We start from the raw sequence: 57671 nt of genomic DNA, 5'->3' as shown, positions 1-57671 counted from the left end.
AGCAGGGCGGCGAGGATTCCGGCGGAATAGCCAATCAGACGATGCTTCATGATGAACCCCTCAGTAGTCACTGGTTTGCGTTGAGTCTTTCACTTTGGTTCGCCAAGCTGCCCGAGAAGCTGCTGGACCGCTCGTTCAAGTTGCAGATCGCGACCTTCTTCAATGGAGTCCGGAGTACGGCGGACGAGTACGTCGGGATTGTCCTCGGTGTTTTCGTAAAAGCGGCCGTCGGCGGATTTGCGGCCGATCTCGGGGATGCCGTATTGCAGGCGACCGCCGGGCAGCAGATGGATCCACCACACCGAGGTGCCGGTGCCGGGCACCGGTTCGCCGACGAAGGGACCGAGCTTCGCGTGCTTGTAGTAGTGGGGGAAGAGGCTGCCGTCGGAATAGCTCCACGAGTTCGCGAGGATGGCGCTGGGTTTGGTCCAGCGTGAGGCGGGGAGCTCGGCGAGGACGTTGCCATCGCGATCCACCGACTGGCCGGCGGATTTCGCGGAGAGATCCGCGATGAGGCGTTCGGAGAGATTGCCGCCGCCATTGAAGCGAATGTCGATGATCACGGCCTCCTTGTCGGCGCAGCGCCCGTGCAGGTTGTGGATGAAGCCTTGGTAGTTCTTCGTGTCCATGAGGCCGATGTAGATGTAGCAGAGGCGGCCCTTGGAGAGTTCCTCGGTGAGTTGCCCGCGCTGCGCCACCCAGCGGTCGTGCGCTTTGAGGAGACCGTTGACGAACGGCTCGGGTGTGACGATCTCATCCACCGGTGCGCCGCCTTGCGCCGGCTGGATGGAAAGGCGCACGGGCTGCCCAGCAGTCTTGTTGAGCAGCCTGTGGATGTCCATGTCGGCGCGGATCGGCTCGCCACTCACGGCGAGGATGATCGCGCCGGGACGCAGCAGGCTGTCGGCCCGGCCTGCGGGGCCGGTCTTGAGGTAATCGGTGATCTTCGCGCCAATGCCGGTGTGAGCGTGATCGTAGTAGAGACCGAGCGCGGCGGTCGCGTCGCCCGTCGTGACCTTCGGCTGGTACGAGGAACCCATGTGGGAGGAATTCAGCTCGCCCGCCATTTCGCTGAGCAACTCGGCGAGGTCTTCGCCGTGGCGGAGGTGCGGCAGGTGCTTCGCGTATTCCTTTTTATAAAGTTCCCAATCCACGCCGGCCATGTCCTTGCGGTAGAACTTCTGCTGGGTCATGCGCCAGGCGTGCTCGAAGAGCCAGCGCATCTCGCCCTGCAAGTCGTAGGCGATCTCGGCGGTGAAGGGAAGGGTGGCGGCGGCTCCGGTGACGAGGTTCACCTTCTCGATGCCGCCCGCGCCGAGGAAAAAGACGTTCTCGCCTTTGCCATCGGTGACAACGCTCTCCGCGGCGGGCGGAGCTTTGGTAAAGAGTGGCGAGATGCCCGGCTTGCCCAGCGGCAGCTTGTAACCGACGAAGCCGGTGGCAGCTCCCACGCTGGCAAAGACAAACGATTTGCCGTCTGGCGTGAGCTTGAAGAACTTCAAGCTCGAAGAGAACGGCGTGAGCCGCACGGTGCGGGCGGCGAGATCGTCCAGATCGGGTTCCCAGGCCGGCGCGGGTTTCTTTTCCTCCGGCTTCGCATCGGCTTTTGGCGCGGCAACGGGCGCGATGAGAAGATCGTCTGGATGAGCGATGGCGTCGTAAGCGGACTGCGTGAGGAACGTGGCATATACATCGGCTTCCGCATCTTTGGAGTCGGCGGTCTGCAAGCCATCCCGCGACGAGAGGAAGAGCAGCACCTTGCCATCGGCTGAAAACTGCGGCCCGGCGGAAACGAAGCCGCTGCGGGTGAGGTTTACCGGCGGCTTCTGGCCGCTGGCGTCGACGAGCGCGATATTGAAGCTCGTCACAGCGGAGCCGATGGTAGCGGCAAGCCAGCGGCCATCGGGCGACCACACAAACGGCAGATCGCCATCCTGGTAGGAGTAGGACAGGCCCGGCGGCATGGCGGTGACCGTCTTCTTGGTCGCCAGATCCATCACCACGAGGCGGGTGCGGTCTTCGAGGTAGGCGATGCGCTGACCGTCCGGCGAGTAGGCCGGTTCGGTGACATCGGTCGTCGTATTGGTGATCCGCGTTTCCTTCAAAGCGCCCGGCGTCTGAAATGAGGTCGCGCCCGGCGTGTCGAGCGTCGTCTCGTAGGCGTCGTAGCGGCCATCGCGTTCGGAAGCATAGAGCACAGCCTTGCCATCCGGGCGAAAGCTCACGTTGCGCTCGTGCTGCGGCGTGTTGGTGAGGCGGCGGGTGCGACCGCTGGCCGCATCCACCACGAAGACCTCGCCTCGGGCGATGACGGCGATTTCGGAGCCGTCCTGGTTCGCGGCGATCTCGGACACTTCCTCGTTCATCTTCACGAAAATGGTGCCGCCGAGCAGCGAGCCTTGGCTGATGCGCACCTCGATGCGTTTCGGTTCCTTCGCATCGTGATCGAGACGCCAGATTTCGCCGTCGTAGCCGTACACCAGGTCGTTTTGGCTGGTGCGGCTCAGGAAACGCACCGGATGCGTCTGGTGCGAGGTGATCTGCACCGGCTTCGCATCGCCTTCAAACGCCATTTTCCACACGTTGAAACTGCCGGACTGCTCGCTGAGCCAGAAGACTGATTTTCCATCCGCGCTGAAAACCGCGTCGCGATCCTCGCCGCGCCATGTCGTGAGCTGGCGATGCGTCTTCGCCGTGGTGTCGTAGGCCCAGATGTCGCGGGTGGCTTCCGAGACGGCATGTTTGCGCCACTGATTTTCCGGGGCGTTGAGGCTGGTGTAGAGGATGAAGCGGCCATCCGAACTTGGCTTGGTGTCGAGCGCCGGCGTGGGAATGATCAACCGCTCGCGGCCACCGGTGACGGGAATGGAATAAAGCTGGATCGAGGCGCCGCTGAGGATGCCGCCGAAAGCTACTTTTGAATCGCCGAGGCGCATCGAACTAAACAGCACCGACTTCCCATCCGGCGTGAACGCCTGCGGGGTGTCCGCCTGCGAATGCGTGGTGAGCCGCCGGATCTCCCCGCCCTTCGCGGGCATGATGAAGACGTCCGCATTGCCATGCCGGTTCGCGCTGAACGCGATGCTCCGACTGTCGGGCGACCACACCGGATTGCTTGCGATAAACTCCGCGCTGGTCAGCGGCAACGCCTCGCCGCCGCCGGCGGGAACCCGCCAGAGCTGCCCGCCGTAGACGAACGCGATGTGCTGCCCGTCGGGTGAAACCGCCGGGTAGCGCAGCCATAAGGGGCGGTCGGAAGTATCGGCCTGAGCGATCAAGGGCGCACTGCCCAAGGTCAGCAGGAATCCGGCCAGTAGGCGACTCGCCAGAGTGGGAGACAGACGGAAACGGCGCATAAGGCTCTCCGGTGGGGATGACGATGGGGGCGGGCCGTTGCGGAAGCGCTCAGCCTGCCGCTTGTGCAGGATCGGGATCAGTAAATCCGGGATGTGTCAGTCGATCTTGATGCTCTTGACCGTAATGCAAGTCAGCCTGCGCGCTGCCAGAACGGTGGCACAATGTTGCCGCGCCGGACGGCCATGACCAGCATCACCAGGCCAGCGGTGGCACCGATCAGCAATGCGACAATGGTGGCTTCCATCCCGAACTTGCCACCGGTCAGCAATTCCGGCCCTTCGATTGTAGCCTTGAACAGGCCGGGCTGTTCGAAGGCGCCGGACACTGATCCGGAGAAGATGCCGCCTTGGGTGAAGTTCCACGCGATGTGAAAGCCGATGCTCAGCCACAAGCGACGGGTCAGCATATAAGCGGCGGCAAGCAGCAGGCCCGCTTCAATGGTGATGGCAATGGCCCCGACGATGTTGCCGTCAGCGTTGGACAAATGCCGGAAGCCGAAAAACAGCGCCGAGAACAACAACGCAATCCAACTGCCGAGCAATTCCTCGACATTGCGGAAAATTGTCCCCCGGTGCAGCAGTTCCTCGAAGACCCCGGAACTCAGCGCCATGGCGACAGACGGCAGCAGGAGCGCCAAGGGGTTGATTCCTTCAATGCGGTAAACGCCGAGCGCCATCAGGACCAGCACGCAAAGCGTGTAGAGGCCGGCGCCGATCAACAGGCCCAGTCCAAGTTCACGGCCCATCGCCGGCAGGGCCAGCTCACTGACCGGGCGCTGTTCGATGAACTTCACAAAAGCGATATACACGGCAAAGCCAAGAGCGGCCATCAAGGCTGCTATGGCGATGCCTATCAGTGGCGAATCAGCAAAAGTATTTCCCCAGAAGCCGTTGCTGATGCCCATCATCAGGAACAGCAGCGGGCCGAGCAAGATCAAGCGGACAAGCGGGAATTGCAGGACACGCAGCCACAGGGCCGGTTTCGCATGGGTGTTTTCAGTCATGCCGGTTCCTCAAGCCAATATTCAATCACCCAGATTTCCTCACTTTGCCGCCTTCGCCCAGTCTGGAATGTGCCAGTTGATCTTGATGCTCTTCGGGCAGGCATTCGAAAGCTTGCGCTGCGGGTTGTTGATGAAGGCCACGCCCATATCGGCCACGCAGGACTGGTAGGCCAAGGAACCGTGGCCTGCTTCCGGAATCAGGAAGGCTTGCGCGTTGGTCATTTTTTCAATGGCCACCTGGGCCCAGCTTGCCGGTGTCTGGGTATCATAAAGACCGCCGATGGACAGGGTCGGGATGTCGCTCACTACGGGCGTTTGCCAGTTCTCACGCGGTTGCGGCTTGAAGGGAATGCAGGAGCCAAAGAAGTTCTTGGCAAGCGGATCATAGGCGTCGCCAATGTAGGGATACTTCTGGCTCGCTGTAAATTTCTGATAACCCTCGAAGCTGTTGTAAGGAATGTCCTCCTGACAGGCATAATTGTAGAGATACATGTCGTTGAAGAATGCAGTCTCAGACGCAGCCGTATCGCGCTGGATGATGGCAAAGGAGCCGGACAACTCTGCCGCACTCATGCCCTCGATCAGGGCCAGAAGCCGGGTGCTCGCCTCGCCCGTGGTGTGGGCTTTGACAAAGGCGCTGAGATTCTCTTTTGAAGCCTCCGTGTTCTGAAGCGCAACATAGTCAGCCACAATCTTCCCGGTCTTTGACGCATCTCTTGCTTTCTCAGCAATCAGCGCCTTCTCCAGTTCCTGGTCGAACAACGCAGCCACGGGTCCGTAATTCGCGCTGGCGTCCAGCGCATCCCGCAGTTCTTCCATTACATTCAGGTTCGAACGATCAACCCGCTGTGCAATCGCCGCATTGTCAGCCAGCGTGTCGATCAAGGCGCGCTGCTGTTTCGGCAGTTTGGCCGAAGCGGCCGCCACATCGTCATCGCCCGGCGTGGGCATGACGAAGTCCCTGCCCACCAGCATGTCAACCGTCGGCATTTCCTTGCCACGGTGAAGTTCATAGATGAAGGCCGGGATATAGGGCGTCATCGACAGGTTGCCGTATTTGCCGTTGCGCTCATCGAAGGGGCGGAAGATAGTCTCGGGCGTGACGGGCTTGCCCTGGTGGATGACCTTGCCCTGTTTCGCCATTTTCAGCGTTTCAATGATCACCTTATCCAGATCAGGATAGGTCTTGTTGCAGGTCTCATCTGCCTTGCATTGCACGACCACGTTCTCAATGGCTTCGCCGATCTTGAGCGTGAGGGTTTCATAAAGTTTAACCCAGGGTGGGGCCACGCCATCAATGATGACCGAGCGAATGCCCTCTGGCGCCACACGCATGGTTTCCAGCGCCAGCTTGGTGCCGTAGGAAATGCCGTAGAGATTATAGGTCGGATAGCCGAGCGCCCTGGTGATGGTGCGCACGTCCTTGGCATTCTCGAAGGTGTTGTATTTCGCAATGTCGATGCCCGCTGCTTCGATTTCCTTCAGGCAGTCGCTGATGGTGTTGCTGTCCTTGTTCGCACCAGTGATGTCGGTGGTGGTGTGTTCCTTTTTTGCAATCTTGGCCGCATTCACGGCAAGCGCATTGAAGCACTTCACGGACTGGCCCGAGAGACCGGCGGAACGCTGGTCCCAGAACACCACGTCGCGGGTTTTACGAAAAGGATCAAAAGTGCCGGCTATCAGAGGGATCTGGTTGATGGCGCTGCCGCCGGGACCGCCTTGCAGATAGACCAGCGGATCAGGTTCAGGATATTGCGACCAGGATTTGAGGATCGAGAACTTGAGGGTAATCTTCTTGCCATCAGGCTTGGAATTGTCTTCCGGCACCTGCACCGTGCCGCAGAACACGGTCTTTCCTTCGATCTCATTGGCCGGCAAGGGGCGCGGACACAAAATCTGCGCGATGGGCGCCTTTGGGTCAGCTCCGCCGGACTTCAGCGTTGCGAAGTCATCGCCCGCATTTCCGGTGAGTACTGCGATCAATGCGAGAATCTGATGATAGTTCATGGTGTCCACTCCATTCCAAGCCGAAACCCTTTATGCAGCCATCCGGGAGTTGGAGACAGAAAGAAACGGCGCATAAGGCTCTCCAGTGGGGATGACGAGGGCGGCAGACCGTCACGGAAGCGTTCGGCCTGCCGCTCGTGCAGGATCGGGATCAGTTCGAGATCGTGCAAATGCCGTGGGCGCGACCCTGGCCCGTGTAAGACAGGCTGGGCGAACCGTCGGGATTGATGGTGAGGGAGAGGGTGATATCAGAACCGGTGGCTTCGAAGGCGTTGTCGTTGAATTTTTTGAGTTTGGTTTCCTTGCCGCCGATATAAATCGGGCCGCCCTTGTCGGCATGCACCTCGTAGCCGCCAGGACAGGTGGCGTTTAGGAGCGGGATACCGCCCTTGGAAGCGCCCGCTCCACTTTCGTCAGCGCGGGCCATGCGGCTATCGCTGTCGCCGCCCGCATAGCTGTAATGCCCGTCCTGAATCTGGCCGCGACGGTCGAAATTACAGGTGAACGACAGTTCCCGATGACCGCCGCGCTCGAAGGAAACCCGACCGTTGCCGGTCAGGGTGCGGTTGTTCAAATCCGGATGAGTCAATTCCAGATCGCGGACCTGACCATGCTCTCGATCCAGATGGCGGCGCACTTCGTTGGTGCATTCCTGCTTCAGGTAGCCCATGTCGTCGAATGACGAACCCTCGCCTCGACCATAGGCGCTGCGTTTATCGTCATGATCCTTATTGCCGCTCACCGCAGCAGCGAGGATGGCCAGGCCGAGGACGCCCGCGCCGACCGCCGCCGCTGTCTTTTTGTCGGAATCTGAAATTTCTTCCGGGCTGACGTTCCAGCTCACCACCTCGCGGTGATCGATCCGGCAGTTAAAACGATGCTCCTTTTTGTTCCGATCCTTGACCAGGCCGGTCACCTTGTAGGAATTGCGCCCGGCTTCCTGAGCGGTCACGCCATGCGCATCGGAGTACCTGGAGTACTGGGAATCATCGAAAATCTTATCCTGACAATCCTCTATAGCATCGGTTTGGTTGTAGGCAAACGCCGCCGGTGAGGTCATCATCGCCGCCGCAATCGCCAGGCTCAAACCGTTCTTCAGTTGCTTTTTCATCAGATTCTCCGCGAGAGACCCCGTCCTTTAGGGCGGGGAGGTAGAGCGAACCGTGCAACGCACGGTCAGCCTTTGACGTTAGGTGCCGGTCTTTCCCGGCTGTCAACCCGTAAGGGTCTGGTAACGGAGCCTTGCGGCTCGCTCCCCTCGCCCATGTTGCGTAGCGGCATTACGTCCCAATCCGTTTCGTGCTTACCCTATGCGTGTCTGCAACCGGGACTTTCAGAGCTTGGAGTTGAGGAAGCGCCCCAAGGTGAGTCTTGAACCTCTACGCAACGTAGCCCCTTTTAACGTCCCTGTCAGGCGGGCTTAGGCTGGTCAACCCAGACTTGCGGCTTTAGCCACCACAAGCCTCGCCCTTTAGGGCGGGGTGATTGACTCCAATTTTTCCTCTGATATGTGGATTTGGGGTGGTACAGCTTCTTAGAATCGATAACCGAAAATCAGGCTCCAGCCGGTGACATCGGGGCCGAAAATGCCCATCGCGCCGAGGCGCAGTTTTTTTACCGGCCAGTCGTTTTTGGAAATATCGGTTTCGAGCGCCAGACCCGCCTCGAAAAAGGTGTCGAAGCCCAGCGCGTCGCGATTATCGCCGATAAACGTGGTATTGCCGAAATGACCGACCAGCGCCAGCGGATAACCGCCGACTTGCGCGTCAATCGGCTTGATCACATCAACTTGCAGGGTAAATGTGGCGATGTTGGCGTCGAATTCGACCAGATCGCTGGAACTGTCGTAGGTGTCGATGTGGTTGTAGGTCAGCCGGGTTCGGCCTTCCACCGTCCACGAATCGAACGGGCGGTTATAATCCAGGCCCAGCGTCGCCCCGACCAGCGTGGCGTCCGCGTCCCAGTCGAAGACCACGCCTTTCAGGGCCGGCTTGAGAATGGTTTCGGCAACTGGCCCCCGATAATCGGCGCTGCTTTCGAGACGCAGGAGACCGAGATCGAGCGCCGACACAAAAGTAACGCTCTGATCGAAAGGAACATTCACGCCCAGGCTCAGCGATCCGCCGTAGGATTTCCAGTCGGCCTTGACCGATTCTTGGGGCAGGAAATCGAATTTGGCTTCGTAATCCAGATAGCCGAAGGTAGCCTGCACGAATGGCTTCCAATCCCGCCCCTCCAGCGCAAATTCATGCCGTAATGGGATCTTGTAGACATTCAGCGTCGGATCATTGGCGCCGTCGACGTAATAGGTGGCGGAGGAGATGTCGGGCGTGGCAGCGAAGTTCATCATGGCGGCGTACCCCGCTCCCAATCGATCCGGCCCGGCCTGCTGGATGGCCTGTCGGCGTATTTGATCAATGGTATCGTTTGACCCCGATTGGGCGAGAACCGAGAAAGGCGCTACGACTAGCAGCCATCCACAGACTGGCGCTGCAAATTTGAGTGATTCAATCACGTTACCCGTCGTGATTTTGGTAGCCTGTTAGAAATTTCGATTTTATATTTCATGAGTTTTTAATCAATACTTCGGACAGTTTTGGTGATCACCATCAACGGGTTAGCCTTCATAGGCTGAATTAAATCGAAGTGAGGGGTTGACCAGAGTGGGATAAAATAACTCGTTGATTTTGCTTGACCTATGAGAGATGCTTGAAGCTCTGATTGTTCAAGAGGTTCCACACACTGATGTATTTTCCGTCCACGAGGCCGAAACCAAAAACTGTCCGAATCATTGCTGATCAGACCCCATCAAAGCGCTGGCGGCGGGGATGCGGAACACGGGTTGACGACCCGTGCGAAATCGAGCGGGCCTTCCCGCCTGCTCCCCTCTTCCACCCGTCGCGGGAGAGGGGCATTTTTTCCACGGCCTACGCGGTTTTCGCCATGGCCGGAGATTGCGCCACCACCTGCCAGCGACCGGCGCGATACTGCGAGATGGTCTGCTCTTCGTCCCCGATGTGGAACAGATACAGCCATTCATGATCGAGCAAATGCCTGACGATTTCATGCTTGGCGATGATCGTATCGATGTTGGAAAGCGGCGCTTCGATGAAAACACTCAGCCGCAGTGGGGTATGGCGCAACACTTCGCCGTCGTGCAACGACTGTAACGGTAGGCCGATGCGTAAATCGCCGCCGTTGCCCTCGAATACGCCGAGCCGTCCGCCCACCACGTTGTGCAGCACCTTGTTGCCGCTGCCGTAGCGCTCATTGTCGACGGTGGATGCGTAGTACTGCATGTTGATCCAGTTGGTAACCAGCATCGGTGCCGTCATGATCAGTTCCAAGGTCGAGAGATTGGGGTCTCGTCGCCACTGGTAGTCGTGCAGGAACGTGCGCCCGGCCAAGTTCAGGCACCGGGTGCGCACGCGCGGGGCCACGATGAACGCCGCGTTGTTGGCCAGCCCCCACTCGGGACGCACTTGCGCCCAGTCGGTGGCCCGCACCTTGATCACCCGCTCCAGCATCGCCGCCTGATGGATGCCGTCGCCGAGTCCGAGCGTCGCAGCCCGTTCGGCGCGCGCCCGCGTTCCGGCCTGCGCCAGCCACTGTTGCAACTGGGCCAGATCGGCGGCGTGACTGGCCGGCGCTTGATCGAGATCGTACAGGTACACCTCATCGGTGGTGGTGTTGTGCAGACCAGCCACGAAGTGAGTATCGTCCGAAATGACCAGACCCCGGGCGCGCAACCCCTGCCGCACCGCCGGATCGTTGAGCAGGGCGGCGAGTACACGTGCGTTCACCTCGCCGGTCTGGCCGCCGCACGCGCCGCAGTCCAATCCCGCTGCATGAGGGTTATTGGCGCTTTGACTGCCATGACCCGCTAACAACACCAACCGCGCCAATCCCTCGGTCAGACTCATCGCCCCCAGGACGGCTGCGGCCATGTCGCAGCGCGCCTTCGCTTCCGCCGGATCGGCGTCGTCGGCCAAAGCCGGCAGACGCGGCCGGAGATGATGAAGCTGGGTGGCGGACAGACCGGATTGCTCCACCGGCCGGGGCGCGGCTTCGAGCGCCAGGCTGTTCTTCAGCAGCTTGCCGGCATAGAGCAGTCCCATCGACTCGACGAAGGTGAACGTGGAGCTGGCCTGGGAGCGAAAGTCCTGCCAGCGTTGCCGCCATTGCAAGGTTTGCTCGCGGCGGCGTGCGATGTCCGCGCCCGACGCCGGTGAATCGCACTCATCGGTCACGCAGCGCGCCGGGGCCAGCAGTCCGGGCAATTGCGGGCGGGTCAGTGCTGTCCCCAGCGGGTTGTAGGCGATTGGCAGGCCGAAGAAGCCGGCGAACCCCAAAGTTTGGATGGACGGGCTGCTGGCTTCCAGGGCGCGGCGGAACACTTCGGAGCGCACGTCGATGCAAAACACCGCCTGCGCCGCCGGCGTCGCCGCCGGAGCCGGATCCGCCTGCAACAGACCTTGGCACAACGGCTCCTGATAGGCTCGCTCCAGGGCCTGTTGCAACAACCAGTCGTGCTGGCGGGCCGCGTGCGCCAGAGGGACCAGCCGTTCATGGCCGCGCCAGGAAGCGGTCCACTGCGCCTCGATCGAGGCCCGCTGCCCGCCCTGGTACAGCACCCATTCCCACGCGAGCCGGATCGCCAGCAGATGCACGATCCGCCGTTCGTCCTCGCGCTGGGCCAGGCCGGCCTGCCAACCTTCGTAGGCGCACCAAGAGGCCCAACCGTTGATACTCAGCAACAGCGCGGTGAAATAAGCCTCGTAACCGGACTCCGGCACGCCCAGCGCCTGAGTGGCAGCGACGATCAGCGCCATTGGCTCGTCGGGCAGGGCGTTCACCGTCTGACCGAAGTCCTGGTAACCCATCAACAGTCGCGGACCGTGATCGCCGATAGCCTGACGCCGCCAAGTGGGATACAGACCCGCCCGCCAGTCGGGTGCCCAGGTCGATTGGCCGTGATCGAAATAGGCCGCGCAATGCTGGCTGATCTGATGGGTGACGAAATCGCACCACGCCATCGCGTGTTGCAAATCGCGATGCCCATCGACCAGGTCGGTGACCAGCCGCAAGCGCGGAACGGGGGCCGCCGTTTCGTACAGACTGGCGACCAGCGCATCCACCGTGCAGGACGCGCCCGCCGCGTCGATGGCGCCTTGCAGGTGTTCGCGGCGCAAATGCCCGACTTTCCAATGGTCCAGATAGAAGGTGCGCGGCATCAGCAGCGAGGCCCCCGACAGGCTGCCCAGCGCTGCGGCGGCATCGTCAATCGGCTGATTGACATAGCCCCAGTAGGGATTGACGGCGATGAATTGGTCGAGCGGCCAGGTGGGTGCGATGCGTTGGCAGGCGCGGGTCACGCTGTGATCGAGGGCCGCGTGGGAATCGGTACGGTCGGCGACGGCGCTCATTACAGGACTCCTGGGATGGTCGTGGGAAGGTGGGAACGGACGATAGCGGTGGTTGGCTCCGGTGCCAGTCGGGCGGGCCAAAACCGGAAGGTGGCACGGGTGAACAGCTCGTCCAGATGCAAGCCGGCGTAAAACCACGGGTACAGGCGCTGCGCCACCAGACCCTGGGGCCGCGCCCGGATCACGCCTTGCAGCAGGAACAGCAGGGCGAAGCACAACAGCACCCAGCCGACCAGGCCCGCCCCGGCCCCATGTCCGGTGTCGGGCAGCGCAACCCACAGGCTGAACCACTGGTGCAAGCCGAAGTAGGCGAACGCCACGCCGAAAGCGCCCAGCAAGAGCGTCAGCGGCCAGAGTCCGCCGATGCGCAGGGCTTCAACCGTCAGCAACGGGGTCAGCGCCAGGCACACGATGCCGGCCAGCGCGTACAGCGCCGGCTGCTGACCGGGATGAATGCCCCAGAGGAAGCCGGCCACCGTCACCATGAACAGACCCGCCAGTGCGCCGATCAGGCTCGTGCCCAGTCCGACTACGGGCTGGGACGGCGTCATCTGGCGCAGGCGCGCTTGTTCCACCGCGCCGCCGGCACCCAGAAAGGCGTGCGCCTTGTACAGCGAATGCGCCACCAGATGCAGCAGCGCCAGGTCATAGGCTCCCAAGCCACACTGCATCAGCATGAAACCCATCTGGGCGCAGGTTGACCAGGCCAGCATCACCTTGATGCTGATGCGGGTCATCATCACCAGCGCAGCGACGATGGCGGTCACGCTGCCCACTACTACCAGCAAGGTTTGAGCGGCCACCGCGTCCATCATCAGCGCGCTTAACCGGATCAGCACAAAGCCGCCCAGATTCACCACACCGGCATGTAAGAGCGCCGACACCGGGGTGGGCGCTTCCATCACCTGGATCAGCCAGCCATGTACCGGCAGTTGTGCGCACTTGAGCAGGGCGGTGGCGGCAATCAGGACGGCCGCCGCCTGGAGGCTGAAGGGCAGCGCCACCAGTCCCTGAACTCGCACCAACACCTGGTCGATTTCGACACTGCCGAGGGTCGCTCCGATCAAGGCCACGGCAAGGAACAGACACAGATCCGCCACCCGGCTGGCGATAAATTTTTTGTGGGCCGCGATCAACGCCTGTGGCCGGTCGTTATAGAACGTGAGCAGTTGATGCAACGTCAGGCTCGCAGCCAGCCAGGCCAGGGCCAGCATGATCAGATTATTGGTGACGACAATCAGGCTGACCGCCGCCAGGGTGGACAGCAAGGCGCGTATGTAGCGCGCTTGGCCCCGGTCGCCGCCCAGATAGGATTGCGAGTAGCGCACGATGACCCAGCCAATGAAGCTCACCAGCAACAGGACGATGCCGCCCACCGCGTCGGTGCGCACACTTAAAGTGAGAGCGCCCAGCTTGCCCAGGGTCGCGACAGTCGGCCCCGGTACGACCGCCGGACCGCTGACCGCCAGTACTACCAACGAGAGCAGCACGCAACCCATCGCCAAGACAGTGCTTGCCTGCGCCAAAAGCCAGCGTCGCTCTAGTGCCAGCCTGGACAGGCTTGGAATCCAGGCTGCCAGCAAATAAAAGAGAGGAATCGCGAACAGTGGTATCGCTTGCATCGGCAGGGTGTCATTCATGGGCAGGGCCTCTCGTTCATTGGTAAGGTCTCCAAGGTTGTTTGCGATTGTGCAAAAGAATTGTGCGCAATTCTTTTAGTTCTGTAAAATACATAGATGTTAATTTATCGTTCTATTAAATAGATTAAAACGCCGATGTCGCGACTGAACTATCACCATCTGCATTCCTTTTGGGCGGTCGCCAAGGAGGGCAACCTGACCCGCGCCGCGACCCGCCTGCACGTATCGCAGTCGGTGCTGTCGACGCAAATCAAGCTGTTGGAGGGTCAACTCGGTCAAGCCCTGTTCACCCGGGAAGGCAGGGTCTTGCGGTTGACCGAGGCGGGGCGGCTGGCGCTGAGCTACGCCGAGGGGATTTTCACGACCGGCAACGAGTTGTTAGCACTGCTGCGCGACAGCCAGCGCCGCGAGCGCCATGTCTTGCGCATTGGGGGTGTGGCCACTCTGTCGCGGAACTTTCAGGAAAACTTCGTCAGGCCGCTGCTATTGCGGCCTGATGTGGAGTTGGTGCTTCAGTCAGGCAGCCTCGACGAGTTGTTAACCCGCCTGGGCACGCACAATCTGGATCTGGTGCTTTCCAACCGCCGGGTTCACGGCGACGCCGACCATCCCTGGCGCTGCCGGCGCATCGCCCGTCAGCCGGTGAGCTTGGTGGGCAGGCCCCGCCAGGGCAATGAAGCGTTCCGCTTCCCGGCGGAACTGGCCGAGCGGCCCTTGCTGCTGCCGGGCAGGGACAGCGACATCCGGGCCGCCTTCGATCTACTGTGCGAGCAACTGGGCCTACATTATCAGGCGCTCGCCGAAGTGGACGATATGGCGATGCTGCGCCTGCTGGCGCGCGACTCGGCAGGCGTCGCCCTGCTGCCAACGGTGGTAGTTCAGGACGAACTGCGCGGCGGGCTACTCGAAGAATATTGCGTCGTGCCGCATCTCTACGAAAATTTTTACGCGATTACGGTCAAGCGGCACTTCGCGTCTCCGCTGCTGCAAACTTTGTTGAAACGTCCGGAAGCGGACGTGCTGGGCGTGGCGCCATCGAACTCACCCTAAGTTCGGATTTCCGAAAAACTCGCGCTGCGTAGCCTAGACCACCGCGACGATGGCGGGATGCAGCAGCCGGCGCTCGGTGGTGATGGCGTAGAGCTGTTTGGTCACCGACTCGATGCGCCCAACTGCCAGGACCGCGTTGCTGGATTACATAGTCGGCAATCGCCGTGAGCGCCACGAACACCACGGTACCGCAGATTACGCTTTGCTAACCGTTGCCGAGTCATGCTGAAACTCGGTATCGATAACCTGGCTGAACGGGTCAAGTTTGCTATCAAGGCAAGGGATCGCAAATCCTCCGGTCTTAATCCGGGACTACAATTTAGGCTGAGTACCCTCACGTTCAAGGGAACCGAAGCTAATGCGTATCGTGATTTCGCCTGATTCCTACAAAGGCAGTGTTGCTGCGCTCAGCGTCGCCCAAGCCATTGAGCGGGGCATCCAACGGGTGTTCCGCGACGCCGAGATTTTCAAGATACCCATCGCCGATGGTGGTGAAGGCACGGTTGAGGCACTGGTCGCCGCAACCAGCGGTACGTTTTGCCAGACTGCCGTCACCGGGCCACTGGGCGAAATCGTCAGCGCACAATGGGGCATTCTGGGTGATGGTGCGACCGCAGTGATTGAAATGGCGGCGGCATCCGGCTTGCCACTGGTGCCGCCCGCCCAGCGCGATCCGCGTTTGACTACTAGCCGTGGCACCGGCGAACTGATCCGGATGGCACTGGACCATGGTTTGCGCCACTTGATCATTGGCATCGGCGGCAGCGCCACCAATGACGGCGGTGCGGGCATGGCTGAGGCGCTGGGGGTGCGGTTCCTGGATGCGGCAGGCGAACCGCTGCCGCCGGGCGGGGCGGCGCTGAGTCGTCTGGCGGCGATAGACCTGAGCGGTTTGGACCAGCGTTTGCGGGAAACTCAGATTCAAACCGCTTGTGATGTAGATAATCCGCTGTGCGGCCCCTGCGGCGCTTCGGCGGTGTACGGCCCGCAAAAGGGGGCGACGCCGGCGATGGTGATCGAGCTGGACCACGCCCTGCGGCACTATGGACGCATCGCCGCCCAAACCTTCGGGCGCGACGTGACGGAACAGCCCGGCGCCGGTGCGGCAGGCGGCTTGGGCGCGGCGCTACTATGGTTCACCAACGCCCGGCTGCAACCCGGTATCGAGATCGTCATCGCTGCCACTGGTCTGCGGGATTTGATCCGCCGGGCAGATTGGGTGATCACCGGCGAAGGCGCTACCGATTATCAAACCGCGTTCGGCAAAGCACCGGCAGGCATCGCCAAAGTCGCGCAGGAGTTCGGTGTGCCGGTCGTGTGTTTGTCGGGCGGTTTGGGACGTGATTATCAGGCGATTTACGCCAGCGGGATTGATGCCGCTGCCAGCACCACTCCACGCCCGATGACGCTGGAGGACTGTTTGGCGGCGGGGCCGGCGCTCATCGAAGATGCGGCGGAACGGTTGGCACGGCTGATTGCGGTAGGTATCCGCATTGCACCGTGCATGATCGTTTAGGCCGGATTTACTCCGCCTCAAAGCCGTGGCGGGTGCATTGCTGGATAAGCGGTTACAACGATCCACTGACTGGCTCTACCGTGTCCGCTGCAATGCCCGAATCCCCTGTTCCAATCCTTCCAGCGTCAGCGGATACATCCGATCATTCATCAATTCCCGCACCATTTGAATCGACGGCACATAACTCCAGCGATTCTGCGGCTGTGGATTCAACCAGATCGCATGGGGATAAGCAGCCAATAACCGAGTCATCCATACATCACCGGCTTCGGGATTAAAGTGTTCGACACTGCCGCCCGGATAAGTGACTTCGTAGGGACTCATGGTGGCGTCGCCGACCAGAATTAACTTGTAATCCGAGCTGAAGGTGCGCAGTGCCGCCAGCGTTTCCGTCTTCTCGGTGTAGCGACGACGGTTATCTTTCCACAATCCCTCGTAAACCATGTTGTGGAAATAGAAGTATTCCAGATTTTTGAACTCGTTGCGTGCCGCCGAAAACAGTTCTTCACAGACCCGGACGTGATCATCCATGGAGCCGCCCACATCCAGAAACAGCAACACCTTGATCGCATTATGCCGCTCTGGCACCATTTTCAATTCCAGATAGCCGGCATTACGCGCCGTTGAACGGATGGTGTCGTCAATATCCAATTCTTCAGCGGCGCCTTCACGGGCGAAGCGTCGCAACCGCCGCAGCGCCACCTTGATATTGCGGGTGCCCAGTTCCACCGTGTCATCCAGATTGCGAAACTCGCGGCGATCCCACACCTTGACCGCCCGGCGGTGGCGCGAGCCGTCCTGACCAATGCGGATACCTTCCGGGTTGTAACCATAGGCTCCAAACGGCGAGGTGCCGGCAGTGCCGATCCACTTGTTGCCGCCCTGATGCCGACCTTCCTGTTCGGCCATGCGCTGGGCGAAAGTCTCCATCAGTTTTTCCCAACCACCGAGCGATTCAATGAGTTGCTTGTCTTCGTCGCTCAGGGTCAGTTCCGCCAGCTTATGCAGCCATTCCAGCGGCACCTCAGCGCCGATCACCTGGTCGAACTGCGTCGCCAGGCCCTTAAAATGACTGCCGAAGACCTGATCGAAGCGGTCGTAATGGCGCTCGTCTTTTACCAGCGCCGCCCGCGCCAGGTAATAAAACTCCTCGATGCTATGTGTCGTCACCCGCTGATTCAGCGCTTCCAGCAGGGTCAAGAACTCCGTCAGCGTTACCGGAATGCTGGCTTGGCGTAATTTGAAAAAAAAGTCAGTCATCATAATGAAATACGCCCTCACTCTTAACCCCACTGCCATTAACTTGAGAACTTTCCGTTCGCCCTAAGCTGCGAACCCGTCGAGCCGGTCGAAGAGTGAACGGATGGTGCAAAAGTTCTGATGACTACATATTCCGCCGATACTGCCCGCCGACTTCAAACAATGCCGTGGTAATCTGCCCCAGCGAGCAATAACGCACTGCCTCTACCAGCACCGCAAACAGGTTTTCATTGGCAATCGCTGCCTGTTTCAACCGTGCCAGTATTGCCCCACTGCCCTGGCGGTTCCGTTCCTGAAATTCCCGCAACCGTCGTAATTGACTCTGCTTTTCCTCATCGGTGGATCGTGCCAATTCGACCGTCGCCTGCTCATGTTTGGCATTGGGATTGCGGAAGGTGTTGACACCCACGATAGGCAGTGATCCATCGTGTTTGCGGGTTTCGTAATACAGCGATTCTTCCTGAATCTTGCCGCGCTGATACCCGGTTTCCATCGCGCCCAATACCCCGCCGCGTTCGCTGATCCGCTCAAATTCCTGTAATACCGCCTCTTCCACCAAATCAGTCAATTCATCAATGATAAAGGCGCCCTGATTAGGGTTCTCGTTCTTCGCCAGTCCCCATTCCCGATTGATGATCAACTGCACCGCCAAAGCCCGCCGCACCGATTCATCAGTCGGCGTCGTTACTGCCTCATCATACGCATTGGTATGCAAGGAATTGCAGTTATCGTAAATGGCGATCAATGCTTGCAAGGTGGTGCGAATGTCGTTGAAATCCATTTCCTGAGCGTGCAGGGAGCGGCCTGAAGTCTGAATATGATATTTCAGCTTCTGGCTCCGCTCATTCGCACCGTATTTAGCGCGCATGGCGGTTGCCCAAATCCGCCGCGCTACTCGACCCATTACCGAGTATTCCGGGTCCATGCCGTTGCTGAAGAAGAACGACAGATTAGGGGCGAAATCGTCAATGTGCATTCCCCGAGCTAAATAGGCTTCAACGTAGGTGAAGCCATTGGCCAAGGTAAAAGCCAGTTGCGAAATCGGATTCGCTCCTGCTTCAGCGATGTGATAGCCGGAAATCGACACCGAATAGAAATTCTTGACGCCGTGATGGACAAAATACTCCTGAATATCTCCCATCATTTTTAGCGCGAACTCGGTAGAGAAGATGCAGGTATTTTGACCCTGATCTTCTTTAAGAATATCGGCCTGCACCGTGCCACGCACATTTGCCAATACCCATTCCCGGATTTTTTCAATCTCATTGTCGGTGGGCGGGCGGTGATTATCGCGCTCAAATTGATCGATCTGCTGGTCAAATGCAGTATTGAAGTACATCGCTAAAATCATCGGGGCCGGGCCGTTGATGGTCATCGACACCGATGTGGTCGGCGCACACAACTCAAAACCGGAATACAGCACCTTCAAATCATCCAGCGTGGCAATGGAAACCCCGGAATTGCCCACTTTTCCGTAAATATCGGGGCGCTCGTCCGGGTCGCAGCCATACAGCGTGACCGAATCAAAAGCGGTGGATAAGCGGGTGGCTTCGGCATGTTCGGACAGTTTCTTGAAGCGGCGATTGGTGCGGAACGGATCGCCTTCACCAGCGAACATCCGGGTGGGATCTTCATTCTCGCGCTTAAAGGCGAATACACCAGCGGTATAGGGGAAACTACCCGGTACATTTTCCAGCATCATCCAGCGCAGCAATTCACCATGATCTTCAAAACGCGGCAAGGCCACCTTGGGAATGCGGGTACCGGAGAGTGAACGGCTGGTGATTTGAGTGCGTAATTCCCGGTCGCGGATTTTTACCACATATTCATCACCGCTATAACTGGCTCGAACCTGTGGCCACATCTCTACCAACTTACGGGCGTGTGAATCCAGCTGCGACTCGATATTTTCCAGCAAGGGTTCCAGATCAGCCGTCGGCTTATGAGTGACTTCCAGCATTGCCTTGACTGCGTACAACTGCTGACGCTGGCGAATCAGCTTGACCTGTTCTTTCACCTGGCGATGATAGCCGCGCACGGTATCGGCAATTTCGGCCAGATAGCGGGATCGTGCTGGGGGTACAATAACGGTTTTACCGGTAGCGGCTTTATTTTCTACTTTCAACAACCGACCCGGTGGCAAATCCAAGCCTTGATCCCGCAATAATTCCACCACTCCCTGATAGAGCGCGGTCACGCCGTCATCATTAAAACGGGCGGCAATCGTGCCATAAACCGGCATTGCTTCCGGTGATTGACCAAAGGCTTGCCGATTACGCTGCACCTGCTTACGCACATCGCGCAGCGCGTCTTCTGCCCCTTTACGGTCAAACTTGTTAATCGCCACCCCATCGGCGAAATCCAGCATATCGATTTTTTCCAATTGCGAGGCCGCGCCGAATTCCGGCGTCATCACATACAACGACCGATCCACCAGCGGGACGATGGCGGCGTTGCCCTGACCAATGCCGGAAGTCTCAACAATCAGCAGATCAAAGCCGGCCAGCTTGCAGGCGGCCAGAATATCGCCCAGGGTTTCCGGGACTTCGCTGCCGGTGGCGCGCGTCGCCAGCGAGCGCATATACAGATTCGGGCCGGCGACGGCATTCATGCGGATGCGATCACCCAGTAATGCGCCGCCGGTTTTGCGCCGCGACGGATCAGCGGCAATCACCGCGATGTTCAGCCGGTCGTCCTGATCCAGCCGGAAGCGGCGCACCAGTTCATCGGTCAGCGACGACTTGCCGGAACCGCCGGTGCCGGTAATGCCGAGAACCGGTATCGCGCGCGTCTTGGCTTCGCGGAGAATCTGCTGGCGCAATTCGGGGGCCACCGTGCCGTTTTCCAACGCGGTAATCAGCCGGGCCAGCGCCCGCCAGTCACCGGCTTGAATCCCGTCGAGTGTTTTGGGGGCGTACTGACCAGGATCAACGTCGCAGAGGTTCAGCATGTGATCAATCATGCCCTGCAAACCCATCGCCTGGCCGTCTTCCGGGGAGAAGATGCGGGTCACGCCGTAGTCATGCAGCTCGTGAATTTCCGCCGGGACGATTACGCCGCCGCCGCCGCCAAACACCTTGATAGTGTCGCCGCCACGCGCACGCAGCAGATCAATCATGTATTTGAAAAACTCGACGTGGCCGCCCTGATAGGAGCTGATGGCGATGCCCTGCGCGTCCTCCTGCAAGGCCGCAGTCACCACTTCCTCCACCGAGCGGTTATGACCGAGATGGATCACTTCCGCACCGCTGGCCTGAAGGATGCGACGCATGATATTGACGGAGGCGTCATGACCATCGAACAGGCTGGTGGCGGTGACGAAGCGAATTTTGTGTCGGGGCCGGACTTGGTCAACCCCGGACATCGGGAGCCTGAGAGAGCTGATGACTGCGGACATGATCGAGATTCTCCTTGGGGATTGTTATGGGGGTTAATGATACGCCGTTGCGGTGCAGTGGCGAGAGACCGGGCTACACTATGCTCGTCTGAATCCACCCTGCCCGCTGCATGAAAACCGACAATCTGTTCTATCGTATTTTCAACATATTGCCGACTCTGGCTCTTGAACTGGCCGGCGTTACCGTCGCCAATCCGGGCGGCTACAGTTTTCGCGCCGAAGAGGTTAAACAAACCGCTTTCCGTCTCGATGGTCTATTGATCCCGCCGACCGACGATCCTGCTGCTCCGCTGATTTTTCTGGAAGCCCAGGCGCAATCCGACGATGATTTCTACGGGCGGTTTTTCTCGGAAATTTTCCTCTATCTCTACCGTAGCGTCCCCCGTCCATGCTGGCGGGCATTGGTGATTTACCCTCGACGCGCTATCGAACGGTCGGATCCGTGTTACTCCTCGCTGCTCACCCTGCCGGAAGTACAGCGGGTTTATCTGGAAGACCTTGCAAAGGCCTCTACACCCAGCCTTGGCATCCAATTGCTCCAACTGCTAATCGCCACGCCAGCCGCTGCGGCCCAACAAGGCCATCGCCTGGCGCAGCAAATTCGAATTGCCAGCGAACCCTCACCGTTGCCCCTGGCCGAGGCGCTGGATCTGATCGAAACCATCCTGGTCTATCGTCTACCCAAACTGACCCGTCAGGAGATTCAAGCCATGCTCGGATTTACCCACGCCGATCTCAAACAAAGCCGCTTTTATCAGGAAGTTTTCGCTGAAGGCCAGCAGGAAGGCCGGCAGGAAGGCCGACAGGAGGGCCGGCAGGAAGGCCGGCAGGAAGGCCGGCAGGAAGGCCGGCAGGAAGAATGTGTTGCGCTGGTGCTGCGCCTGATCAAACGCCGTTTCGGTCGTATTCCGGCGCAGCAATCCCGGCGGATTCGTCGCCTGTCCCTGGCCAACGCCGAGATTTTGGCGGAAGCGTTGCTCGACTTTCAGACCCTGGACGATCTCGCCGCCTGGCTGGCTGCTCAAGCCGATCCAGCCTCCTGAAGCCGCCATTGGAGCCTAGAGATGAAAGGGAACACGCTGACTGATGCTGTCGGAATCCAGCATTCGCCGGTTACCGAGTCTGCCCGTATTGTTTCGCTGGTGCCCAGCATTACCGAACTGCTGTTCGCATTGGGATTGGGTGAGCAAGTGGTCGGTCGCTCTCATTATTGTGTCCATCCGGCGTTGGCGGTCGCGGCGCTACCCAGTGTGGGCGGCACCAAGAAAATCAGGCATTCCCGGTTGCGGGCGCTGCGACCCAGCCATGTCATCCTGAACATTGACGAAAATCCCAAATTACTGGCGGATCAACTGGCTGATTATGTGCCGCAGATTATCGTGACTCATCCGCTAACCCCGGAAGACAACGTACCGCTCTATCGCCTGATTGGCAGTATTTTCAACCGTGGGGCCGAGGCGGAAACGCTGGCGGCAACATTCGAGCAGGCGCTGGCGGAACTGCGGCAAGTTGCTTGGCTCCGGCGGCGGGTGCTGTATTTGATCTGGCGCAAACCGTGGATGGGCGTGAGCCGGGACACTTATATTGCCCGGATGCTGGCATTGGTGGAGTGGGAGACGCTACCGGCGGAATCCGAGGCGCGCTATCCGGTGCTGGAACTGAATCGAGCGTTGCTGGATGCAGCAGATTTAGTCCTGTTCAGCAGCGAACCGTATCGATTCCAACCGGCCGATTTGAACGCCTTCGCCCGTACTTACGACTGCCCGCTGGAGAAATTGCGGTTGATCGACGGCGAAATGACCTCGTGGTACGGCAACCGGGCCATTGCGGGATTGGCTTATCTAGCGCGGTTTGCTAGTGAAAATTCACAACGGTCTGGCGCCATCTGTTCGATATGAGCCGCGCCCTGCTTGGAAGAAACAGCCCGTCCTTTCAAGGTGGAATCAAATCACTGCTTGTTGCAGAACTACCACAGCTTCTAAGCCAGCGGTGGGCGGATGAAATGCTGCACCGCCGCCAGAAACATGCCCTTGCGAATAGGCTTAGTCAGGTGGCCGGTACATCCGGCGTCCAGACTGCGATGCTCGACACCCCAGCCTACGCAATTACCGAAGCAGAACTATAACGCGATGTTCGACTTTTCGGATGATCGAGGATGGGATGGCGGCGCGGCATGGCGGTGTGAGATACGCTGAGAGGAGCCCACCATCGCAACGCTCCGGGAATGCCGTCATGCCGCTCGAAGACTTTATCATCACCGTATTTTGCTGGGTAGAAGAACACTGGGATTCGGTAATTGGGGGTCAGCGTCTGCGCCAGCGGGGTTTTGCCCCGAAGTTGACCGATAGCGAAGTGATCACGATGGAAGTGGTGGGTGAGTTTCTGGGACTGGATACCGATCTACCTCTTTGGCAGTACTTTCATCGGCATTGGCCCTCGTGGTTTCCGCAGTGGGGATCGCGCCCCACGTTCACTCCGCAGGCGGCCCATCTCTGGGCGATCAAGCCGGCTCTTCATCGGCGCTTGGTCATTGACTTGGGAGCAGTGACGGATCCGATTCATCTCGTGGACGGCTGTCCTCTGCCGTTAGGTGTCCTGACTCGCGCCCGACGTTACCGGTTGTTTTCCGGGCCGGCCGACTACGGCTACTGCGCCGCCAAAAAGCCGTATTACTCTGGGTTTCACGGCCATCGGATGGTCACCATTAATGGGGTGATCACCGGCGGGACGGTGACCCCGGCCTCCGCTGATGAACGTGAGGCTCTTTGGGATTTGACTGAGGGGATTCAGGGCTTGGTCATTGGGGATAAAGGCTACATTAGTGCCTTCCTGAAGCAAGAACTCGCCACTGCCCACATCGATCTGCAAACCCCGTTGCGGGCGAACAGGGCTGATCCCCGTACCCCAAGCGTCATTCAGCAACTGACCACCACCCGTCGCCTTGTCGAAACCGTCATTGCTCAACTCACGGGGTGGTTTCATTGGGGAAAAATCTGGGCGCGAGATCAGTGGCATCTGACGAGTCGGATAACGCGAAAGCTTTTGGCGCACACCCTGTGCATCTTCGTCAACCGGCTCCTCGGTCGGTCAGACCTCCAGTTTGAGGGCCTAATCGCCTGAAAAGTTGAACATCGCGCAACTATACTAACTTGTGGGTGGATTGGAAACCGAATGGATTGAGAACTCCAGATTGATATACCGGTAGAAAACGGTGAATCGGTGTCCCGAATACCGCACGACATTGACGAGCAATGAACCATGTGCAAACAACTATGGGCGGGCCGGCTGGTCATCGTGGCCGCGCTGGCGCTGAATGGCTGTTCCGGCGGGCGACCCCCGTTGAACCTGGGCGTGACCGAAGGCCGGCTGGCACCATGCCCGGATTCGCCGAATTGCGTTTCGTCGCAAGCCGCTGATGAAAACCAGCGGATCGAAGCCTTGCGCTACACCGGCGATACCACCCAAGCCCGAAACCGGCTGCTGGCCGTTCTCAACCGCATGGAGCGGGTACACCTCAGGCAGGCCGACGCCGATTACCTTCATGCCGAATTCAGCTCAGCGTGGTTCGGCTTCATAGACGATGTGGAATTTCAGTTCAACCCGCCCGGCGTGATCCAGGCGCGCTCGGCCTCGCGAACCGGATATTACGACTTCGGGGTCAACCGCGAGCGGGTAAACGCCATTCGCGCTCAATTTGACGCGCCTCGTTAGCTCACCCTGCCCCGTTGTCGCCGTGCCTCGAACAAAAAAATTCCCGCCGCCACCGACACATTCAGACTTTCCATGCTGCCCGTCATCGGAATTCGCGCCAGCCGGTCGCAAACCTCGCGGGTTAACCGTCGCAGCCCTTTCTCCTCCGCGCCCAGCACCATCGCAGTTGGCAGGGTGAAATCCACCGCGTAAAGGCTGGATTCCGCCTCGCCCGCTGCGCCGACCAGCCATACCCCCTGTTCTTGCAAACTGCGTAGCGTCCGCGCCAGGTTGGTGACTGCAATAAACGGGGTGATTTCCGCCGCTCCGCAGGCCACCTTACGCACCGTCGCATTCAAGCCGGCGGCGCGGTCGGCGGGGGCAATGACGGCATGAACGCCCGCCGCCGCCGCACTGCGCAAACAGGCGCCGAGATTGTGCGGGTCTTGCACTCCGTCCAGTACCAGCAATAAGGCTGGTTCACCCGCCGCTGCCAACAGTTCCGGTAAATCTGCTTCGTCATGGCTGCGCTGGCGCACCGCCAATCGGGCGACGATGCCTTGGTGATGTACGCTCCCACTCAGTCGATCCAGTTCCGCCCGGTCCGTCGGATGAATCGCTACCCCATGACTTGCCGCTTGATCCAGCAGCGCTTGCATCCGTGCATCGCGGCGCTGGCGTTCCACCCACAGCCCGCGCAGATGTTCCGGCTCATATTTCAGCGCCGCCGCGACCGCATGCAGCCCGTGAATCACTTCATCGCTCACTCGTAGTTATTCCTTGCGCCGGCCCCGATTCCAGCGATTGCGGCGGCCACTCTTCTCCTTCTCGCCGCGATCCTTAACATGGCGTTCCTGCTCTATCGGCTCGAAATCAATCTTGCGCTCGTCCAAATCCACCCGCGCCACCCGCACCTTTACGCTATCACCCAACCGGTAGATTTGCCCGGAACGCTCGCCGTGCAGACGATGCCCAACCGGATCAAATTGGTAGTAGTCATTGCGTAATGAGGTCACATGGATCAAGCCTTCCACGAACACCCCGCGCAGTTCCACGAACAGGCCAAAGCCGGTCACCCCGGTAATGATGCCATCGAAAGTTTGCCCGACCTTGTCCAGCATGAACTCGCACTTCAGCCATTCCACCGCGTCGCGCACCGCCTCATCCGCCCGCCGCTCGGTCATCGAGCAATGTTCGCCCAAGCCCAGCAAATCGGCATGGGTGTAGGCGAAATCCACCGGCTTACCGCCGTTAAGCAGGTGGCGGATGGCGCGATGCACCTGCAAATCGGGATAGCGGCGAATCGGCGAAGTGAAATGGGCGTAGGCATCCAGCGCCAGCCCAAAATGACCTACATTGCCGGGGTTATAAACCGCCTGAGCCAGCGAACGCAGCATCACCGTCTGAATCAGATGGGCGTCGGGCCGGTCACGAACCTGATTCAGCAAGCGGGTATAGTCTTGCGGCGAAGGCTTGTCGCCCCCCCCAAGTCCCAAACCCATTTCCCCCAGGAAGGCACGCAGCTTTTTTAAGCGGTCTTCGGCGGGACCTTCGTGAATCCGGTACAAGCCCGGCATCTTGTGACGTTGCAGAAACCGCGCCGCCGCTACATTCGCCATGATCATGCATTCCTCAATCAAGCGGTGGGCATCATTGCGCTCGGTCGGCAAAATGCGCTCGATCTTGCGATCCGCGCCGTACTCGATCACGGTCTCCTGAGTGTCAAAGTCCATCGCCCCGCGCTGCTCCCGCACCGCCCGCAACACCTGATACAACTCGTACAGCCGGTCCAGATGCGGAACCAGTTCGGCATACTCAGCGCGAACCCGTGGATCGCGGTCGGCGACCATAGCGGCCACGGTGTCGTAAGTCAGCCGAGCTTGAGATCGCATTACCGCTTCGGCGAAGCGCGAACGGATCATCCGACCCTCACCATTGAAGGTCATTTCACAGACCATGCACAGCCGATCCACGTCCGGCTTCAACGAACACAAGCCGTTGGACAGCGCCTCCGGCAGCATCGGAATGGCGCGGTCGGGGAAATACACCGAATTGCCACGTTTGCGCGCTTCCTGATCCAGCGCCGTGTCCGGGCGCACATACGCCGACACATCAGCAATCGCCACCAATAACCGCCAGTTAGCCCCGCGCCGCTCGCAATACACCGCATCGTCAAAATCGCGGGCAGTGATCCCATCAATCGTCACCAGCGCCGTCCCGCGTAAATCCCAGCGCCCCTGGCTAACCGATTCCGGCACCGTCTCGCCGTAACGATGCGCTTCCTCGACTACGGCATCCGGCCATTCCACCGGGATGCCGTGGCTGGCAATCGCGATGCGGATTTCCATCCCCGGGGCCATGTGTTCGCCCAGCACTTCCTTAACCCGACCCAGCGGCCGACTGTGCGCACCCGGCTGCTCGATCAACTCGACGATGACAATCTGCCCGGCCTGGGCTTCGCCGCGTCCTTCCGGCGGCACCATGATGTCTTGGTTAATTCGCTTGTTATCGGGGATGACGAAGCAGGCCCCGTGTTCCTCGCTGAAACGCCCCACTACCGTTTCGGTATTGCGTTCCAGCACCTCGACCACCGCGCCCTCGCGGCGCCCCCGGTAATCCAGGCCGATGACCCGCGCCACCGCCCGGTCGCCGTGCAGCAGCTTTTTCATCTGCCGGGGCGACAGGAACAGGTTGTCGCCGCCTTCGTCGGGAATCAAAAACCCGTGACCTTCGGAATGACCGATAACCCGGCCGGTCACCAGATTCATCTTAGTGACCAAGCCATAGCCTTCGCGGCGGTTGCGGATCAGTTGCCCATCCCGCTCCATCGCCCGCAACCGGCGGGACAGGGCTTCGATCTCCCAGTCGTCATCCATCCGCCACTCGGCGCGGAGTTCGTCCAAGGTGATCGGCATCCCCCGTTCGGTCAGGTAGTGCAGGATGAACTCCCGGCTGGGAGAGGCGCGCCCGTATTTTTCCTGCTCGCGGGCCAGAAAAGGGTCCATCTGCCGCCAGGAATCCGGTTTTTTATTGCTCATAAATTATTACCTTGCAACTCCGTTGCCATAGGGATGAAGGGAAACAATTGACAGTTTGGGGAGCAATCCGTATAGTCCGCTCCCGTTGTCACCCGCCTGTGGCTTGGCAACAATGCCGAAGTGGCGGAACTGGTAGACGCGCTAGGTTCAGGTCTTAGTTGGGGAAACCCAGTGGAGGTTCAAGTCCTCTCTTCGGTACCAGATTGAAAAGAAGGCCCGGTTAATTGCCGGGCCTTCTGCTGTTCAGGGCCAATCTCACCCGGCAAATGGATCGCGCAACACGATGGTGTCAACCCGATCCGGCCCGGTGGAAATAATATCAATAGGCGTATCGGTCAACTCCTCGATGCGCTTTAGGTAGGCCCGGGCGGCAACCGGCAATTCCTCGTATCGCCGCACCCCTACGGTTGATTCCCGCCAGCCCGGCATTTCCTCATAAACCGGCTCGCAGGCGGCCAGCGCCTCCGCGCCGAGCGGCGCATGATCCAGCCGCTCCGACCCGCACTGATAGCCGACGCACATCTGGATGCTGTCCAGCCCATCCAGCACGTCCAGCTTGGTTACGCACAGCCCCGATACGCTGTTATTCACAATCGAGCGGTGCAGGGCCACGGCGTCGAACCAGCCGCAGCGCCGCCGCCGTCCGGTAGTCGCGCCAAACTCGTGACCGCGCTCGGCCAGATATTCGCCGGTCTCGTCGAACAGTTCGGTTGGGAATGGCCCACTGCCGACCCGGGTGGTGTACGCCTTGGTAATGCCCAGCACATAATCCAGATAGCGCGGCCCCAAGCCAGTGCCGGTCGCCGCGCCGCCCGCCGTGGTATTGGAGGAAGTGACGTAAGGATAGGTACCGTGGTCGATGTCCAGCATCGCGCCTTGCGCGCCCTCAAATAGCATGTTGTCACCGCGCCGACGGTGAGTCTCCAGCAACCCGGTGACATCCGCCATCAGCGGTCGCAAGCGTTCAGCCATAACCAAGGTCTCATCCAGCACCTTCTGGAAATCCACCGGATCGGTCTGAAAATAGCGTTGCAACACGAAGTTATGAAAATCCAGCACCTCGCCCAATTTGGCGGCGAAGCGCTCCCGATGAAACACATCGGCCAGCCGCACCGCACGCCGCGATACCTTGTCCTCGTAAGCCGGCCCGATACCGCGCCCAGTGGTACCAATCGCCCGCTCGCCCCGCGCCTTCTCACGCGCCTGATCCAGCGCAATATGATAGGGCAGGATCAGCGGGCACGCCTCACTAATCCGCAGTCGCGCCATCACATCCACGCCCCGGTTTTCCAGTTCATCAATCTCGGTCAGCAACGCGGTCGGCGACAGCACCACGCCATTGCCGATTAGACACTGCACCCCGGCGCGCAGGATGCCGGAGGGAATCAGATGCAGCACCGTCTTTTGGCCGTCGATCACCAGGGTATGACCGGCGTTATGCCCACCTTGGAACCGCACCACAGCTGCGGCGTTCTCGGTCAGCAGATCGACGATCTTGCCTTTGCCCTCATCGCCCCATTGCGCGCCAATGACGACTACATTCTTGCCCATGTTGGTTTCCTGATGGCTTTTCAAAAAATACTCTGGCTCAGGCAACCGCCTCTGCCAGCGGGATGACGATCCACGCTTGCTCTCGCCGAACCAGCACCCGATCACAGCCCAAATCCCGTGGCTCCACGTCCGCGCCCGGCAAGGCCCGAATCACCCGCTCGCCCTGAGCGCGCAATTCCGCCACCCGTTGATCCAGCGCTGCATCCGCCAGCGACGGCGCGTAAATGCCTGAGCCGGAGGTTGTTGGGGTCGAACCCAGCAGCAACAACGTCGCCAGATCAGTGCTAAACCCGGTGGCGGGTCGGGCGCGGCCAAACACCTGGCCGATTTCATCGTAACGCCCGCCCTGGGCAACGGCCTGCCCCTGTCCCGGCACATAGGCGGCGAACACTACACCGGTGTGATAGTGATAACCCCGCAACTCGGCCAGATCGACGTGAATCGGCAGTTCCGGCCACTGTTGCCGCAACGCCGTCACCAGTCGCCGTAACGTCGCCAAGGCTTCACCGACACCCCTACCGGCATCAGCCAAGCGCAACTCGGCCTCATCCAGCACTTCCGTTCCACCATTTAATTCCGCCAGCGCTAAAAGCAGATCGGTGTTAGGGACTGGTAGCGCCCACGCCGCCAGGTACTGGCGAATTTCAGGTAGCGCCTGGCGTTGCAGCGCCTCGAACAACAGCGCCTCGCGTTCCCGATCCAGTCCGGCCAGTCGCACCAGCTCACGGAAAATCGCGACATGCCCCAAATCCAGATGTACCTCATTGACGCCCGCCACCGCCAGAGTTTCCAGCATCAGCGTCAGCACTTCTAAATCGCTCTCGTGACCGCGATGACCGTACAGTTCCACCCCGGCCTGATACGGACTGCGGGAACCGCCGAAGCCGTCGACGCGGGTTCGCAACACCAGCCCCATGTAGCACAGCCGGGTTGGCCCAGGGCGTTTGATCAGATGGGCATCCATGCGCGCCACCTGCGGAGTCATGTCCGCCCGGACCCCCATCATCCGCCCGCTGAGCTGATCGGTCAGCTTGAAGGTCTGGAGTTCCAAATCGTCGCCAGCGCCGGTCAGCAACGATTCCAAAAACTCAATCAGCGGTGGGATCACCAGTTCGTAGCCCCAGCGGGCGTATAAATCCAGCAGTTCGCGGCGCAGCCGTTCCAGCCGACGGGCCGCAGGCGGCAGAAGTTCTTCGATACCTTCAGGCAAAAGCCAGCGGTCTTGAGTCGTCATGGCAGGTGTGGTTAGCGAATCGTTGGGCGGGAAGGTGAGCGAATGAGCCAGAAATCAACTTCAGCGGAAGAAGTACAGCACCAGCAATCCCAGCGCCATGCTGGCCAACCCGGCAAACCGCAGTATGCGGTCCTCCAGTTGGGCCATTTGCAGCAGGGTATGACGCAGGGCTTGCGGGCTGAGGAACGGCAGAACACCTTCCAGCACCAGCATCAGCCCGAATGCCGCCAGCAGTTCATCCCACATGGCGGCGTTCGGAATCTGGCGCAGCGCGACTGATTAGGTCAGTCGTGCTCATTGCGCCTGGTTGAAGTAGCGGAAGAACTGGAAATCCGGCTGCAATATCAGCATATCGTCCTTGGAGCCAAAGCTTTGCCGGTAGGCCGCCAGGCTGCGATGGAAGCTGTAGAAATCCGGGTTCTTGCCGTAAGCCTGGGCGTAGATGTCGGTGGCCTGGGCGTCACCCTCGCCGCGTTGTCGCTCGGCGTCGCGATATGCCTCAGCCAGCAACACTGTACTCTGCCGATCCGCATCGGCGCGGATCCGCTCAGCCGCCTCGCCGCCTCGCGAGCGAAAATCCTTGGCTACTCGCAACCGTTCCGCTTTCATCCGGCTGAACACGGAATTGCTGACATCCGCTGGCAGATCGATCCGCTTGATCCGCACGTCTACCGAAGCAATGCCTAATTGCGTAGCCTGTTCCTTGAGCAACTGGCTCAAGGTTTCCATAATCTGATCACGGTCACCGGACACCACTTCCTGAATGGTGCGTTTGCTGAACTCGCTACGCAGACCGTCCTTGACGATCTGATCGAGCCGCACATTAGCCTGGGTTGGATCGCCGCCCACCGCCGTGTAGAACCGCAACGCATCTTCGATCCGCCACATGGCGAAGGAATCTACGATCACATTCTTCTTCTCAGCGGTCAGAAACCGCTCCGGTTCGGTATCCAGTGTCTGCAACCGCCGGTCAAACTTGCGGACATTGTTGATGAGCGGCCATTGCCAGTGCAGCCCCGGCTTGTAGTTGGCTTCAACAATCTCACCCAACTGGAAGCGGAGGGCGGTTTGGGTTTCATCCACAGTAAACAGGGACATCGCCAGTAGAACCACACTGGCGGCCATGATCCCTAACAGGGCGTTACGGGATACGGGCAATGGGGATAGCGGAGCCATCAGCGTACCTCCCGGGAACGATTCAAATCGCGCAAACGGCTGGCGGCGGCGCTGCCATCCACCGACGTCGACGAAGAGGCCGGCAGCACCTCGGTCACGGGGCCGCCCGCAGCACTGCTACCCGCCGCAGGTGGCGTCTCTCCAGATTTGAGCAGTCGATCCAGCGGCAAATACAACAAGTTATTGGTCCCCTTCACATCCACCAGCACCTTGCTGGAACGTGACAGCACCGCTTCCAGCGTTTCCAGATAAAGCCGCTCGCGGGTTATCTCTGGCGCTTTCTGATAAGCCGCCTGCAATTGATCAAAGCGGCTGGCCTCACCCTGAGCTTGAGCGATCACCTGTTCCTTGTAAGCCGACGCTTCTTGCAGCCGCCGCGCCGACTGGCCGCGTGCCCGGGGGATCACCTCATTGGAGTAAGCTTCGGCTTCATTCTTTAGCCGCTGCTCGTCCTCCCGCGCCTTGATGGCGTCGGCGAAAGCGTCCTGCACCTCTTCGGGCGGTTGAGCATCCTGAAGCACCACCGTCACAATATGCAGACCGGCATCATAGCTGTTCAGAATCCGCTGGCTCAGAGTCTTAATATCGGCAACGACAGTACTGCGACCCTCGGTCAGAACGAAATCCATGGTGCTCTTACCGATAGTTTCGCGGGCGGCGCTCTCCACTACCTGTACCAGCACACCCTCCGGATCGAGTACGCTGAACAGGTAGGCGCGGGGATCGCTAATCTGGTATTGCACCGCCATCCGCACATCAACGATGTTTTCATCCTGGGTCAGCATCAGCGCTTCCTTGGGTACGGTGCGCACCGCCGGTTGCCGCGCCCCGCCACTGCCAGAGCGATAGCCAATTTCCCGGAAGCGGCGCTGCTCGAGATTCACAATCTCGACCCGATCAATCGGGAACAGTCGTAGATGCGGGCCGGGCAGGGTAGTTTCCAGATAACGCCCGAACCGCAGTACGACGCCACGCTCGCCTTCGTTGACGATGTAAATGCTGGCGATCAACCAGCCGATCACCGCAATAACACCTATGATCAGGCCGATGCCGACAAAGCCGGAACCTGATCCGCCGGGGCCATTGCCACCGCTGTTTCCACCACGCCGACCACCCAGCAAGAGACTGAGTTTGTCCGACAATTTGCGGATGATTGCATCCAGATCGGGCGGTCCCTGCTCGCGTCCCCCACCACTCCAGGGATCGCGATTGCCGCCACCTGGTTCATTCCAGGCCATGTCGTACCTCAAAGTCGTCAGATAGATATTGTTGACGCCGCCGGGATGTCAAAACCCGAACGCACCCATTCCGCCCGTAAGCCTTCCCGGCGGCATAACCAATCCACATTACCACGCGACGTGTGCACTTCGATCAGCCATTCACCCGTCGGTTCCATTTGTTCGGCTACCACTGCACCCAAATCGAACAGCTTGGCGCGCAAGCGGGCTGCTGCGGGTGGCAGGCACAGCCAGCCATGCACTGTATCACCCTGTAACCGTTCAGCCAGCGCTGTCATCAGCACGTCAATCCCTGCGCCGGTGACCGCCGACACCCACACCGCCCGCACCTGACCGTCGGCGTCGCGTTCCAGCCGGGGCGACTCGCTGCTCAAATCAATTTTGTTGAAAATCTGGAGTTGCGGCACTGCGGTTGCGCCGATTTCCGCCAGTACCGCCTCGACGTGTTCGATCACTGCATCCCGGTCGGGATGGCTGGCGTCAATCACATGCAGTAGTAAACGGGCCTCGCAGGTTTCCCGCAACGTCGAGCGGAATGCTGCGACCAGTTCATGCGGCAGGCGATTGATGAAACCCACCGTATCGGCTAACACCACCGGTTCCGCACCCGGCAAATCCAGCCGCCGCAGGGTCGGATCCAGGGTAGCGAACAACTGGTCAGCCGCGTAGACACCCGCTTGGGTTAAGGCATTGAACAGAGTGGATTTACCGGCATTAGTGTAACCGACCAGCGAGACGGTCGGCAGATCAGCTTTGCGTCGCGCCCGTCGTCCCTGCTCACGCTGCCGGTCAACCCGGTCCAGCCGCAGGCGAAGTTGCCGGATACGATCAGCCAGGAGACGCCGGTCGGTTTCCAACTGAGTTTCACCAGGACCCCGTAAACCGATACCGCCGCGCTGCCGTTCCAAGTGAGTCCAGCCCCGCACCAGCCGGGTAGACAAATGTCGCAATTGTGCCAGCTCTACTTGCAGCTTGCCTTCAAAGCTCCGCGCCCGCTGCGCGAAAATATCCAGAATCAAACCGGTGCGATCCACGACACGGCATTGCAGAAGCGCTTCCAGATTGCGCTCCTGACCGGGCGACAAGGCATGGTCAAAGAGGACCAATTCTGCCCCCGTTTCCTGGATTGTCGTGCGGATTTCCTCAGCCTTGCCGCTGCCCACGAACAGGCGTGGATCCGGCGCTTTCCGATGTCCACTGATCAAGGCGACGCACTCCGCACCCGCCGAAATCGCCAGATCCCGGAACTCGGCGCGATCCTGGTCTTCGTCGCCGGCTCTATCCAGCAGCAGATGCACTAGAACAGCACGTTCACCCCCGCACGGGCGCTCGAACAAACCACCTACCGCGCCCGTCAGAGAGACTCACCGTTGACGCCGCTTTCATCTGTCGCCAGATTCAGCCGCACATTGCGCACCGGTACGACCGTGGAAATCGCGTGCTTGTAAATCATTTGACTGACGCTGTTTTTAAGCAGCACGACGAACTGATCGAAAGATTCAATCTGGCCTTGCAACTTGATGCCATTCACCAGATAGACCGAAACGGGAATTCGTTCCTTGCGCAAGGCGTTGAGGAACGGCTCCTGTAGGGAATGACCTTTTGCCATCATGCACTCTCCCTTGTTGTTATGAGACTGAAGAAGATACATCGCAAACGAGTTCATCACGACTCGATAAAGCTTAAAAAGCGGATAGCACCTGGCAAAATGCGAGCCTGTTCTTCAAGACGCCCGCCGGATGATCGGTTCACTACCTTTATGATTATATTGCCCATTGGAATGTCAAAGATGGTGTGGACTTGCATTTTAACATAACCCATCGGGCATATTCCTAAAAAACCGGTGCGTGTCAAGGTAAGCAATCGCGTGTTCCAGCAAACGGCTGGAATTACTGTCCAGCCAAGCGGCGTCAGGTTCTGCACGCAGCCAGGTCAGTTGCCGCTTGGCGAACTGGCGGGTGGCCGCGATACCGGACTCGATCAGCGCCACGTCATCCAGAACGCCATCCAGATAGTTCCACACCTGCCGATAGCCCACCGCACGCATCGCAGGTTTATCCAGGTCGAGGTCACCCCGTGCCTTCAAGCGTGTTACTTCGGTGATGAAACCCTGTTCCAGCATGGATAGGAACCGGCATTTGATACGCTCATGCAATACGGGTCTATCTGGAGCCAGAATCAGTTTAACGATTCGGAACGGCAAAGGTTCGTTATACGGATGGGCGCAAAGTTCCGTCAGTGACCGACCGGTTAATTCATGTACTTCGAGTGCCCGCTGAATCCGTTGTGTATCGTGGGGATGAATACGCGCTGCCGCCATTGGGTCAATTTGCGCCAAGCGGAGATGCAGGGCTACGCTGCCCTGCTCCACGAATTCCGCTGCCAGCCGGGCGCGAAGCACCGGATCAGCAGAGGGTAAGGTCGCCAGTCCCCGTTCCAGCGCCCGAAAGTAAAGCATGGTCCCACCGACCAGTAGCGGCACTCGCCCGTCCGCCTGAATAGCGGCGATTTCACGCTGGGCATCGGTTCGGAACTGGCCGGCGGAATAGGCTTGAGCCGGATCGAGAATATCGAGCAGCCGGTGGGGAGCGATGCGGCGAGTGGCTTCGTCAGGCTTGGCGGTGCCGATGTCCATACCCTGATAAACCAGCGCCGAATCTACACTGATGATTTCAAACGGAAACCGCTGCACCAGATCGACCGCCAGCGCCGTTTTTCCCGACGCCGTCGGTCCCATCAGGAACAGTACGGGTGGACGTGGATCAGCGCCAGTCATGATTCTCTAAATCCAAGCGGGAGTTCCGGGTAAAAGTGAGGTGAGGTTTTGGATTCAGGATGAGGAGTGGCTTGGAAAGACGGGCTACGGGCGCTGGTGGATACGGCTACTCAGTAGAGCGAATAACGAGGAGGCTCCCCGGATAGCGGTACTCCTGATCCGGGCGTTTCCGGTTCGTTCGAGGACAGGCGGCTGGGGTCTTTTAATGGCGCCCGCCCCGCCGCCGCGCCCGAACGGCGTCAAATTTCGACCAGCGTACCCAACTCGACGACGCGGTTGGTGGGAATGCGGAAGAAGTCAGTGGCGCTCTGCGCGTTGCGCAGCATCCAGATGAAGAGGAGTTCGCGCCATAACATCATCGGCGGCGCCAGCTTGGGCACCACTACTTCCCGGCTGAGGAAGAACGAGGTTTTGTCGAGGTCAAACGCGAGACCCTTCTCTGCGCACGCCTCCAGCGCCTTGGGAATGTCTGGCTGCTCCATGAAGCCATAGCGTATAAACACCCGGTAGAAACTCTTGTCGAGGTCAACAATTTCGATCCGGTTCGCATCTGCGACATACGGTATTTCAGCGGTGAGGACGGTGACCAGCACGTTGCGGGCGTGCAGCACCTCGTTATGCTTGATGTTGTGTAGCAGCGCCGAGGGTGCGCCTTCGGGCCGGCTGGTCAGGTAGACGGCGGTGCTGCTGACCCGCTTTAGCAGCGTATTTTCGATAGAACGGATGAACTGGTCGAGGGGCATGGTCAAATTGCCCATCTCCTGAAACAGGAGATGTCTGCCGCGTCGCCAAGTAGTCAGCGTGGTAAAGGATACCAGGGCGATGGCGACGGGGAACCAGCCACCCTGTAGCAGTTTGATGGCGTTGGCAGAGAAGAAAGCGATATCCACCAGCAGCAAGCCAGCGAGCAGGGGCGCGGCGAGCCAGGGATTCCAGCGCCAGGCGAGGAACACGACAAACGACACCAAAACGGTGTCGATCATCATGGTGCCGGTGACTGCGATCCCATACGCCGCTGCAAGATTGCTGGAAGATTGGAAACCGAACACCAGCGCCATGACTGCGAGGTAGAGCGTCCAGTTAGTAAATGGAACGTAGATCTGCCCAGCTTCCATGTAGGAGGTGTGTACGATCCGCATCCGTGGCAGATAACCGAGTTGGACAGCCTGCCGCGCCACCGAGAACGCCCCCGAGATCACGGCTTGCGAGGCGATCACCGTCGCCGCTGTCGCCAGCACTACCATGGGCACCAGCGCCCAGCCGGGCGCCAGCAGATAGAAGGGACTCTGAATCGCGGTCGGATCCTTGAGCAACAGGGCACCTTGTCCGTAGTAGTTCAGGACCAGCGCGGGCAGCACGAAGCAGAACCAGGCGACGCGGATCGGGAATTTACCGAAATGTCCCATGTCGGTATACAGCGCCTCGCCACCGGTCACCGAAAGGACGATGGCACCGAGCGCAAGGAAGCTGTTCCAGGGATCATGGATCAGAAAATTTAACGCATATAACGGGTTGAGTGCAGACAGCACGGCTGGGGCTTCCCACACGCTGATCGCGCCGAGCACCGCGAGTATGCCAAACCAGGCACACATGACCGGGCCGAAGAATTGTCCGACGACGCCGGTGCCATGCCGCTGAATCCAGAACAGGGCGGTTAGGACCACGGCGGTGATCGGCAGCACATATTCCTTGAACTGCGGCGCGACCACTTCCAGCCCCTCGACCGCGCTGAGTACCGAGATGGCCGGGGTGATCATGCTGTCGCCGTAGAACAGCGCGGCGGCGAAGATGCCGAGCATGGTCACAAACCATGTGACTCGCGAGTTCTTGGTCAACTCTGTCACTCGGGCCAGCAGCGCCAGACTGCCGCCTTCGCCGCGGTTGTCGGCACGCATAATGATGGCGACATACTTCAAGGTGACCAGCGCCATGATGGTCCAGAAGATCAGCGACAGCACGCCGAGGATGCTGGCTGGCTCCACCGTCATGGGGTGATGCCCGGCGAAGGTTTCCTTGAGTGCGTAAAGCGGGCTGGTGCCAATATCCCCAAACACGACCCCAATCGCGCCAACAATGAGTGCCGACGAGCGGCTCTTGTTTTCATTCGCGGACATCGCGCTACCCTCCCGATGGGTCGTTATTTGAATCCCGGACGGTTCCACAGGCATCACCTGAACCAGCAATGGTGCAGCGCATCATAGGCGGCGACTGAGGTGAAATCAATGGTGATAATGATGTGATGCGCAGGGCTGAGCGAGGTGGGAAACTAAGAGACTGTCTAAAAACTAAGTTATTGATCTGCTTAATGGTGGAGTCGGGTTAAAACTGGCTAGAAGCGGGTTCCGCGCTAAATTTTTGTTCAAAATCAATGGCGAGTTTTGCGACAGTCTCTAAGGTGGGAGCGACTTATGTTGCAGTCCTGCCGGTGTTTAGCGTCCGCGCCGGAACAGCCGATCCAGTTCCTCCAGCGTCAACTGCGCCCAGGTCGGTCGGCCGTGATTGCACTGGCTGCCATGATCGGTACGCTCCATGTCGCGCAACAGGGCGTTCATCTCCAGCAGGTTGAGTGGACGATTGGCACGCACCGCACTGTGACAGGCGAGGCTGGCGAGTACATCCAGGATCACCCGCTCCAGACGGTTACTGGCCTCATGCGCCGCCAGATCGGCCAGCATGTCGCGCACCAGCCCGGCAATCTCCAGTCCGGCCAGCAGGGTTGGAATTTGCCGCACCGCCCCGGTTTCCGGCCCCAGCACCGCCACATCCAAGCCCGCCTGAGCAAACAACGCACCATATTCCTCGATCAGTTGGCGCTCGCGTGGCCCGACCGCAAACGTCACCGGAACCATCAGGATTTGCGTTTGGACGCGACCTTGCGCCAGCGCGGTTTTCATCTGCTCATACAGGATGCGTTCGTGAGCGGCATGCATATCCACCACGACCAGCCCGGCGGAGTTCTCAGCCAGCACATAGCAGCCGTGCAATTGCGCCAGTGCGTAGCCTAATGGCGGTGATTCCACAATCGCGGCGGGTTCCGTCGCCGCTACTGCCGGTGTGGAGGCGTGAAGCTGACCATACACCGCCAACCGCTCCTGAATCTGCGGCGACACCCGCTGTTGCTCACGGTCGGCCTCACCGCCGAATCCGCTGCCAAATCCACCCGCAGGCCACGCCCGCAGGCCAACTTGAGTCACTGGCGCTGGTGCAGTTCCGGGTCGCACCTCTGCCAGCGTAGCCTGCACCATCCGGCGAACGCCTTCATGGATTAGCGCCGACTCGCGGAAGCGCACTTCATGCTTGGCGGGATGAACATTGACATCCAGCGCTGCCGGTTCCAGTTCCAGATGCAGCACCAGCACCGGATGGCGGCCTTGGGGGAGGATATCCTGATACGCCTGCCGTACTGCATGGGCGAGAGTCCGATCCCGCACCGGCCGGCCATTGACGAAGAAGTATTGCTGATCCGGTTGGGCACGGGACACCGCCGGCAAGCCGAGCCAACCCCATAGATGCAAACCGGTTTCGTTGCGGTCGAGAAATACGCTGGCGGCAGCGAACGTCCGGCCCAGCAGTTCGGCCAGCCGGCGGGATTGCGCCGCGCCATCTGCAGCCGGGTCCAGGTCCAGCACCATGCGCTGGTTATGCCACAGGCCGAAACCCACTGTGAACCGGCTCAAGGCCAAGCGGCGCATGCTGTCTTCAATGTGGCCGAATTCAGTGCGCTCGCCGCGCAAAAACTTGCGGCGGGCCGGGACGTTGAAAAACAGATCGCGCACCTCCACCGTGGTTCCGACCGGATGCGGCGCGGGCAGCGGTTCGCCGATGGCATCGCCGCCGTCGCCGGCTACCCGCCAGGCGGTGTCCTGATCCGGAACGCGGGTCGTCAGGGTCAGCCGCGCCACCGAAGCGATGCTGGGTAACGCTTCCCCACGAAAGCCCAGACTGGAAACGTGCTGGAGATCGTCAAAGCGGGTGATTTTGCTGGTGGCGTGGCGAGTCAGCGCCAGTGCCAGATCGTCGGGATGGATGCCGGAACCGTTATCGCGAATCCGGATCAAGCGGATACCGCCCTGTTCCACTTCAACCGTAATCCGGGTGGCACCGGCGTCCAGGCTGTTTTCCAGCAGTTCCTTGACCACCGAGGCGGGACGTTCAACGACCTCGCCGGCGGCGATCTGGCTGACCAGTTGCGGTGACAACCGCTGGATACGCGCACTCATCATCAGGGGAATCCTGCGATGGGAGGTTGAAGCGATCCGGGAGTAGTAGCAAAGACGCTGCCGCTCCCAGCCCCGCTTACTTGATGACCTTCTGCAAGGTTTCCAGCACTTGCCGGGCGCCGGACGAACTGTCGGGTTGATCGCTGGCGCTGCGCACGACGACGACGGTTTGCCCGCTCTGACCCGCCAGGCGCAGCCGATAACGGGTTCCCTGCGCTGGCGCATCCGGTTTGCCACGCCAGAATGCCAGTTTGGAGAAAAATCCCTCCTCGCCCGGTTTCTGGTTTTCTTTTTCGGGATCGCGGTACTCGACCACATAGAGACCTTGGCCGCGATTCTGCTCCTCCACCGCGTAATTACTGCTATCCAGCGCCAAACCTACCAAACGCCAGGAGCGGGAATAGTCTTCGTTGATGAGCAACTGGCTTTCTCCGCCCTGCTCGACCAGGCGCACCCGAGGTCCCGTTGTTGCCCCCGCTTTGGCTTGCTGCACCTCGGCGCGCTTCTCTGATGCCCCCAGATAAACCGTCAGCCGGTTGAGCATCTCGGCTTCCAGCTCAGGATTCGGGGGGCGCCGCTGCCAGATGTAGATATTGGTGGAGCTGGCGCTGGTGCCCCCCGCCGCCACCTCCTCCACCCCGGAATGGCTCAGGTAGACTTCGGTGCGCTTGCCATCCGCAGTCCGTTCCAGCCGGGTTCGGAACTTATCCCGGGTGGGCGCTGAATAGAGGATATCCAGATATTTTTTCAGGAGCGCACGCACCCCGTCCTGAGGAATATCCGCACGATTCTCTACCCAGTCGGTTTCCATGATACCGATAGTCGGATCATCGCGCTTCAGGGCAAAGCCGTTGCTGATCCAGAACTCGCGCACCTTGGGCCAGACCTGATCCGGCAGCGCCGTGATCACCAGCCAGCGCTGGTTACCGTCTTGCTCCAAAGTGATACCGGGTTGTGGTGGCAGTACCGACTCCGCCTTTTTGATTTGCTGTTGTTGCCCACCGCCACGCTCGCTGGAGTAAGCCGACAGGCTGGCGGAACCGGTGGGAGTGATCTCTGGCACTACCAGGGTGTCATCAATGGTGGAGGAGGTGAGATCAGGCGGCACCTCCAGTTTTGATGTCACCTTGCTCTGGCGGTAGTCCGGCCGACGATCGGGCAGCAGCGTATCGAAGTTGGTGGAGCAGGCAGTCAGCGCGGTCAACGCGGTCAGCGTCGCAGCGCGCCTCAAGGGAGAAGGAAAGCGTATCGTCATGGCGTTCTCAGAGTACTCCAGCCTGTTGCATTGCCGCTCGCACCATCGGCTGAAACGATTCCGACAAGGGGGTCAGCGGCAAACGAATGCCCGGCGGAATCAGCCCCAACTGGCCGACCGCCCATTTCACCGGGATTGGGTTGGATTCGAGGAATAGCGCCTGGTGCAGCCCACTCAACCGCTCATTAATGGCTTCAGCTTGGGCGCGGTCGCCCGCCAGCGCGGCGACGCACAGCTCATGCATCAGGCGCGGCGCGACATTGGCGGTCACCGAGATCACACCCTTGGCGCCGCTGAGGATCGCTTCGGCGGCAATCCCATCATCGCCGCTGTAGACATCCATCCGCCCACCGCAACGCTGCACTAATTCCTGAATGCGCTCGAGGGTGCTGGCTTCCTTGATCCCGATAATGTTGGGGGTATCGGCCAGCCGCTCGACCGTTTCCGGCTTTAGATCGCAGGCGGTGCGCCCGGGCACGTTGTATAAAATCTGCGGAATTGCCACGCTGTCGGCAATCAGCTTGTAATGGCGGTATAAGCCTTCCTGGGTCGGCTTATTGTAATAAGGCGTCACCAGCAAGCACGCATCCGCGCCAACCTCCATGGCGCGCTGGGTCAGATGCAGCGCCTCACTGGTAGAGTTGGCACCGGTGCCGGCAATGACGGGAATGCGGCCCTTGACGTGTTCCACCACCCACTGCACCAGCCGGATGTGTTCGGCAAAATCCACCGTCGCCGACTCACCGGTCGTGCCAACGGCGATAATCCCATCGGTGCCGTTGGCGAGGTGAAATTCCACCAACTGCGCCAGCGCCTCGAAATCCAGCGCACCGTCCACCCTCATCGGCGTAACGATAGCCACCATACTGCCACGAAACATGGTCTTACGCTCTCTGTTTGCCAGCAATCGCGGCATGTTACGGATACCCGGCGGGCTTGACAAGCGCCCTCCGGGGCGGTTTTCACCCCGATTGGTTTGCCTGTACACTGGATAGAGTGTCATTCCCGTCTATTGGCCTGTAGGAAGCTCCCGCCGTGAAAAACTATTTAGTCGTTTCCGCTTTGGGTGAAGATCGCCCGGGTCTGGTCAACGAATTATCCCGCGTGATCCTGGAATGCGATTGCGGCATTGTGGATAGCCGCATGACCGTATTAGGCGGCGAGTTCGCCACCTTGTTATTGGTGCAGGGTAATTGGAACACTCTGACCAAGCTGGAAATGCAACTCAAGCGGTTGGAGCAGGCGTTGAACATGACCGTCATCACCAAGCGCACCGAGAGCCGTACTCCGACCGGCGACGTGTTGCCTTACGCCGTGGAAGTGGTGGCGGTCAACCAGCCGGGTATTGTCCACCATCTGTCCAGCTTTTTCGCCAGCCGTTCGATCAACATTGAAGACATGGTGACCCGCAGCTACAGCGCGCCGCATACCGGCACCCCAATGTTCTCGGTCAACCTGGCCATCGGCATTCCGGCTACTACCCATATCGCCCTGTTGCGCGAGGAGTTCCTGGATTTCTGCGATGACTTGAATCTGGATGCGGTGATGGAACCGATCAAGGGGTGAACGGCATGAGCGTGACGGTGGGACAAGCCGTGCCCGATTTCAGTGCGGCGGTTACCGGCGACTGCATCATTCGGCTTTCCGAACTGTGCGGGCGGCGGCTGGTCTTGTATTTCTACCCCAAGGACAACACACCCGGCTGTACCGTTGAGGGCCGGCAATTCCGGGATTTGCACCCGCGCTTTGCCGCGCTGAACACGGTGGTTTTCGGCGTTTCACGCGACAATATCCGCAGCCACGAAAATTTTCGCGCCAGGCAGGATTTCCCCTTCGATCTGATCAGCGACGGCGACGAAGCGCTATGCAGACTATTCGATGTGATCAAATTGAAAAAGAATTATGGCAAGGAAGCCTTGGGCGTGGAGCGCAGCACTTTTCTGATCGACGAAAACGGAGTGCTACGGCACGAATGGCGCAAGGTCAAAACGGACGGTCATGCCGCTGCCGTGCTGGCGGCGGTTGCAGCTCTGGATTGACATCCTCCCCGGCGAGTATTTCGTATCTTTGTTATGTCTTCTGTGGTCAATGTTTCTCCCCTGCTCATGACGATCAATTCCGCCCCAATGCCTGACTCCATCATCGAAACCGCCTCTCACCGTCAATCCGGCCGCCGGATGTTCGTACTCGACACCAATGTGCTGATGCATGACCCAACCGCCCTGTTCCGATTCCAGGAACATGATATCCACTTGCCGATGATGGTGCTGGAGGAACTGGATCACGCCAAGAAAGGTGTTTCCGAAGTTGCCCGCAATGTTCGCCAGGTCAGCCGGTTTCTGGATGATGTCATTGCCGGAGCCAGCAAGGAAGCAATTGACCGGGGATTGTCCCTGCCCGGCCTGCTGGACCTGCACGGCGAGCCAGTTAGCGGTCGGTTGTTTTTTCAAATCCGCCCCAACCGGGTCGCGCCCCCTGCCAACCTGCCGGGCAACACCCCTGACAATGATATCCTGAGCATGGTGCTGACCCTGCAACAGGATCATCCACGCGGCCAGATTACGCTGGTGTCCAAGGACATCAATCTGCGGATCAAGGCCGCCATTCTCGGCATTCACGCCGAGGACTACTACAACGATCAAACGCTCGATGACGTTAATCTGCTGTACGGCGGCACCCGCGAACTGGCAGCAGATTTCTGGGACAGCCACGGCAAGGCGCTGGATTCGTGGAAGGACAGCGGGCGTACTTTTTACCGGGTGAACGGCCCAGACCTAAAAAACTGGTATCCCAATCAGGGGTTGTTCCCGGTCGACGACAACGCCGTTTTCATCGTGCGCCAGTTGCGCGGTGAGGAAGCCGTGATCGAAATTCTCAAGGATCACAGTGCGCCTAACCATGCGGTCTGGGGCATTACCGCCCGCAATCGCGAGCAGAATTTTGCTCTGAATCTGTTGCTGGATCCCGAGATTGATTTTGTGTCGCTGCTGGGCGCGGCGGGCACCGGCAAGACGCTGCTGGCGCTGGCAGCGGGTCTAGCTCAGACCCTGGACGCCAAGATTTACCGGGAAATTATTATGACCCGCGTCACCGTGCCGGTCGGCGAAGACATCGGCTTTCTGCCCGGCACCGAGGAAGAGAAAATGACGCCGTGGATGGGTGCGCTGATGGACAATCTGGAGGTGCTGGCGCCCCGCGAAGGCGGCGAATGGGGCCGCGCCGCCACCGCCGATCTGCTGAGCAGCAAGATCAAGATTCGCTCGCTGAATTTCATGCGTGGCCGCACCTTTCAGAGCAAATATCTGATTATTGACGAGGCGCAAAATCTGACCGCCAAGCAGATGAAAACCCTGATCACCCGCGCTGGCCCCGGCACCAAGGTGATCTGCCTGGGCAATATCGCCCAGATTGATACGCCCTACCTGTCTGAAACCACCTCCGGCCTGACCTATGTAGTGGATCGCTTCAAGGATTGGCCGCACGGCGGGCATGTCACCCTGCGGCGCGGCGAGCGCTCACGGCTGGCGGAATTCGCCTCCGAGCGGCTTTAGAGGGATTTTGTATGGATAGGAACAACACGAATTCAGCGAGGTTGATTGATGCCCCTATCGTGGAACGAGATCAAAGACCGTACTCTGAAATTCTCCAAAGATTGGGATAAAGAATCTTCGGAGCGGTCGGAAGCCAAGACTTTCTGGGATGAATTTTTCAACATCTTTGGCCTATCCAGAAGGCGGGTGGCAACTTTTGAGGTGAAGGTTAAGAAGCTGGACGGCAGGGATGGTTATATCGATTTACTCTGGAAAGGAATCCTTCTTGTCGAACATAAATCACGCGGCAAGAGTCTTGATCGGGCTTACGGCCAGGCCACCGATTATTTTCCCGGGATTAAAGACCGTGACTTACCCCGCTATATCCTCGTTTCCGATTTTGCCCATTTTCGTCTTTACGACCTTGAGGAAGGCGCACAGCATGAATTTCCACTCAAGGAACTGTATCAAAACGTCCGGCTATTCGGTTTTATCGCGGGTTATCAAACCACGTCTTATCAGGAACAAGACCCGGTTAATATCCAGGCCGCCGAGCGGATGGGGCGACTGCATGACAAGCTGAAAGAGATTGGTTATGAAGGCCATCGGCTAGAGCTTTATCTAGTCCGCTTGCTGTTTTGTCTGTTTGCCGAAGATACCAGCATTTTTGAGCGCCGCCAGTTTCAAGACCTGATTGAGCAAAGCACCTCAGAGGACGGACGTGACCTCGCCCAATGGCTGGAAAATCTGTTTCAGGTCTTGAACGCCCCGCAGGACAAGCGCCTCAAGAAGCTGGATGAACAGCTTGTCGCATTCCCTTATGTCAATGGCAACCTGTTTGCTGAGCTGTTGCCTATAGCCGCCTTTGATACCGGTATGCGCCAGCTTTTGCTGGATTGTTGCGCGCTGGATTGGAGCCGGATTTCTCCCGCCATTTTCGGCAGTCTGTTTCAGTCGGTCATGGATGCCAAGCTGCGGCGGAATCTGGGCGCGCACTACACCACGGAAAAAAACATTCTCAAACTTATTCAGCCGCTGTTTCTGGATGAGTTACACGCTGAGTTTGAGCGGGTGAAAACCAACCGGAAGCGACTGGAGGAGTTTCACCAACGCCTCGCCAAGCTGCAATTCCTTGATCCCGCTTGCGGTTGCGGCAATTTCCTGGTGATTGCCTATCGGGAATTGCGCTTGCTGGAGTTGGAGGTATTGCGCGCCTTGGATAGGGGCACCGCATCGCTTGACGTCGCGCAATTCCAGATTCTCTGCGACGTGGATCAGTTTTTCGGCATCGAGATTGAGGAATTCCCCGCCCAGATCGCCCAAACCGCTTTGTGGCTGATGGACCACCAAATGAATCTGCGGGTCTCGGAGGAGTTCGGCAAATACTTTGTCCGCTTGCCCTTGCAAAAATCCGCGACCATCGTTCACGGCAACGCGCTACGCACCGACTGGCGGCCAATCGTCAAGCCGGAGGCGTTAAGCTACATTCTTGGTAATCCGCCGTTTGGCGGTAAGCAATACCAGAGCGACGAACAAAAAGCGGATATGGCGGCGACCTTTGCCGACGTGCCAAGCGCCGGATTGCTGGATTTTGTTACTGCATGGTATCGGAAGGCTGCCGATTACATGGTGGGAAATCCGGCGATCAAAGCCGCTTTTGTGTCAACTAACTCTATTACCCAAGGCGAGCAAGTCGGGGTTTTGTGGCCCGACTTATTCAAGCGAGGCGTCAAAATTCACTTTGCGCACCGCACTTTTCAATGGTCCAGCGAAGCGCAAGGCAAGGCCGCCGTGCATTGTGTGATTATCGGTTTCGCGCTACATGAAGCCGAAGAAAAGCGGATTTTCGACTACCAGACCCCACAAGCCGAACCGCATGAAGTCAAGGCCAGGAATATCAATCCTTACCTTGTGGACGCGGCGCAGGTTGTTCTTGCAAATCGAAGGTCATCTATTGCAGAGGCACCGCCGATTTCATTCGGATCTATGCCCAATGACGGCGGCTATTTGCTATTGTCTTCTAAAGAAAAAGCGGCCTTGTTGGCGCAGGAGCCAAAGGCTGCCCAATGGATTAGAAAGATTTTGGGTAGTGAGGAATTGATTAATGCTAAAGTGCGTTCCTGTCTTTGGCTGGCGGATATATCGCCGGATGAACTACGCGAAATGCCTGTTCTGCTCAAAAAGATAGAGGCTGTCCGCCGCTATCGTCTTGCGAGTATGCGGCCCAATACGCGGGAGCTGGCTGCAATACCCACCTTGTTTGGCGAGATTCGCCAACCCAAAAATCAATATTTAGCGATTCCTAAGACATCATCAGAGCGAAGGGCTTATATTCCAATAGCGTTTTTGCAACCCGATATTATTGCAAACACCGAGCTTTTCACGATTGAAGGAGCCGGTTTTTATCACTTCGGCATTTTATCGTCTGCTATGCACATGGCTTGGGTTCGCAGCGTTTGCGGACGGCTGGAAAGCCGTTATCGCTATTCAGCCGGAATTGTTTACAACAACTTCCCATGGCCGCAGACCGCGACTGAGAAGCAGAAACAGGCGATTGAGGACGCAGTGCAAATGGTTTTAGACGCGCGGGCGCAATTTCCCGATGCGTCTCTGGCCGACCTTTACGATCCCTTGACCATGCCAGCAGCATTAACCAAGGCCCACCGCAAGTTGGATACCACGGTTGACGCCGCTTACGCCAAGCGGAAATTCACCGGCGACAGCAACCGGGTAGCGTTTCTGTTTGAGCTTTACCAGCAAATCACCAGCCCGCTGGAATCCAGGAAGGCACCGCGCCGGAAGCGGGCGAAAATAAGTGCTTAAAGGGGAGGATTGAGCCATCGCCAAGCCCAGCGCATCCCGCTATCTGGTTGGCATCGATCTCGGCACCACCCACACTGTGGTTGCTTACTCTTTGGTTCCCCCTTCGGCAAAGGGGGAAGTTCTGCTGTGGTACAACCCGCCAGTAAACAATTCGCCTATTCCGAACATTGGAAAAGGGATACGGCTCGCACTTCGGTTTGCCGACACATGGGTTTATCGGGTTTTTCCAAAGTGATTAATTCATCCACACCGGCTTCAGTAGCCGCACTGACATGGAGCGCATCCAGAGGTGCAAGGTCGTATTGTGACGCCAGTCGAATCGCACGTTGAATTAACGCTGGCGTTGTCGGAACTTGCTCCGCAAAATCAAGCAGCAGTTCCATGAAAGCGATTTCAGCCGTTTGGCGATGAAAAGTAGATTTAGGCAACACTTCAAGCCGGACAAAATCACTGACCACAAAACGCCGTTGGGGGTCGTCCAGCACCGCCCGCACCCACTCCTTGGCCGATGCATTACCCCGCCAAGCCGCGATCAATACGTTAGAATCCAAATAGCTGCGACGATTACTCATCTTCGCCTCGTCGCTGTCTCATTTCAGCCAGAATCTCATCCTGAGAAAGCAACGACATTCCATTCGCTTCGGCTTGAGCGCGCAAGGCTATCAGGCGTTGCCAAAGTTCGGTGCGGGGTGGCACTTCATCGGAAACCGGAACCAACGCCTCCATCGTTTCGATTGCAGAAGAACTTTCGTTCGGGTCTACAACAACCTCGATCTGATGCTTCCCCGGTAATACACTGGCAGGCAGGTTCAGCACTAGAATTCGATTAACCGGTACTTCGCATTCAAAAGTGAAAGCCAGCATTTTCGTCAATCCTTTTCCGGTTGAAGTCGGAAAATCTAGCTTGAAAGTCGTCGCTGTAGGTTGGATTGGCATACAGCGCGTAATTTAATACCAATTCTGAATAGGTTTTCGTCATTCCCGCGAATGCGGGAATCCAGGCAGCCGCTGAAAAACTGGATACCCGCTTTCGCGGGTATGACGAACAGGGTGTTTTTTGGCCTCCGCAAAGAAAAAAACCTATCGGGAAACGGTATAACTTGCATCCTAAATTGTAGGGTTATCCTATGCCGCCTGCATAGAGATGACAACAGGGGTTATTGAGTATACTCCTGACTGATGATCGGACTCATGCGGGTCTGGAACTCCGAGAAATTGATAAACGCTTGCTAAATTCGTGTTTAGAGGTGGGGCCACGGAGCGGTGGAGAAGGCTGGAAAATCGAGTTCGATGTGCGCAGGGAGAGTTGAGGCTGTATTAGGAACCCTTCTCGCATAAGCTGTTCTAGGTTGGGTTAGCGCACAGCGCGTAACCCAACTTTTGCTTGATAAAATGATATTATATATAATACTATTCAGCTATGAACACGGCTACTAAACTCATCGAAGCCATGCAAAATAATCCGCTGGACTGGCGCATTGACCAGTTGCAGACAGTCGCACAGCAGTCTGGAATCGACTGGCGGCAACAAGGGACAAGTCATTGCGTCTTTATCCGCACTGACGGCCAGACTCTACCCGTGCCGGTGCATCGCCCCATTAAGCCAGTGTATGTCAAAAAGTTTATCGCTTTCGTGAAAGGAGCCTGAACTATGTACAATCCAGATGATTACCCGTTTGAAATTCGCCCACTCACTCTCGCCGAGGGTGGCGGATTTCTCATTTCCTACACCGATTTCTCCGAGTGTATTTCGGATGGTGAGACGATAGCTGAGGCTATTGCCAATGGACGTGATGCGCTCGTGGAAACGGTGGCGGCGTTAGAGTCAAAAGATTTTCACGTACCCGCGCCAAATAGCGGTGGCGTCGCATCTGGAAAGTTCGTGACACGGGTGCCTAAAAGTATCCATGCACAATTAACAACTCGTGCTAAGGCTGAAGGTGTATCACTCAATACCTTAGTGCTGGCTTTTCTGGCTAAAGGTTTGGGGCATCGACTTAGCTGAAAATCATCGGGTTCTTCGAGGGTTCTTGTGGAAACCGGGTCTTAGTGTCTCATCAATAAGACTTTCGGCGGATTGCTCATCAATAATAGATTGATTTTCATCGGTATTAATCCCACCACGAGCCGGCGCAGACGGGTCACCATCCGTCTTGAGAGACCTTCTCCACAAGAACCCTCGAAGAACCAAATATTTTAACGTGCAGGAGGAGATCACTATCGCTCGGTCCCATGTATCCCGTTATCTGGTCGGCATCGATCTCGGCACCACCCACACCGTGGTCGCCTACGCGGATCTCCGCACTGCCACCGAGATTCAACTGTTCGCCATTGAGCAACTCATCGCTCCCGGCGCGGTGGCGGCCCGCCCGCTGTTGCCCTCGGTGCGTTATCACCCGGTGGAAGGCGAACTGGCGGCGGCGGATCTTCAGTTGCCCTGGATCTTCACCGATCCGGGTCAAGTGGCCCACGTCGTCCTGGGTGAACTGGCGCGGGAACGTGGGGCGCGGACGCCGGGGCGGCTGGTCGCCAGCGCCAAAAGCTGGCTATCCCATGCCGGGGTGGATCGCACCGCGCCGATTCTGCCGTGGGGCGCGGCGGAGGGCATCGCCAAAGTCTCACCGGTCGCCGCCAGCGCCAGTACCCTCGCTTATCTCCGCGCCGCCTGGAATCAGCGCTTTCCCCGCCAACCGCTGGAACGGCAAGAACTGGTATTGACGGTGCCGGCTTCTTTCGACGAGGCGGGGCGAGCGCTGACCGTGGAAGCGGCGCGGTTAGCCGGGTTGCCGCAACTGCGGTTGCTGGAGGAGCCGCAAGCCGCCTGCTACGACTGGCTGCATCGCCATCGCGCCGAAGTGGCGACTGCCTTGGGCGAATCGCGGTTGCTGCTGGTCTGCGACGTGGGCGGCGGCACCACTGACCTGACCCTGATTCAGATCGAGTCTGGCGAGGCTGGCCCGCGACTGACCCGAATCGGCGTCGGCGATCATCTGATGCTGGGCGGCGACAACATGGATTTGACCCTGGCCCGCACGGTTGAAACCCGACTGGGCGGTGGACGGCTGAACGCCGCTGAGTTGTCGCAATTGTGGCAACAGTGTCGGGGCGCCAAGGAACGCTTGTTGGCGTTGGATGCGCCGGAGCGGACTTCAGTGACGGTGCTGGGCGGTGGAACCCGGCTGATCGGGGGGGCGCGTTCGGCGGAACTGAGCCGCGCCGAGGTACGGGCGCTGCTGGTGGATGGGTTTCTGCCGCCGGTCGGGAGCGCGGAGCGACCCCAGGGCCGACGGGCGGCGGTGGTCGAATTTGGGTTGCCCTATGCCGCTGATCCCGCAATCAGCCGCCATTTGGCGGCTTTTTTGGCGCAACACGCGGACGCCTCTCGCCAGGCATTGAGCGAGCGGGTGCTGGCGGATCATCCGCCGATGCCGGATGCGGTGCTGCTGAATGGCGGGGTATTTCATGGCGCGGCGTTGGCGGATCGCCTGCTGGACATTCTGGCGGGTTGGCGCGGTGAACCGTTGGCGCTGCTGGATAATCCTGAACCTGATCTGGCGGTAGCGCGGGGCGCGGTGGCTTATGGACTGGCGCGGAGCGGCCAGGGTTTGCGGATCGGCGGTGGTTCCGCCCGGAGTTATTTTTTGCGGGTGGACGGCGGAGGTCGGCAAAAACAGGGGGTTTGCCTGTTGCCACGCGGCGCCGAAGAGGGGCGGGAAATCCGGCTGGATCGCACCTTCTCGTTGCGGCTGGGCGCGCCGGTGCAGTTTCATCTGCTGTCTTCAACCGGCGATGCCGTTTATCCGCCGGGGGCGCTGGTGGAATTGGACACGGAAGAATTCAGTCCCTTGCCGCCGATAGCGACGGTGATCGAGAGCAAAACCGGGGTTGGTGAGGCGCAGGTGCAACTGACCGCGCAATTGACCGAAGTGGGAACGCTGGAGGTGGATTGCGTCGCGGTGGAATCTGCACTCCCAGGGCGCTGGCGGTTAGCATTTCAGGTGCGCGGCGACACAACGGCGCTGGCTCGCCTGCATCCGCGTTTTGGCGATGCAGCGACACGGCTGGAACGGTTTTACGGCGCTCGCGCCGCCGATGTGGAGCAAAAGGAAATCAAGGCGCTGCGCACCGATTTGGAACGGCTGCTCGGCCAGCGCGAGACTTGGGAAACGCCCTTGTTGCGGGAATTATTCGGGGTGTTGTGGACTGGTGCCCGGCGGCGGCGGCGCTCGGTGGATCATGAACGGTTATGGCTGAGTCTGGCCGGCTATTGCCTGCGACCGGGTTTCGGCTATCCGCTGGATGACTGGCGCGTGGGGCAATTGTGGACGCTGTACCCGCAGGGGGTGCAGTACGGTCGGGATGCCCAGGTGTGGGCGGAATGGTGGACCTTGTGGCGGCGGGTGGCCGGCGGACTGGATGCAACGGCACAGGCGCAATTGAGCGATGATCTGCTGCTGGAACTGCGGCCGCTGACTGGCAAAGCGGCCAAGGACAAACAGCCGGGCATCGAAGATATGGCGCGCTTGGCGGCGGTGCTGGAGCGGTTACCGGCGGCGCGCAAGGTTGAACTGGGCGCATTATTGTTAGCACGACTGGAGCGGAAGGGGGAATCATCGCAACTGTGGTGGGCGGTGGGTCGGCTGGGAACCCGGGTTCCCGCTTATGGCAGCGCCCATGATGTGGTGTCGGCGGCAACGGCGGCGGTCTGGCTGGAGCGGGTGTTGGCGCTGGATTGGAAGGCGGTGACGCCGGCGGCGTTTGCCGCGACCCTGTTGGCGCGGTTGAGCGGGGATCGCGAGCGGGATCTGAGTGAGGAGTTAAGGACGCAGGTGATGCAGCGGTTGCGGGCGGCGAAAGCGCCGATGTCGTGGTTGCGGATGATGGAAGAAGTGTTCGACCTGGATGAAGCCGATGCCGGGCGGATCTTCGGCGAGGCGCTGCCGCCGGGATTGAAGCTGGTGGGATAACTGGCTCTTTCTGAAAGAACAAAGCCGGGGATTGCGCCCCGGCTTTCTCGTTTTGGCTGATTGCCGCCGATTTCTCAGGCTTAAAACCGGTAGCTGGCCTGGATGCCGACCAGATTGCCCGAACCGTTGTAGTCGAGTCGCAGGGTATCGGTAATCAGCCCCGCCGGAGCGGGTATCAGATTGACGGTATTTTCGGTACTGGCGCTGGCGAAATCGATGTACATGTAGCCGAAATCCAGCGACAGTTGTGAACTTGGATGGTAGCTAAAACCGAGACCGATGGCGTTGCGGTTGGAATCGGGAATGCGCGGGGTGCGGTATTCAGCCGATGGGACCGGCGTCTGGTCATAGACGTAGCCGGCCCGGAAAGTCCATTCCGGGTTGTAATCGTAGCTGACGCCGATATTGAATGACCAGCTATCCTCCCAGTTTTCTTCAGTCACACTCTGGGTTCCATCGGCGAATTCCAGCTTCAACTCTTTGAACAGGCTCCAGTTGGTCCAGCGGACGCCGCCCATCACTGCCCATTGATCGTTGAGCCGCCGATAGGCGGCCAGTCCTAGCCAATCCGGCAAGGTGACGTCGGCTTTGGTAGACACTTTGCCATTACGGCCTGGAAGGTAATCGGTGATGGTGCGATCACCCTCTGCCGAGTGATTGAGCCGCGACCGGTAGCTGAAACTGACCCGGGTGTTGGGGTCGAATTCATACAGAGCGCCCAAGTTATAGCCAAAGGCCCAACCGTCGGCCTTGACCTCGACATAGCCATCCTTAGTTGGGCTGAGCGGGTTGAACAGGGCCTGAGTCAGTTTGGCATCCACATACTGGGCGCTGACGCCACCACCAATGGACAGGCTGTCATTGACCCGATAGGCAATGGAGGGATTGATATCAACCGTCAATAATTCTGAATCAACCGCATGATAGCGGCCTACCCAACCCCTGCTGTAACTGGTACTCACCGCAAAGGGCGAGGTCATGCCCAGGCCAAATCGCATCCGGTCGTTAATGTCCATCGCGAAAAAGCCGTTGGGCACCACATTGTCGGTACCACCGTCATCATTACCGAGACCCGAACTTGGAATGGTCACAAATACCGGCACGGTGCCCGGTTTAGTGAGTACGTCACCCAAATTGGCCGGCAGCCGGGTGGTTGAGCCGGCGTTATCCGCCTCGATGGAAATACCGATGAAGGTCATGCCCGCCTGCGCCTGCATTCCTTTGCTCAGCATCATGTCGGCGGGATTATAAAACACGGCGGATACGTCGTCGTTTGGCAAGCTGCCGCCGGCGAATGCCCGGCCCAGGCCGGTGACGCTCTGCTCGGTGATTTGCAAGCCTGATGCGAGGGCTGAATCGGTGGCGGCAAGCGCACTGGCCAGCCCCAGGATGAGAAGTAAGTGGCGTCTATGGTGCGTCATCGTTGTTGTACTCATTGTGATGGTCATCCAAGGATAGCGAATCGCCGCCCAATTTGCCCGGTTTACGAACTTTTTCAAATGAGGATTGTCGCGACGCCCTTTTTGATAAAGAACTTCAAATCGGGTCAACGCCATGCTTCCCACTGCGTAGCAGTCGCCGAAGGGCCGCCGCATCGAAAGGCCAGTCCAGTTCTTCGCCGGTATCTCCCCGGCGCAATACCGGAATGCGGATACCGTAGCATTCCAGCAACTCAGCATCGTCGCTGATCTCCACCTGTTGGACTGTCGCGCCGACTGCGGCCAGAATCAGGGCTTCGGCCTGCGCGCACAGATGGCAACCCAGCGTGGTGTAGAGCATCAGATTCGGCGTACTCTCCTGTTCTTTCATTACTCATCCTCTCCCGTCAACGCTCGCATAACCCATTCATCCATCGCTCCCGATGTTGTCCGGCGTGGAAGCGACTATGATTTATCATCATTCAATTCCTACTTTCATCCCGGAACCGCGCATGGTCAGACTGCTGCACGAACTCATTCTTGAACAGGCGAACCAGAATCCAGACGCTATTGCTATCGTCCACCGGCAGCTAAACCTGGATTACGCTACCCTGACCGGCCAGATCCAGGCCGTCGCACGCGGGTTGCTGGCGCTCGGTTTGAATCGGGCGGAACGGGTCGCGGTCTATCTGCCCAAGCGGTTGGAGGCGGTTACTGCCCTGTTCGGCGCCTCTCTTGCTGGTTGCGTATTCGTACCGGTCAATCCGTTGCTAAAGCCCGATCAGGTCGCTTACATCCTGCGTGATTGCAACGTGCGGATTCTGATCACCGCCCGCGACCGCGCCGAGTTACTGGAACCGCTGCTGGCGGATTGTCCCGACCTGCATACCTTGGCGCTGGTTGACGCCGAAGTTGCATTGCCCCAACGCATCCGCCATTTTCAAATCATCGGCTGGCCGGCATTGCTGGCGGCGGAGCGCGCCCGTTCGCCGGTGCCGGTGATTGATACCGATATGGCGGCCATTCTCTACACCTCTGGCAGCACCGGCAAACCCAAGGGCGTGGTATTGTCGCACCGCAACATGCTGACCGGCGCCTACAGCGTTGCCGAATACCTCGGCAATCGGGCCGATGACCGGATTCTGGCGGTGCTGCCGTTCAGCTTTGACTACGGCCTTAGCCAGTTGACGACCGCGTTCGTAGCGGGCGCCCGCGCTGTGCTAATGGATTATCTGTTGCCCCGGGACGTGATTACCATCGTTGCCCGCGAGGGCATTACCGGGTTGGCGGCAGTGCCGCCGATGTGGGTGCAACTGGCGCAACCGGAGTGGCCGGTGACAGCGGTAGACAGCCTGCGCTATATCACCAACTCCGGCGGCGCGATGCCGCGGGCGACGCTGACCGCGTTGCGCCGCGCCTTGCCCAAGACCACGCCTTATCTTATGTACGGCCTGACTGAAGCATTCCGCTCCACCTATCTGCCACCTGAAGAAATTGATCGTCGCCCCGATTCCATCGGCAAGGCTATTCCCAACGCCGAAATTCTGGTGGTGCGTGAGGACGGTACTCCCTGCGCCCCGGGCGAACCGGGCGAACTGGTGCATCGCGGCTCGCTGGTGGCGCTTGGCTACTGGAATGATCCGGCCAAGACCGCCGAGCGTTACCGTCCAGTGCCCGGTCAGAATCCCGGCCTGCCGTTGACCGAACTGGCGGTGTGGTCAGGCGACACGGTGCGGATAGATGAGGATGGCTTCCTGTATTTCATTGGGCGCAAGGACGACATGATCAAGACCTCCGGTTACCGGGTCAGCCCCACCGAGATTGAGGAAGTGCTGTACGGCAGCGGCCAGATCGCTGAAGCAGCGGCGCTGGGCATTCCTCATCCAGCGCTGGGCCAAGCGATTATTGCAGTGGTCAAGCCGTTGCGGGACGCATTTAACGAAAATGAATTGATCAACCACTGCAAACGGCAGTTGCCTAATTTCATGGCGCCGCTGCAAATCATCGCCCGCCACAGCGATCTGCCGCGCAATCCCAACGGCAAAATTGATCGCAAAAGTCTGGTCGAAGAGTTGCGCAACCTGTTCCCGGAGTCCGAATCATGAGTACGGTCAAGCCGGTGCATGCGCCGATGAGCCAGTTTCCGGTGATAGAGGACTGCCTCCAGATCGGCGGCATTCCGTTGACGCAACTGGCGGCGCGGATCGGCCAGACCCCGTTCTACGCCTATGATCGCAAGCTGCTGGCTGAGCGGGTGGCGCTGCTGCGGCGGGTACTGCCCTCGGCTATTGAACTGCACTATGCAATGAAAGCCAATCCGATGCCGGCGCTGGTGCAACACATGGCCGGTTTAGTAGACGGGCTGGACGTGGCGTCACAAAACGAGATGAAGGTGGCGCTGGATACCGGGATGAACCCGGCTGAGATCAGTTTCGCCGGCCCCGGCAAACGTCCACCGGAACTGGCTGCTGCCATCGCCGCCGCGATCACCATCAATCTGGAATCCGCCCATGAATTGGAAACCGTAGCCCGGCTGGGTCGGGAACAGGGTCGGCGACCCCGGGTGGCGGTGCGAGTCAATCCCGATTTTGAGTTGAAAGCCTCCGGGATGAAGATGAGCGGCGGGCCAAAACCGTTTGGGGTAGATGCCGAACAGGTGCCGGCGGTGCTGCGGCGGATCGGCGAACTGGAACTGGATTTTCAGGGCTTCCACATCTTTTCCGGTTCGCAGAACCTGCGCGCTGAAGCCATCGTTGAGGCTCACGACCGTACTTTTGAATTGGCGCTGCGGCTGGCAACCGATGCGCCAGCCCCAATACGGCTGTTGAACATTGGCGGTGGTTTCGGCATCCCCTACTTTCCCGGCGATACTCCGCTGGATTTGGCGCCCATCGCCGCCAATTTGGAACGCTGGCTGCCGGAAGTGAAGGCGCGGCTGCCCGAAGTGCGGGTGGTAGTAGAGCTAGGCCGTTATCTGGTTGGCGAAGCGGGGATTTACGTTGCCGAAGTAGTGGATCGCAAAGTGTCACGCGGCCACACCTTTCTGGTCGTCAACGGCGGTCTGCATCATCATCTGGCCGCGTCCGGCAACTTCGGCCAAGTGATCCGCAAGAATTACCCGGTGGTGGTCGGCAACCGGGTGGTGGGAACCGAGCGGGAAGTAGTGTCGGTGGTCGGGCCACTCTGTACCCCGCTCGATCTGCTCGCCGACCGGATGGAACTGGCGCAAGCCGAGGTCGGCGATCTGATCGTGGTGTTTCAATCCGGGGCCTATGGATTAACCGCCAGCCCGGCGGCGTTTTTGAGTCATCCGCCTTGCGTGGAAGTGCTGGTGTGATCACCGTATCTACGGTGTTTATGCGTCATATGCCAATGAGGAGGCCTAGCCATGCCCGTGGTCATCGCCGAGGAAACCCTATACGCCGCTCGCCTGAGTCCCGACCAGCTTAAACAGGAAATCGCGGTGCTGCTGTTCAACCAGAACCGGCTGACTCTCAGCCAAGCCAGCCATCTGGCGGAGTTACCGCTGCTCCGCTTTCAACACCTGCTGGCCAGCCGGGGTATTCCCGTGCATTACGACATCGCGGACTTTGAAGCCGACCTCGCCACACTGGCCGCGATCCACCCAGCGTGATCGTCGTCAGCAATACTTCGCCCATCATCAACCTCGCCTGTGTCGGGCAACTCGACCTGCTGCGCCAGATTTACGGGTCCATCACCATCCCTGAAGCAGTCTTTACCGAAATCGCCATAGCCGGTGCAGGGGAACCGGGTGCCGAAGAAGTACAACGCTCACCGTTGAGTCGCCGCCGTGTGGATTTGTGAGCAACCTCCCTGTTGCCCAAAAATCCACATGAGACTTAACCAGCCGACTTTCTAACCACGAGAGTAGACGATGCAAAGTGAAGCGAAAGCGACACACCCAAGAATGCTTAATCAGTTCTTGGCTCTGTGGGCGAAAGGAATGGCGGGCGAGGTGGTACAAGCCCTAATCCTGAGTCTGAACGACCTTTGCACTCCCGGCGAGATTACCGTTACCGTTCATCGAGAGGGTTTACACCCATGAATTCTGTTTTTGTCATCAGCAGCACGAAAAAGC

At 59.2% G+C, this 57671-nt stretch carries 46 protein-coding genes and 1 tRNA gene (1 of these 47 running past the window's edge); 19 read left to right on the top strand and 28 right to left on the bottom strand.

Features of this window, described 5'->3' with window-relative positions; translation table 11 throughout:
* From BN874_RS03195 to BN874_RS03160, 8 genes are all read right to left on the bottom strand, one after another.
* A protein-coding gene (locus BN874_RS03195; protein WP_034430791.1) for a hypothetical protein crosses the window boundary here: on the bottom strand, positions 1-50 show its start. 598 nt of this gene lie to the left of the window's left edge; only the first 50 of its 648 coding nucleotides appear in the window; its start codon is at positions 48-50; its stop codon lies beyond the left edge, outside the window.
* A 39-nt stretch (positions 51-89) separates the two neighbouring features.
* Complete coding sequence (locus BN874_RS03190) at positions 90-3356, bottom strand: S41 family peptidase (RefSeq protein ID WP_034430790.1); 3267 nt, start codon at positions 3354-3356, stop codon at positions 90-92.
* A 131-nt stretch (positions 3357-3487) separates the two neighbouring features.
* A complete protein-coding gene (locus tag BN874_RS03185) occupies positions 3488-4360 on the bottom strand; it encodes a CPBP family intramembrane glutamic endopeptidase (RefSeq protein WP_034430789.1) in 873 nt (290 codons plus the stop codon).
* 39 nt (positions 4361-4399) lie between these two features.
* Positions 4400-6367 (bottom strand): alpha/beta fold hydrolase, encoded by a 1968-nt coding sequence (locus BN874_RS03180; protein WP_034430788.1) that lies wholly within the window; start codon positions 6365-6367, stop codon positions 4400-4402.
* Positions 6368-6518: 151 nt separating this feature from the next.
* Positions 6519-6794 carry a hypothetical protein gene (locus BN874_RS03175; RefSeq protein ID WP_034430808.1) on the bottom strand — a complete coding sequence of 92 codons (276 nt, stop codon included), beginning with the start codon at positions 6792-6794 and terminating at the stop codon, positions 6519-6521.
* 1107 nt (positions 6795-7901) lie between these two features.
* The gene (locus BN874_RS03170; RefSeq protein ID WP_034430787.1) at positions 7902-8717 is read right to left on the bottom strand and encodes a Solitary outer membrane autotransporter beta-barrel domain; all 816 of its coding nucleotides are present in this window, start codon (positions 8715-8717) and stop codon (positions 7902-7904) included.
* Between the two features lie 577 nt (positions 8718-9294).
* A complete protein-coding gene (locus tag BN874_RS03165; RefSeq protein ID WP_034430786.1) occupies positions 9295-11793 on the bottom strand; it encodes a YbcC family protein in 2499 nt (832 codons plus the stop codon).
* A complete protein-coding gene (locus BN874_RS03160; RefSeq protein ID WP_051497351.1) occupies positions 11793-13433 on the bottom strand; it encodes an NADH-quinone oxidoreductase subunit L in 1641 nt (546 codons plus the stop codon). Before BN874_RS03160 ends, BN874_RS03165 begins: the two co-directional genes overlap by 1 nt.
* Positions 13434-13568: 135 nt before the next feature.
* Here BN874_RS03160 and BN874_RS03155 point away from each other — a divergent pair, with 135 nt between their 5' ends.
* The gene (locus tag BN874_RS03155) at positions 13569-14483 is read left to right on the top strand and encodes a LysR family transcriptional regulator (protein WP_034430785.1); all 915 of its coding nucleotides are present in this window, start codon (positions 13569-13571) and stop codon (positions 14481-14483) included.
* A 358-nt stretch (positions 14484-14841) separates the two neighbouring features.
* A complete protein-coding gene (locus BN874_RS03150; RefSeq protein ID WP_034430784.1) occupies positions 14842-15999 on the top strand; it encodes a glycerate kinase in 1158 nt (385 codons plus the stop codon).
* Between the two features lie 75 nt (positions 16000-16074).
* Here BN874_RS03150 and BN874_RS03145 read toward each other — a convergent pair whose 3' ends face one another.
* Positions 16075-17262 carry a vWA domain-containing protein gene (locus BN874_RS03145; protein ID WP_034430782.1) on the bottom strand — a complete coding sequence of 396 codons (1188 nt, stop codon included), beginning with the start codon at positions 17260-17262 and terminating at the stop codon, positions 16075-16077.
* A gap of 121 nt (positions 17263-17383) precedes the next feature.
* Positions 17384-20623: a fused isobutyryl-CoA mutase/GTPase IcmF gene (icmF, locus tag BN874_RS03140; RefSeq protein WP_034430806.1), complete on the bottom strand. Its 3240-nt coding sequence runs from the start codon at positions 20621-20623 to the stop codon at positions 17384-17386.
* A gap of 143 nt (positions 20624-20766) precedes the next feature.
* On the opposite strand from icmF, the gene BN874_RS03135 reads away from it, so the two are divergent.
* From BN874_RS03135 to BN874_RS03115, 5 genes are all read left to right on the top strand, one after another.
* Positions 20767-21699 (top strand): Rpn family recombination-promoting nuclease/putative transposase, encoded by a 933-nt coding sequence (locus BN874_RS03135; protein ID WP_034430781.1) that lies wholly within the window; start codon positions 20767-20769, stop codon positions 21697-21699.
* A gap of 21 nt (positions 21700-21720) precedes the next feature.
* Entirely contained in the window at positions 21721-22554 is an 834-nt protein-coding gene (locus tag BN874_RS03130; protein ID WP_034430780.1) for a helical backbone metal receptor, read from the top strand.
* Positions 22551-22781 carry a hypothetical protein gene (locus tag BN874_RS25330; protein WP_034430779.1) on the top strand — a complete coding sequence of 77 codons (231 nt, stop codon included), beginning with the start codon at positions 22551-22553 and terminating at the stop codon, positions 22779-22781. Before BN874_RS03130 ends, BN874_RS25330 begins: the two co-directional genes overlap by 4 nt.
* A 107-nt stretch (positions 22782-22888) precedes the next feature.
* Positions 22889-23776, top strand: a complete 888-nt coding sequence (locus BN874_RS03120; RefSeq protein ID WP_034430778.1) for an IS982 family transposase — start codon at positions 22889-22891, stop codon at positions 23774-23776.
* A 138-nt stretch (positions 23777-23914) separates the two neighbouring features.
* Positions 23915-24367 carry a DUF1499 domain-containing protein gene (locus BN874_RS03115; RefSeq protein ID WP_034430776.1) on the top strand — a complete coding sequence of 151 codons (453 nt, stop codon included), beginning with the start codon at positions 23915-23917 and terminating at the stop codon, positions 24365-24367.
* Here the strand turns inward: BN874_RS03115 and rlmB are convergent.
* Together rlmB and rnr are read right to left on the bottom strand one after the other, a co-directional pair.
* Positions 24364-25113, bottom strand: a complete 750-nt coding sequence (rlmB, locus tag BN874_RS03110; RefSeq protein ID WP_034430774.1) for a 23S rRNA (guanosine(2251)-2'-O)-methyltransferase RlmB — start codon at positions 25111-25113, stop codon at positions 24364-24366. The genes BN874_RS03115 and rlmB overlap by 4 nt on opposite strands.
* A gap of 6 nt (positions 25114-25119) precedes the next feature.
* On the bottom strand, positions 25120-27384 hold the full coding sequence (gene rnr, locus BN874_RS03105) for a ribonuclease R (RefSeq protein WP_034430773.1): 2265 nt from the start codon (positions 27382-27384) through the stop codon (positions 25120-25122).
* 114 nt (positions 27385-27498) lie between these two features.
* Between rnr and BN874_RS03100 the strand changes: the two genes are divergently transcribed.
* Positions 27499-27585: transfer RNA gene (locus tag BN874_RS03100), tRNA-Leu, on the top strand.
* 54 nt (positions 27586-27639) lie between these two features.
* Here the strand turns inward: BN874_RS03100 and BN874_RS03095 are convergent.
* From BN874_RS03095 to dapA, 12 genes are all read right to left on the bottom strand, one after another.
* Positions 27640-28935 carry an adenylosuccinate synthase gene (locus tag BN874_RS03095; RefSeq protein ID WP_034430772.1) on the bottom strand — a complete coding sequence of 432 codons (1296 nt, stop codon included), beginning with the start codon at positions 28933-28935 and terminating at the stop codon, positions 27640-27642.
* 37 nt (positions 28936-28972) lie between these two features.
* Entirely contained in the window at positions 28973-30169 is a 1197-nt protein-coding gene (locus BN874_RS03090) for an ATP phosphoribosyltransferase regulatory subunit (RefSeq protein WP_034430770.1), read from the bottom strand.
* A gap of 60 nt (positions 30170-30229) precedes the next feature.
* On the bottom strand, positions 30230-30415 hold the full coding sequence (locus tag BN874_RS03085) for a DUF2065 domain-containing protein (RefSeq protein WP_034430769.1): 186 nt from the start codon (positions 30413-30415) through the stop codon (positions 30230-30232).
* A 48-nt stretch (positions 30416-30463) separates the two neighbouring features.
* Complete coding sequence (gene hflC, locus BN874_RS03080) at positions 30464-31345, bottom strand: protease modulator HflC (RefSeq protein ID WP_051497349.1); 882 nt, start codon at positions 31343-31345, stop codon at positions 30464-30466.
* On the bottom strand, positions 31345-32583 hold the full coding sequence (hflK, locus tag BN874_RS03075; RefSeq protein WP_034430768.1) for an FtsH protease activity modulator HflK: 1239 nt from the start codon (positions 32581-32583) through the stop codon (positions 31345-31347). Before hflK ends, hflC begins: the two co-directional genes overlap by 1 nt.
* 17 nt (positions 32584-32600) lie before the next feature.
* Positions 32601-33920 (bottom strand): ribosome rescue GTPase HflX, encoded by a 1320-nt coding sequence (gene hflX / locus BN874_RS03070; RefSeq protein WP_034430767.1) that lies wholly within the window; start codon positions 33918-33920, stop codon positions 32601-32603.
* 17 nt (positions 33921-33937) lie between these two features.
* A complete protein-coding gene (gene hfq, locus BN874_RS03065; RefSeq protein ID WP_034430766.1) occupies positions 33938-34192 on the bottom strand; it encodes an RNA chaperone Hfq in 255 nt (84 codons plus the stop codon).
* A 198-nt stretch (positions 34193-34390) separates the two neighbouring features.
* The gene (miaA, locus tag BN874_RS03060; protein ID WP_051497348.1) at positions 34391-35359 is read right to left on the bottom strand and encodes a tRNA (adenosine(37)-N6)-dimethylallyltransferase MiaA; all 969 of its coding nucleotides are present in this window, start codon (positions 35357-35359) and stop codon (positions 34391-34393) included.
* A 239-nt stretch (positions 35360-35598) separates the two neighbouring features.
* Positions 35599-37473 (bottom strand): potassium transporter Kup, encoded by a 1875-nt coding sequence (locus tag BN874_RS03055; protein ID WP_034430765.1) that lies wholly within the window; start codon positions 37471-37473, stop codon positions 35599-35601.
* 315 nt (positions 37474-37788) lie between these two features.
* Positions 37789-39582: a DNA mismatch repair endonuclease MutL gene (gene mutL / locus BN874_RS03050; RefSeq protein ID WP_230314311.1), complete on the bottom strand. Its 1794-nt coding sequence runs from the start codon at positions 39580-39582 to the stop codon at positions 37789-37791.
* A gap of 73 nt (positions 39583-39655) precedes the next feature.
* On the bottom strand, positions 39656-40834 hold the full coding sequence (bamC, locus tag BN874_RS03045) for an NlpB/DapX family lipoprotein (protein WP_034430764.1): 1179 nt from the start codon (positions 40832-40834) through the stop codon (positions 39656-39658).
* A gap of 7 nt (positions 40835-40841) precedes the next feature.
* Positions 40842-41714 carry a 4-hydroxy-tetrahydrodipicolinate synthase gene (dapA, locus tag BN874_RS03040; RefSeq protein ID WP_034430763.1) on the bottom strand — a complete coding sequence of 291 codons (873 nt, stop codon included), beginning with the start codon at positions 41712-41714 and terminating at the stop codon, positions 40842-40844.
* A 155-nt stretch (positions 41715-41869) separates the two neighbouring features.
* Here dapA and BN874_RS03035 point away from each other — a divergent pair, with 155 nt between their 5' ends.
* The 4 genes from BN874_RS03035 to BN874_RS03020 all read left to right on the top strand — a co-directional run bounded on the left by BN874_RS03035 (position 41870) and on the right by BN874_RS03020 (position 47187).
* Positions 41870-42400, top strand: coding sequence for a glycine cleavage system transcriptional repressor (locus BN874_RS03035; protein ID WP_034430762.1), 531 nt, complete (start codon positions 41870-41872; stop codon positions 42398-42400).
* Positions 42401-42405: 5 nt separating this feature from the next.
* A complete protein-coding gene (locus BN874_RS03030; RefSeq protein ID WP_034430761.1) occupies positions 42406-42873 on the top strand; it encodes a peroxiredoxin in 468 nt (155 codons plus the stop codon).
* A gap of 87 nt (positions 42874-42960) precedes the next feature.
* Positions 42961-44385: a PhoH family protein gene (locus tag BN874_RS03025; protein WP_051497356.1), complete on the top strand. Its 1425-nt coding sequence runs from the start codon at positions 42961-42963 to the stop codon at positions 44383-44385.
* 48 nt (positions 44386-44433) lie between these two features.
* Positions 44434-47187 (top strand): DNA methyltransferase, encoded by a 2754-nt coding sequence (locus BN874_RS03020; protein WP_034430760.1) that lies wholly within the window; start codon positions 44434-44436, stop codon positions 47185-47187.
* Between the two features lie 155 nt (positions 47188-47342).
* Here the strand turns inward: BN874_RS03020 and BN874_RS03015 are convergent, their stop codons facing one another.
* Together BN874_RS03015 and BN874_RS03010 are read right to left on the bottom strand one after the other, a co-directional pair.
* The gene (locus tag BN874_RS03015; RefSeq protein WP_034430759.1) at positions 47343-47759 is read right to left on the bottom strand and encodes a type II toxin-antitoxin system VapC family toxin; all 417 of its coding nucleotides are present in this window, start codon (positions 47757-47759) and stop codon (positions 47343-47345) included.
* A complete protein-coding gene (locus BN874_RS03010) occupies positions 47752-48051 on the bottom strand; it encodes a hypothetical protein (RefSeq protein WP_034430758.1) in 300 nt (99 codons plus the stop codon). The genes BN874_RS03015 and BN874_RS03010 overlap by 8 nt, the downstream gene beginning before the upstream one ends.
* 556 nt (positions 48052-48607) lie before the next feature.
* Between BN874_RS03010 and BN874_RS25325 the strand changes: the two genes are divergently transcribed.
* The 3 genes from BN874_RS25325 (at position 48608) to BN874_RS02995 (ending at position 52154) form a co-directional block, all read left to right on the top strand.
* Positions 48608-48835 (top strand): hypothetical protein, encoded by a 228-nt coding sequence (locus tag BN874_RS25325; protein WP_034430757.1) that lies wholly within the window; start codon positions 48608-48610, stop codon positions 48833-48835.
* Positions 48836-48838: 3 nt separating this feature from the next.
* Entirely contained in the window at positions 48839-49192 is a 354-nt protein-coding gene (locus tag BN874_RS03000; protein WP_034430756.1) for a toxin-antitoxin system HicB family antitoxin, read from the top strand.
* A 196-nt stretch (positions 49193-49388) separates the two neighbouring features.
* Positions 49389-52154 carry an Hsp70 family protein gene (locus tag BN874_RS02995; RefSeq protein WP_051497347.1) on the top strand — a complete coding sequence of 922 codons (2766 nt, stop codon included), beginning with the start codon at positions 49389-49391 and terminating at the stop codon, positions 52152-52154.
* 80 nt (positions 52155-52234) lie between these two features.
* Here BN874_RS02995 and BN874_RS02990 read toward each other — a convergent pair whose 3' ends face one another.
* Together BN874_RS02990 and BN874_RS02985 are read right to left on the bottom strand one after the other, a co-directional pair.
* Complete coding sequence (locus tag BN874_RS02990) at positions 52235-53575, bottom strand: OmpP1/FadL family transporter (RefSeq protein ID WP_034430755.1); 1341 nt, start codon at positions 53573-53575, stop codon at positions 52235-52237.
* 115 nt (positions 53576-53690) lie between these two features.
* Positions 53691-53963, bottom strand: coding sequence for a glutaredoxin family protein (locus tag BN874_RS02985; RefSeq protein ID WP_230314310.1), 273 nt, complete (start codon positions 53961-53963; stop codon positions 53691-53693).
* A 121-nt stretch (positions 53964-54084) separates the two neighbouring features.
* Between BN874_RS02985 and BN874_RS02975 the strand changes: the two genes are divergently transcribed.
* From BN874_RS02975 to BN874_RS24955, 4 genes are read left to right on the top strand one after another with little or no spacing between them, the layout of a single operon-like run.
* On the top strand, positions 54085-55677 hold the full coding sequence (locus tag BN874_RS02975; RefSeq protein WP_034430752.1) for an acyl-CoA ligase (AMP-forming), exosortase A system-associated: 1593 nt from the start codon (positions 54085-54087) through the stop codon (positions 55675-55677).
* Positions 55674-56909: a pyridoxal-dependent decarboxylase, exosortase A system-associated gene (locus BN874_RS02970; protein ID WP_034430751.1), complete on the top strand. Its 1236-nt coding sequence runs from the start codon at positions 55674-55676 to the stop codon at positions 56907-56909. Before BN874_RS02975 ends, BN874_RS02970 begins: the two co-directional genes overlap by 4 nt.
* Positions 56910-56960: 51 nt before the next feature.
* Complete coding sequence (locus BN874_RS02965) at positions 56961-57206, top strand: UPF0175 family protein (protein ID WP_034430750.1); 246 nt, start codon at positions 56961-56963, stop codon at positions 57204-57206.
* Positions 57203-57397 carry a PIN domain-containing protein gene (locus tag BN874_RS24955; protein WP_034430749.1) on the top strand — a complete coding sequence of 65 codons (195 nt, stop codon included), beginning with the start codon at positions 57203-57205 and terminating at the stop codon, positions 57395-57397. The genes BN874_RS02965 and BN874_RS24955 overlap by 4 nt, the downstream gene beginning before the upstream one ends.
* Positions 57398-57671 lie beyond the last annotated feature (274 nt).

Origin of the sequence: Candidatus Contendobacter odensis Run_B_J11 (genome assembly GCF_000531125.1) — a bacterium.
GTDB classification, from domain to species: Bacteria; Pseudomonadota; Gammaproteobacteria; order Competibacterales; family Competibacteraceae; genus Contendibacter; species Contendibacter odensensis.
Note: the sequence above shows the minus strand (reverse complement) of the source record. Positions and strands in the feature narration are given on the sequence as shown.

Bases quoted from the DNA above. Each gene is read 5' to 3' on its own strand.
- BN874_RS03190 (WP_034430790.1), bottom strand. From the start codon at position 3,356: ATGCGCCGTTTCCGTCTGTCTCCCACTCTGGCGAGTCGCCTACTGGCC.
- BN874_RS03185 (WP_034430789.1), bottom strand. From the start codon at position 4,360: ATGACTGAAAACACCCATGCGAAACCGGCCCTGTGGCTGCGTGTCCTG.
- BN874_RS03180 (WP_034430788.1), bottom strand. From the start codon at position 6,367: ATGAACTATCATCAGATTCTCGCATTGATCGCAGTACTCACCGGAAAT.
- BN874_RS03175 (WP_034430808.1), bottom strand. From the start codon at position 6,794: ATGGCCCGCGCTGACGAAAGTGGAGCGGGCGCTTCCAAGGGCGGTATC.
- BN874_RS03170 (WP_034430787.1), bottom strand. From the start codon at position 8,717: ATGATGAACTTCGCTGCCACGCCCGACATCTCCTCCGCCACCTATTAC.
- BN874_RS03165 (WP_034430786.1), bottom strand. From the start codon at position 11,793: ATGAGCGCCGTCGCCGACCGTACCGATTCCCACGCGGCCCTCGATCAC.
- BN874_RS03160 (WP_051497351.1), bottom strand. From the start codon at position 13,433: ATGAATGACACCCTGCCGATGCAAGCGATACCACTGTTCGCGATTCCT.
- BN874_RS03155 (WP_034430785.1), top strand. From the start codon at position 13,569: ATGTCGCGACTGAACTATCACCATCTGCATTCCTTTTGGGCGGTCGCC.
- BN874_RS03150 (WP_034430784.1), top strand. From the start codon at position 14,842: ATGCGTATCGTGATTTCGCCTGATTCCTACAAAGGCAGTGTTGCTGCG.
- BN874_RS03145 (WP_034430782.1), bottom strand. From the start codon at position 17,262: ATGATGACTGACTTTTTTTTCAAATTACGCCAAGCCAGCATTCCGGTA.
- icmF (WP_034430806.1), bottom strand. From the start codon at position 20,623: ATGTCCGGGGTTGACCAAGTCCGGCCCCGACACAAAATTCGCTTCGTC.
- BN874_RS03135 (WP_034430781.1), top strand. From the start codon at position 20,767: ATGAAAACCGACAATCTGTTCTATCGTATTTTCAACATATTGCCGACT.
- BN874_RS03130 (WP_034430780.1), top strand. From the start codon at position 21,721: ATGAAAGGGAACACGCTGACTGATGCTGTCGGAATCCAGCATTCGCCG.
- BN874_RS25330 (WP_034430779.1), top strand. From the start codon at position 22,551: ATGAGCCGCGCCCTGCTTGGAAGAAACAGCCCGTCCTTTCAAGGTGGA.
- BN874_RS03120 (WP_034430778.1), top strand. From the start codon at position 22,889: ATGCCGCTCGAAGACTTTATCATCACCGTATTTTGCTGGGTAGAAGAA.
- BN874_RS03115 (WP_034430776.1), top strand. From the start codon at position 23,915: ATGTGCAAACAACTATGGGCGGGCCGGCTGGTCATCGTGGCCGCGCTG.
- rnr (WP_034430773.1), bottom strand. From the start codon at position 27,384: ATGAGCAATAAAAAACCGGATTCCTGGCGGCAGATGGACCCTTTTCTG.
- BN874_RS03095 (WP_034430772.1), bottom strand. From the start codon at position 28,935: ATGGGCAAGAATGTAGTCGTCATTGGCGCGCAATGGGGCGATGAGGGC.
- BN874_RS03090 (WP_034430770.1), bottom strand. From the start codon at position 30,169: ATGACGACTCAAGACCGCTGGCTTTTGCCTGAAGGTATCGAAGAACTT.
- BN874_RS03085 (WP_034430769.1), bottom strand. From the start codon at position 30,415: ATGTGGGATGAACTGCTGGCGGCATTCGGGCTGATGCTGGTGCTGGAA.
- hflC (WP_051497349.1), bottom strand. From the start codon at position 31,345: ATGGCTCCGCTATCCCCATTGCCCGTATCCCGTAACGCCCTGTTAGGG.
- hflK (WP_034430768.1), bottom strand. From the start codon at position 32,583: ATGGCCTGGAATGAACCAGGTGGCGGCAATCGCGATCCCTGGAGTGGT.
- hfq (WP_034430766.1), bottom strand. From the start codon at position 34,192: ATGGCAAAAGGTCATTCCCTACAGGAGCCGTTCCTCAACGCCTTGCGC.
- miaA (WP_051497348.1), bottom strand. From the start codon at position 35,359: ATGACTGGCGCTGATCCACGTCCACCCGTACTGTTCCTGATGGGACCG.
- BN874_RS03055 (WP_034430765.1), bottom strand. From the start codon at position 37,473: ATGTCCGCGAATGAAAACAAGAGCCGCTCGTCGGCACTCATTGTTGGC.
- mutL (WP_230314311.1), bottom strand. From the start codon at position 39,582: ATGATGAGTGCGCGTATCCAGCGGTTGTCACCGCAACTGGTCAGCCAG.
- bamC (WP_034430764.1), bottom strand. From the start codon at position 40,834: ATGACGATACGCTTTCCTTCTCCCTTGAGGCGCGCTGCGACGCTGACC.
- dapA (WP_034430763.1), bottom strand. From the start codon at position 41,714: ATGTTTCGTGGCAGTATGGTGGCTATCGTTACGCCGATGAGGGTGGAC.
- BN874_RS03030 (WP_034430761.1), top strand. From the start codon at position 42,406: ATGAGCGTGACGGTGGGACAAGCCGTGCCCGATTTCAGTGCGGCGGTT.
- BN874_RS03025 (WP_051497356.1), top strand. From the start codon at position 42,961: ATGCCTGACTCCATCATCGAAACCGCCTCTCACCGTCAATCCGGCCGC.
- BN874_RS03020 (WP_034430760.1), top strand. From the start codon at position 44,434: ATGCCCCTATCGTGGAACGAGATCAAAGACCGTACTCTGAAATTCTCC.
- BN874_RS03015 (WP_034430759.1), bottom strand. From the start codon at position 47,759: ATGAGTAATCGTCGCAGCTATTTGGATTCTAACGTATTGATCGCGGCT.
- BN874_RS03010 (WP_034430758.1), bottom strand. From the start codon at position 48,051: ATGCTGGCTTTCACTTTTGAATGCGAAGTACCGGTTAATCGAATTCTA.
- BN874_RS25325 (WP_034430757.1), top strand. From the start codon at position 48,608: ATGAACACGGCTACTAAACTCATCGAAGCCATGCAAAATAATCCGCTG.
- BN874_RS03000 (WP_034430756.1), top strand. From the start codon at position 48,839: ATGTACAATCCAGATGATTACCCGTTTGAAATTCGCCCACTCACTCTC.
- BN874_RS02990 (WP_034430755.1), bottom strand. From the start codon at position 53,575: ATGACGCACCATAGACGCCACTTACTTCTCATCCTGGGGCTGGCCAGT.
- BN874_RS02985 (WP_230314310.1), bottom strand. From the start codon at position 53,963: ATGAAAGAACAGGAGAGTACGCCGAATCTGATGCTCTACACCACGCTG.
- BN874_RS02975 (WP_034430752.1), top strand. From the start codon at position 54,085: ATGGTCAGACTGCTGCACGAACTCATTCTTGAACAGGCGAACCAGAAT.
- BN874_RS02970 (WP_034430751.1), top strand. From the start codon at position 55,674: ATGAGTACGGTCAAGCCGGTGCATGCGCCGATGAGCCAGTTTCCGGTG.
- BN874_RS02965 (WP_034430750.1), top strand. From the start codon at position 56,961: ATGCCCGTGGTCATCGCCGAGGAAACCCTATACGCCGCTCGCCTGAGT.